The following is a 44,359-nucleotide window of genomic DNA, read 5'->3' on the forward strand; positions in this document are numbered from 1 at the left end:
TGAAGATACACCGACTATTACTGAGACATATACAGTAGGTGTTACCAATAATGATACGGGTGAAGATACCACAACTGAAGTGAGTGTAACAATTGATGGTACTAATGATCAACCAACTATTACAGATAGTATGATTTTAGTAACAGAAGATATTGTATATACCTTGTCTACGGCTGATTTTCCTAATTTTGATGATGTAGACGGTGATGATATGGTAGAGATTAGAATTGATGCTTTACCGATTAATGGTACTTTATATATAGATGGTATAGCTGCTGAAATAGGGGATATTATTACTGTAGCCAGTCTTGAAGCAGACTCGTTGACATTTAAATTTTTAAATAATGAACATTTAGCTGATAATACTTCTTTTGATTTTAGTGCGAGTGATGGTACAGATTGGAGTGATGCTCAAACAATGACTGTAGATATCACACCTGTTACTGACTCTGTTAAAATTGATGGTTTGAGTGTAGGTTTAACGATATTACCTCCAGTTATCGATACAAGTGCATTATCAATGGGTGATGATGTGAATGACGCACCAAATATTTTTGAAACAGCAGAAGGGTTAAAATTAACTTCTCTTAATGATGTTAATTCCATTATACAGGTTAATACAAGTGGTAATGGTCTTGGAATTGATAGTAATACAGGATCTAATGATGATAGAGATATTGAATTTGGTAATAATGAGGTACTTCAAATCGATTTACCGACAGATACTACACTAAATACTATCAATATAGATGTTAAACATATTTCAGATGATATTATATCTATCAAACTATTTAATTCAAGTGGTGAAATTGATATTGGAGATATTACATTTACAAACCAAGATGGTGATATACTTAATGTAGTTTCAGATGGAGGAATAGTACCTGTTTATACTATAAATGGAAATCAACTTGATCAAGGTGGTGATACTATTACTGTAACTAGTACTACGGCGTTTAGTACTTTAGTTATAGCAGATCAAAATGATGGTAGTGGTGGTACTGACGGATTTAGTATACTTAATATATATGGTACCGTAATATCGACACCAGATTATTATGATTCATTATTGTATATAAATGGTTTAGGATTGAGTGATACTGATGGAAGTGAAGCAATCTCAACTGTTACATTTAGTGAATTCCCTACAGGTTCATATATAACATTGGCTGATGGAACGACTGTTATTACAGCAAATATAGATGGAAATTGGATAATTAGTGCTAGTGATCTTGGATTAAATACTGATTTAAGCATTACAAATGATGTTGTAATGACTTTAACAAGTCCGGTAGTATTAGCGAATGATTTTGTACCGACAATGGATATAGTTACTACTGAAAGTGATCCGAGTGTAGCTGATTCCCATACAATTTTAGGCGGAAGTGCTGATGATACTATTGTAGGTGGAGATGGTAATGACTATATTGACGGTGGAGCTGGAAATGACACTATTGATGGTGGAGCAGGTATGGATACAATAGACGGGGGAGAAGGAGCCGATACACTCATTGTTAGTGGCGGCACTCTTGACTTGTCAAATATATCCAATATTGAGGTGGTTCAATTAGGAGATGATTCAAGCATAATCGGTAGTACACCACCAGAACATATTAGTGTTACAGATGTTATAAGCGCAACAGGTAATAGTAACGGTACACTTGTTATTGAATCTGATGGTTCGCCTACAGACACAGAGGTTAGTGTGGATACAGGTTCGTTTGTAAATCATACAACGGATACTGATTATAATATTTATACTGATGCATCTGGAGATGTGACATTGATGATTGATATTGATATACCAATTGATACTATATAGTAGCTAAGGCTATAATTCGTAACTATCTTAGTTATGGGTTTAATTATGAGTTCCCACATTAGGTGGGGATTCATTTTCTTTAAAAAATTATTTAAATTTTAATGCGAGAGAAAGTCTATCTGTTACTCCAGCCTTTTCAAAGATATGGTGAATATGCCCTTTAACAGTTGATAGGGCAATTTTTTCTGCTTGTGCAATCTCTTTGTTTGATAATCCAGCAGTTATCATAATGGCTATATCTTTTTCTTTTTCTGTTAATAGTGACATAAAACTAGGCTCATCTGAAGTTTTATTTTTAATATATTTATTTATTATATAGTGTGTTAAATCGGAGAAGAACCAGTTATGCCCATTTTCAACTTTTTCAATCATCTTAAGTAGATTTTCTTTACCTAAAAATGAGTTTTCATAACCTTTGATTCCTTCTCCTAAAAGGCTGGAAGCATGATGTACTTCAGGTAATACATTAAAGAGTAAGATTGTCACGAAGTTATATTCTTTTAATTTAATAAGTGCTTCATGTATACTAGAAATGCTCATCTCATCAAATAAAATAATAATAGGAGTTGTCTCTGTATCTAAGAAAGCTGTTAAAGTAGAAAAATTTTCTATAGACATAGTTATCCACGATGATTTAAGCGCATTACTCCAATGCTTTTGTATAGAAGACATATTAGTAAATAAAATTATTTTTTTCATTATTTTTACCTTTCGCTTAAAGTATTTTCCCTTGCTCGTAAGATTGGTTTTAAGATGTAGTTAAGTACAGTTTTCTTTCCTGTTATAATATCTACATCCGTAGTCATCCCAACAATTACTTGTAATGGGTTTGCTTCATTGCCTAAATAGTTTTTATCAGTTTTAATTCGAACTAAATAGTAGCTTTGTTTATCTATCTCATCTACTATAGTACCAGCACTAATATGTGTTAGTGTACCTTTAAGTGAGCCGTAGATTGCAAAGTCATAAGCAGAAAATTTCACAATAGCTCTTTGACCTGGATATAAAAAAGCAATATCGGCTGGTCTTATTTTAGCTTCAACTAGTAAGTTGTCCTGAGAGGGAACAATTTCTATAATATCCATCCCCGGTCTTACTACCCCACCTACAGTATTTACCAGTAACTGTTTGATTGTTCCATTAACAGGAGATCGTACAAGTGTCCTTTTTACCTTGTCTTCTCTAGCAACATTTAAACTTTCAATCCTAGACATTTCCGCTCTCGCTTCATTAAATGCTTCTTTAGCAGCATTTTGAAATTTTAGTTTAACTTCTATGACATTGTTGTGTTGTTCTTCTATAATTGAATAGAGTCTAGGAATAGAAAGTTTGATAGATTTCATATCACCTTTAATTGTACCTTGTTGTCTTCGAAGTTGTAGAAATTCAACTTCAGATACGAGACCTTTTTTTACGAGAGGTCTATTGAGTTCTACTTCTTGTGAGATTAGATTAAAATTATTTTTTAGCTGTGCTAGTTTTGCTTTAGCCTCTTGATGTTCAGCTCTCTTTTGTTGAAGACGGCGTTTATATATGAGTATATTGTTTTCTAATTGTTCTTTATTGCTTCTATAGAGTGATTCTTCGTGCTTAATGAGTAGAGGTGATCTTTTTCTGACTTCTTTGCTTGCTTTAAAATTTTTACCTGTGGATTCAGACATGAGTCTTATAGTCTTTGCTTGCAGTTCATCATATCGAAGTTGACTTTCTGCATAATTACTAGCAAAACTGGTGTCATCTATTTTAATAAGTATGTCGCCTTTTTTTACGCTATCTCCTTCTTGAACAAGAATTTCACCAACTATACCACCTTCTAAATTTTGAATAACTTGTATTTGATGTGAAGGAATTATCTTTCCTTGGCCTCTTGTTAAGGCATCTATTTTGGCATAGTAAGCCCAGATAATAAGCCAGATAATTACAATTGCACTAAGCCATAGCATGAGTCTAGTACTTAATGTAGTATGCATAAGCATTGCTGAACTAACTGAGTTCATATATGCTAAATCATCATCATCTTTTATGTGAAAGTTTTCAATATCATCTTTGTTGTAAGAGTATTCTAGAAATTTATCTTCAAGATTCATGACGCACTTTCCTATTTGTTTTATGTAATTTGTTTATTACATCATCGTGTGTTCCGTCTAAAACGATTTTACCTTGATCTAATAAAATGAGACGTTGAGTGAGAGATAGTAGATTGTCTTTATGTGATATTAGTAAAAGTGTATGATTTGTTTTATAAGAACTCATTGCTTTAATAAAATTAGATTCATGGATACTATCCATTGAGGTTGTTGGCTCATCTAGTAAAATCATAGGTGCTGTATGTATGAAAGCTCTAGCAATAGATATAGACTGTTGTTGTCCACTAGAAAGTCCATCTCCTCTTTCACCAATTGGCATATCGTAACCCATTGGATGAGTATCAGCAAAATCATTCACACCACTCATCTTCGATACATATAAAATCGCTTTATCACTTGCATTTGGAGAACGCAAAATAATATTATCCTTTAATGTACCTTGAAAAAGGAGGACATCTTGTGGTACATAAGAGATACTACGTCTCAAGTCTGCAGGATCTATTTGTTTGATATCAATACCATCTATTAAAATAGAGCCTTCAGTTGGTTCATACAGGCCTAATATAAGTTTTTCTATGGTTGTTTTTCCTGAACCATTGGTACCAATGATTCCAACAGATTCTCCAGCTTGAATGATGAAACTTATATCATCTAAAACTTTTTTTTCTGTATCAGGATAAATGAAACTTACATGCTGAAATTCAATATTTCCTTTAAATAATGGACGCTCAACAAATTTTTTGGCTTCTTCACGTTCAACACCAAGGTGCATAATACGATTGATAGCATCATATGCTGTTTTAGTTTGTTGAAAATTTGCTATGAGTGACGCTACTTGACCCAAAGGTGCTAGGGTTCTCGAACCAAGCATCATAACAGCTATAAGTCCACCCATACTCAAAGCTTTATCTCCTATGGCATATACACCACCTATAATTATAGCTACTGTATTGATCTGAATTATAAAGTTTACAACTGTCGTTATAGAGTTTGAATAAATTTTTGATGTTAAACCTTTTTGGGCTACATCACCTGTAGCTTCTTCCCATTTCCATTGAGAATGTCCACTAATACCTAACGCTTTGATAGTCTCCAAGGCTGTGAGTGATTCAATTAAAACAGCATTTTTCCTAGCTGAGGCTTCATAAGTACTTTCTACACTATGTCTCATCGGTTTTTCAACAATATTGCTGTATAAAATGATTAATAAACCACTTATTACTGGTATCGCAACTAGCCAACCACCAATTATATAGATAATGAATAAAAATATAAGAGTAAAGGGCAGGTCTATCATTGTTGCTATTGATGATGCCGTAAAAAAACCTCTGATTGAATCAAAATCTTTTAAATTACTAGCGAAAGAACCTACTGAACGAGGTTTAGATGCTATTTTTAGATTTAAAACATGTTCATATATTAATGATGACATAATAACATCACTTTTTTTAGCTGCATTTTCAAGGAAATAAGAGCGTAAAAACTTTAGAATCATGTCAAATAGATATATAACAATAATACCTGTGGCAAACACCCACATAGTATCTATTGCATTATTTGGTACGACCCTATCATATACGTTTAGTGTAAAAATAGGGCTTGCCATAACAAAAAGATTTATGAGTAATGATGCAATAATAACATCCATATATATACTTTTTGAATAAGCTAATGTTCCCCAAAACCAGTGCTGTTGTTCATGTTTTAAGATACGCTTATGTACATCCTTAAAGTGGTGCTCAGGTTTTAGTAAAAATGTAAAATTAGTATACTCACTCTCTAATGTTTTTGCTTCTATCCAATTTTCACCTTCTTCAATGTCAGGAAGTATTATTTTTGCGTATTTTTTATCAGGACTTATCTCTGTTAATATACAGGCTTTTTCATTCTCTTTATCGCCTTTTAAAACTAAGATAACAGGTAAAAGAAGAGGGGATATATCACTAAATGAGTAGTTTACTAACTTAGAAATAAATCCTGCTCGTTTTGCAGCTCTAGAAAAGGCTGATTTTGAACCTTTTGAACCTAATGAAAAGAGTTTTGGAGTGACTCTTCCAGGTTCCAAAGGTAAGTCGGCCACCAGTGCATCAGCACTATATGGACGATTGTAGAGCTTGGTAAAAATTACTAAGCATTCTAAAATTGGATCTTTAAAATCACTATTTAGCGTTGCCATCTATTACTTCTAATATTTTACCTGTATGAGATAAAATTTGATAGTAAGAAAACAGGTTGTCGTATTCAGCTGTGACCTTACGATTTTTAGCGCCATTGTACTCTAGCTCAATATTTAAAAGATCTATAATACTTCTTCTTCCTAAATCATTTTCTTCTTTATAATCAGCAACTGTCTCCGCACTTGCTTGAATATTTTTCTCTATATGAACTAGTTGCTGTTTTGTTGATTTGAATGTATACCAGGCTAAACTAGTATTTGCTGTCACAAAACGTTTTGCATCAGCAAGTGTAGAGCTTTGCTTAAGCACTCTGTGTTGATTTACTTTTTTGTTAGCTTGGTCATACATACCATTGAAAAGATTGTAATTTAATACAAGTAACACATTCCAACCGCTATTCTCGTCATGATTACTTCCTGATTTTACACCAACACCATTAATATTTTGATCCCAAAAAGCTTGTGCTCTAAGATCAGCTGTAGGATAGTATGCAGAATTTGATCTAGATACTGCAGCTTGAGCAGCTTTAATATCAGCTTGAGATACATGTACTGTTGGATTGTTTTTTATTGCCATATCAACTAAAGTCTCTAAATCTTCAGCTGGCAAATTACCAACAGTTGGTTTTTCTAAGTATCCTTTCACTATTTCATCAGGTAAAACACGTTGAAAATTGTATATAGAATTTTCATAGTTTTGTTCTGATAGGTAGTAAACACTTTGAGCATTTTCATAACGAGAAAGTGTTTGCTTATAATCAGAACTTCTTCCAACTCCAGCATCAACTTTTTCTTTTATTTGCCCAAGGTATTTTTCATGAACGTCAACATTTTCTTTGGCTATTTGAAGTAACTCTTTGTTTTTAAGCATCTCTAAGTATGCTGTAGCAGCTTCAAGTGCTAGATTGTTTACACCTTCTTTTACTTTTTGATCTGCAGATACGATAAGTGCCTTTTGCTGTTTAACACCATTTACAGTAGACATACCTGAGAATAAAGGTTGTGTAAATGTGGCAGAAGCATCTTCACGAGTATAATCAAAGCTAGTTCTATTGTTTGAAATAGTATTAGTCCTTTCTGGACCAACACTATATGATAAATCAATTGATGGGAGATATCCTGCTCTTACTTTTGTCAGTGTTTTTTGTTCAGCATTTAAATCCTCCTTTTTCATTTGTACTTGGGGGTGAGTTTCCAGTGCTTTTTGCACAACTTCTGTTATAGACATCGCTCCAACGATTACTGGGAGCATAATGAGTAAAAGAGAAAATTTCTTCATCACATATCCTTTTATTTTATGTTATATTTTAAGTATACTATAGTTTATTTATTATTATCTTAAATTTAGAATCATCATTTTTTTTTATAACTTACTGAGTAATAATCGACAATATTAATGTAGAAAAAATTGTAAAAAAGAAATATGGGATGTAGATAAAAATCAATTAATATTGACATGGATAAATTTGAAGCTTATAATGATGTAGCCCAATTAAAGAATAGTTGGGGTTATAGTAAAAAAGCATATTGAGTAAATTCTGTTGACTAAAGTAACGATGAAAAAGGGTAGCATCCTATTTTCCTGTGTTTTGTCTAGTTAATTTATAAATCCCACTAAAATAAAGTGTTATAATCCATGTGAGTTTAGTACGTAATTTAAGTTTTGGAATAATAATGATGTTTAGACAAATAATTTTCTTTGCTATGTTTATTGGAATGTTGAACACAGCTTGTATGGCTGGTCCGGTTAATTGTGGCAGCAAACCAATCAGTCTTGCGTTTTTTGACTATGGTCTATTCCATTTCAATGAAAATACTCAAAGCAAGGGTATAAGTCCTGATGTAGTTAAGGAACTTCGAAAGCGCACCAACTGTGAGATTACAAGTTTTGTACTGCCGCGCGCACGTACTTGGAGCGATCTCTCTACAGGCCATTTAGACATGACTGTTGACGGTATTGTAAATGAAAAACGCAAGAGCTTTGGCTGGTTTATTCCATACAATAAAATCAAAAATTATGCGCTAGTAAAATCTAAACTTGGAATAAAAGTACGTTCAGCAAACGATTTTAGAGATCATCCTAAGTTGGTGTTCGGTGTGGTTCGTAGTTTCAATCACGGTGAAGAACATGAACGTTGGCTTAAGCAGATGCGTCTTGAAAATCGTGTTGAAGAAAGTGTTAATATTGGAATCTTATTTAATAAGTTTATGTTGGGGCGTGTTGATGCAATATTTGCTCCGCCTGTTGTATACCGTAAGTTTTTAAAGGAACTTAATATGGAAAATGATGTGATGATACAAGATTGGGCTCCTTCTGATAAAGGTATTTTGGCTGCTCTTGTTTTGGCCAAAAGTCGTTTTTCCCAAGCCGATGCCAAGGATTGGGAGCGTTTAATTATGGAAATGCGCGATGATGGCACGTTCAAACAAATCTTCTCCCGCTTCTTATCACAAAGTGATGCTAGTTGGATGGCTGAAGTTAGATGAAAGAAACTCATATTGGCTTCACACAATCTTTAAGTGCTCGATTATTCAGATTGGTCTTTGGCGGCTACGTTATTTTAGCCATTTTTGTAACAGTAATTCAATTGTTACTGGAATATTCTTCGATCCAAAAAACCATTTCTGAAGACTTAACTTCAATTGGAAAATCTTTCAATGGTGGTGTATCCGAAGCTATGTGGGAGATGGATGAAGCACTTTTAAAAACCATTGCACAGGGAATAGCTCAATCTTCGATTATTACTGGGGTAAAAATTACCTCGAATTCCGGAGAGATATTTGCAGAGATAGGCTCCGTTCCATTAACAGCTCTTATAGAGCCAACTAACTTTTTATCACACACTCAATTTTATACGTCTAATTTACAGAAGGAATCTGTTTTTGGTATTCGTGATATAGGTGTAATGACGGTATACAGCAATCGTTCTGTGGCGATTGATAGAGTGACCTACAGCTTTTTTGTCATATTTATTAATTCATTGATAAAAACTACAGGCCTTTGGATAATATTTTACTTGGTTATGACTAAAGTTTTGTCGCGCCCCTTGTCCCAATTAACCAATGTTGTTTCTCAAATGGAGTTTGTCGCAGAGTCGAAGGAACCCATTCCGTTAGACTATCCTGATAAGTCTAAGCAAGATGAGTTAAGTCGCTTAATAGCGGCAATGGATAAAATGCAACAACGCTTATTTACGGCGAGCAGTGCATTGACTGAGGCCAACCATAATTTAGAAAAAAAAGTAGAAGAGCGCACAAGTAATCTTGCCGATTCACTGGCATTTAATGAAACTGTTTTGTATAGCTCTCCGATTCCTGTTGGGGTGTATTCAGTTACTGGACAATGTGTGTTCGCCAATGATGCGTATGCCAGTTATGTGGGTAAGACGAAAGAAAGCCTTCTGGCGCAAAACTTTAATGATATAGAGGCTTGGAAACAGTCTGATGTGTTAAAGGACTGCATATCTGCATTGGAAACGCAGAAACCGCAGAAAAACGAAGCTTCAGTCACCAGTTCTGGCGGTAATGCGGTGTGGTTTGAGTACCAAGTTATTCCAACAGTACTCAAAGGTTTACCTCACTTACTGATCCAATTTTTCGACTTGAGTGTGCACAAACAAATGCAAGAAGAGCTGCTTAATTTTGCGATGCACGATTCGTTAACTCAATTGCCGAATAGACGTCTTTTACTTGAACGCATGTCACACGCAATAAGTAATAGTAAGCGCCATCGTACTTACAGTGCTATTTTGTTTCTAGATTTAGACGAATTCAAATGGCTTAATGATACCCATGGGCATGAAATCGGTGACATCCTGTTATGTGAAGTTGCCCAACGATTACTGTATGTAGTACGTGAAAGCGACACCGTGGCCCGTATAGGAGGTGACGAGTTTATAGTATTACTTGAAGATTGCCACAGTGATCAAAAGCTAGCGAAAGAACATGCTGATGTAGTACTGTCTAAAATTCAAAAAACCTTGGGTGATGAATATAATTTAAAAGATATTCATCACACCTGTTCAGTAAGTATAGGAATGACCCTATTTATGGGTGATGAACAAGATTCTAAAGAAATCCTTAACCAAGCCGATATGGCTATGTATGAGGCTAAAAGGAAAATTAAATTAGCATAAGCACGAAGAGAAGGATCTCGTCACTAATGAAATCAATTTCACTAAATTTTACCTCTTCGAGAAATAGCTAAATCATTTTCCAAAAGCCATGAAGAATAGCTATTTTATTTTCACCTATTCTTTGAAGATTAAAGCTGGCTTAATAAAAAAATCGGGGTCTAAAAAATAATACAAAAAAGACGAGGTGTTCAAAGATATAAACGCAATGATTGTTGCAAGAAGTTTCAATCAAAGAGAAGTAGTCATCGTTTGTGATGCTACTCTTTACGGAAAGAGAAAGGATAAGCTTGGCACATTAGTTTTCAAAGATATTTTAGAGAGTGTAAAATACTTTAATGGCCCCGCTGTTAAATTAGCAATTAATACTTGCACTATTTTCTGATTACTTAGAATTTACTAATAGATTTGTAAATATTATCAGTCTGTTCTTGTTTTTGATGTAGCTTTTCATCTTTTGTTATAGTAAATCCTTAATTCTATCCTAATTGCATCTAAAGAAAAAATAAATTTGTAAGGGGAATTTATATCGTGTATAAGAGGTTTTTTATTTACTGATGGTATCAGTAAAAAGCTATGAATATCACTGATAGTTTGATTGTTATTCTCTATTTAATCCCTGCTTATAGGGATTTGTAAGTGTATGGTACCAGAGAGGGGATTCGAACCCCTAAGCCGTGAGGCGGCGGATTTTGAATCCGCTATGTATACCATTCCATCACTCTGGCATTTGTTAAAATATTTGAAATGATAGTAGTAACTTACTTAAAAGTAACTAACGTTTAGCCGATATTGCTCTAATGGAACCAAAATTGCTCATAATTAATAAAAGAGGAGGTGTATTATGCGGGTAACGCAAAGTATGTACTATAAAAATCTTTACGGACAAAATAACTCCCAATTACAATCAAAACTTTTTGATGTAAATAAACAAATCGCATCTGGATTGAAAATTCAATATGCACATGATGATGTACTTACATTTTCTGACACGATGAGATTGGACAATGAGATAACAACTTTAGGTCAAATTCAAAAAAGTACTGACAGTGGATACAAAGTGTCTAATCAGACAGATAGCATTTTAAATGATTTTACACAATCGCTTTCTCGTACAAAAACATTAATGATACAAGCAAAAAATGATACGCAAAGTATAGCATCTAGAAATGCTATTGCGGCAGAGCTTAGAGGTCTTGAAGGACATTTTAAAAACTTAGCAAATACATCTATAAATGGACAATTTATTTTTGCAGGAACAGCAGTAGGTACAAAGCCTATAGCAGATGATGGAACCTATAGAGGAAATAATCAATCTATGAACGCATTTTTAGGTTCAGGAATACAGCAGAATTATAACTTAAGTGGTGCAGACTTATTTTTGGGTGAAGAATCTCTTGTGCAAAGGCAAGTGACTACAAATATAGAGCAATATAACCTAAGCGCAAGGTATCCTGATTTTACTAACTCAAGTAGCGATGAAAATGGACTTAAAGAGGTTATAACTACAGAAGATACAATCAGAGATTTGATGGGTGCAATAAGTGATAGTCCAAATATGCAAAGTCATTTTTATATTAGAGGTACTAAAAGCAGTGGTGAAGCATTTTCAAAGCAGGTTTCTATGAATGACTCTGAAACTGTAGGTGAATTATTAACTCAAATTGGTAATGCATTTGGTAATACTTCGGATGTGGACTTAGTTAATGTTTCACTGGATCCTCTAGGTAATATATTGATAGAAGACAAAATAAAGGGTTCCAGTAAGTTAGACTTCCATATGGTTGCTGCTATTGATTTTGATCTTAGTGATGGTGATGATGCAGATATAAACTCTTCTGTATACGGAGTAACAGCTGGGAATATAGATCATCTTGCTGCAGGTGAAACAGATTTTAATAGAATCATTAAAGGGACAAGCAGTGCTGAGAATGATATGTTGCATGTTAAAAAGTTTATTCAATCCTCACATGAAGCAACATCGGGAACATCTCATTTAATTAGTGCAAAATTTGTTATGGATAGAGCTGTTGAGCCTTTAGATACTTTGAGTATTACTGTTGATAATGGAGATGGTACAGTGACTCCGTATACTCAAGTTTTTAGTGGAGATACTGCTACAACTTATAGTTTATTGAAGACTCAAATAGAACTTACTGGAGATTTTACTGTATCAATAAATGGTGATACAGTAAAATTAAATATAACTCATCAAGGAATTGAAAATGGAGTTTCAATCGATACAGCATTAGCAAATGATGATTTTAGTACTGTTGGAGCTGTCTCAGTTGGTACAACTATTTTTGATAGTTCCGTACCAACAGATAATAATGCGTTACTTTATAGTCGAACAATGTTTTCAAAAGATGGTTCCACTCTTAACTCGACAACACCCCAAATACTTAAATCAACAAATGCTTTTGCAACAAATGCAACGAAGATATCAGAAGTAGCAGATTTATCTCAAGGTACTGCAGGTACTTTAAGTGGAACACAATTTAAACTTGAAGGAAATAGTACTTCTGGGAATGCCTATTCTGCTGTTATTGATTTTAAAAATACTGCTAGTGGTGGATCAACTTTTTCATTTGATGGAGGTGTGACAGATTATAAAATCTTTAATGTGTCAACACCCAGAACAGCTGTTGATGCTGATGAAATGACATATAGACAGCTTATGGATGTAGTTAATATGCTTGCAACAGGAAATATTCCAACATCAACAACAGATGCAGCTGATTATGATGAAGCTATAGAAAAGTCTACATTATCTGCTCAAACATCTTTAAGTTACGATGGTAAAATTACATTTACAGATCTACAAAGTAGTACTACTAAAGCAAACATATCAATGTATGATGCAGGTAGTGGTAGCTTCTCAGCTACTACTAATGCTTCTGTTCTTACATTTAATTCTAATAATGCATTGACAATTAGTGATCCTAAAACAGACTTCTTTAAAAGATTAGATGAAATTATTACAGCTGTTGAAGAGAATAAGATGCATCCAGATGGTACAAGTGGAAATTATACTAGAAGTGTAGGAATGTCAAATGCGTTAACGATGATTGATGACTTAGCTAATCATGTAGGAAGCTCTCAATCACAAGTTGGGGCTAATTCAAATGCTTTATTATCATCATTAGAAAGAACAACTTTACTAGAAACGAGTACTAAGATTCTTCGTTCCTCTGTAGTAGAAATAGACTTAGCAGAAGCATCTCTACATCTAACACAGTTGTCATTAAATTATGAAGCCATGCTTTCAACTGTTGGTAAAGTTTCTAAATTAAGTTTAGTTAATTATCTATAAAATTCCACCAATGGAGTATTTTTAGCTATACTTCATTTATCAATCACATACATAATTATTAAAGGCAACATGGCTTGAAAGACACTTTATTTATCATAGGTTTTGGCGTATTAATTTACTTAGGATTTGCAACACTTCTTGGACATGACGGGCTCATAGGTAGTTATGGGGCTTCTTTTGCATTATTCAATCACAAATACTTTGGATATATATCTTTCGTATATCTCTTTTCATTTTTAATTCCGATGTACTTTTTATATAGAAACCCAATGTATAGTTTTAGAAAAACAGAACTTGGAGTAGCTTTATCTTTACTTTTTTTCTCATCATTATTGGCCCAATCTATGTTGGTTGAGAATGATTTTCGAGGTAAACTAGCTGGAGACTTCGTTGACTTTTTAGCTCCATATATTGGAGTTTTTGGTTTGTGGGTTTTCCTTTTTATAATAACTTCTATTGCTACAATAATAGTTTTAGACAAAAGCACACAAGAAATTGCAGAACATGTTAAAGCATTCATAATAGCACAATTTCCAAAGCCAAAGGCTCAAGAAAAAATAGCTAAAAACATTGAAGAAGTGCCAAAAGAGATAGATGATTGTGAGCTAGAAGAGGTTCAGAGTTTTCAAAAAATAGATGAAATAGACACTCCTAGTTACCTTAGAGAAGATTTGGAAATTCCTTCTGAGGAAAAAACTCCTTTTGAAATAAAAGTAAAAAAAATAGATGTTATTAAAAAAGAAGAAAAATTTGATAAACCAAAGAATCTTTTAGATATAGCCTCAGAAGTCAAAGAACAAAAGGGTGCATTAGTTGTTCAAGAACTAGAGGAAAATACAAAATTATTAGAATCTATGGAAAAAGGAAAGGTTGAAAAGCCAAAGAATTTTAAGCTTCCTTCTGTGGATTTTTTACAAAAAGCAGATGTGAAAAAGCATATCGTCGATGAAAGTGAACTTGATGATAAGATTCGTTACCTCATAGAAAAATTAGCACACTTCAAAATAGATGGAGATGTTGTTCGTACGTATGCTGGACCAGTAGTCTCAACTTTTGAGTTTAAACCAGCAGCAAATGTAAAAGTGTCAAAAATTTTAAATCTTCAAGATGATTTAGCGATGGCACTTTCAGCCGAGACGATTCGTATTCAAGCTCCGATTCCTGGAAAGGATGTTGTAGGAATTGAAATACCAAACGAGACGGTTGACACAATTTATCTGAGAGATCTACTTGACTCAAAAATTTTTAAAGATTCATCTTCACCTCTGACAATTGCACTCGGAAAAGATATAGTTGGTAAACCATTTGTTACAGACTTGAAAAAACTTCCACACCTTTTAATTGCTGGAACAACAGGAAGTGGTAAAAGTGTTGGAATAAATGCGATGATACTTTCTTTACTGTATAAAAATTCACCAGATCAACTTAGACTTCTCATGATAGATCCTAAAATGCTTGAGTTTTCAATATATAATGATATACCACATCTTCTTACTCCTGTTATTACAAAACCTAAGCAAGCTATTGTAGCTTTAAACAACATGGTCTCAGAAATGGAACGTCGTTATGAACTTATGGCAGAATCTCGAACAAAAAATATAGAAAACTATAATGTAAAAGTTAAAAAAGATGGTGGAGAACATTTTCCTTATATAGTTGTCATTATTGACGAGTTAGCAGATCTAATGATGACAAGTGGTAAGGATGTTGAAGTCTCCATTGCAAGACTTGCGCAAAAGTCTCGTGCATGTGGAATTCACCTGATTGTAGCTACGCAAAGACCTTCTGTTGATGTTGTAACAGGACTTATCAAGGCGAACTTACCGTCACGTATATCGTATAGAGTAGGGCAAAAAGTTGATTCTAAAATTATTTTAGATCAAATGGGTGCAGAATCTCTTCTTGGTCGTGGAGACATGCTTTTCACTCCTCCTGGTTCACCTGCACTCGTAAGGCTTCATGCTCCTTGGGCGACAGAGGACGAGATAGAGAACATTGTTGAGTTTATAAAATCACAACGTGAAGCAAACTATGACAAAAGTTTTTTAGTTGAAGAAACTGAAGCAATTAACTCAGGGGCAAGAGAAACATTTGAAGAACTAGATGTTCTCTATGAAGAAGCAAAAAATGTTATTTTCACTGATAAAAAAACGTCTATCTCTTACTTACAAAGAAAACTGCAAATTGGATATAACCGTTCGGCAAGAATTATTGAGCAACTTGAAGCAGAAGGAATTCTTTCGTCTGTAAACACAAAAGGTATTAGAGAGATTCTTTAATGCCTAAAGCTCACTTAGTATTTACTCACTTTCATAATTCATACAGTGTTAAAATTCCAAACCTAGAAAAACTTTCAGTAGAACAAATTCAAGAACTTGAAAACTTTACACATCAAAGAAAAGGTATCTTTGATTTTGAAACATATAGTTTCAGTATACAAAAGAGAATAGAGTTCTATCAGTTTAGCGCCCTCATTGAATCTTTGAATATTGATGCAAGAATAGAAGAGCACATAATTGTTAAAGAAACAGCACCTAGGATAGGATTTGGTCAATATAAAGGTATGCAGTATAATGAATTACCTAATTCATATATGTTGTGGCTTAAAGGCAACTATAGAGGTTTTGACAGAGTAAAGGTAGATAAAGAGTTAAAAAAAAGAAATTTATAATGCTTTCATCGCTCATTTACATAAGGTGTTACTTTTTTATACATATGTAGTAAAAAATGAAATAATTGTGTTTAGAAAAGTAACACCTTGGATTTTGGTTATGTATATTTAGTTATAATCATTCAAAATTAATTTAACAGGAATAATTATGGCATTTTTAGAAGAATATAAAGCACACGTTGCTGAACGTGAGGCTCTTGGAGTACCAGCTTTGGCACTTTCAACTACGCAAACAGCTGACTTAATAGAATTAGTTAAATCTAACTGTACTGATGAATTACTTGATTTACTTACAAACCGTGTAGCACCTGGTGTTGATGATTCCGCACAAGTTAAAGCGGCATTTTTAAATGAAATCGCAGCTGAAAACATTACAGTTGCAGCAATCTCTGCTAAACGTGCAGTTGAAATGCTTGGTATGATGCTTGGTGGATTTAATGTTCTTCCAATGGTTAACTGTTTATCTTCATCTAATGGAGATGTTGTAGAAGCTGCAGTTACTGCACTTAGCAAAACTCTTTTAGTTTATGATGCATTTAACGATGTTGAAAAACTTCATAAAGAAGGTAATGCACACGCTACTACAGTAATGACTTCATGGGCAAATGCTGAGTGGTTTACACACAAAGCACCAATTGCTGAGGAAATTACTGTTACTGTTTATAAAGTTCCAGGTGAAACAAACACAGATGATTTATCTCCAGCATCTGAAGCGTTTACTCGTTCTGACATCCCTTTACATGCAAACTCTCTTCTTATTAACAGAATGGATAATCCATTAGACACACTTAAAGAACTTAAAACAAAAGGCCACCCAATTGCTTATGTTGGTGATGTTGTTGGTACTGGTTCTTCACGTAAATCAGGTGTTAACTCTGTACAATGGCACATGGGTGTAGATATTCCCGGTGTTCCAAACAAGCGTACTGGTGGTGTTGTTCTTGGTAATACTATTGCTCCTATTTTCTTTGCTACTTGTGAAGACTCAGGTGCACTACCAATAGAACTTGATGTTTCTGGTATGGAAACTGGTGATATTTTAACACTTTTACCATATAAAGGTGAAGCAATAATCAATGGAAAAACTGTTGCTACATTTAAACTAAACCCTAACACGATTACTGACGAAGTACAAGCTGGCGGTCGTGTTCCACTTATTGTTGGTCGTGGTCTTACTTCTAAGGCTCGTGCAGTTTTAGGTCTTGGAACTAGCGAAGCATTTTTAACTGCTGAACAACCTGCTGATACAGGTAAGGGTTATACTCTTGCTCAAAAAATGGTTGGTAAAGCTTCAGGTCTTGCTGGTGTTCGTCCAGGTATGTACGTAGAACCAGAGATGAATACTGTTGGTTCTCAAGATACTACTGGTCCAATGACAAGAGATGAGATTAAAGAACTTGCAGCACTTGGTTTTAATGCTGACCTTGTACTTCAAACTTTTTGTCACACTGCAGCGTATCCAAAACCATCTGATGCTGAGATGCATGCAAACTTACCAGCGTTTATCTCGAACCGTTCTGGTGTTGCTCTTCGTCCAGGTGATGGAATTATCCACTCATGGTTAAACAGAATGGTTCTTCCAGATACTGTTGGTACTGGTGCTGATTCACATACTCGTTTCCCAATTGGTATCTCTTTCCCTGCAGGAAGTGGTGCTGTTGCATTTGCTGGTGTTACTGGTTCTATGCCTTTAAGCATGCCAGAATCTGTACTTGTACGTTTTAAAGGTGAAATGCAACCAGGTATCACTTTACGTGACCTTGTAAATGCTATCCCTTATGTTGCGATTCAACAAGGGCACTTAACTGTACCTAAAGAAGGAAAAATTAACGTATTCGCTGGTAGAATTTTAGAGATTGAAGGTTTACCTGATCTTAAAGCTGAGCAAGCGTTTGAGCTTTCTGATGCATCTGCTGAGCGTTCTGCTGCTGCATGTACGGTTCTTTTAAACACAGCTCCAGTTGAAGAGTACTTAAAATCAAATGTCGCTTTACTTGAAGCAATGGTAAAAGATGGTTACTCTGATGCTACAACTATTTCACGTCGTATCGGTAAAATGAAAGAGTGGTTAGCTAACCCTACATTAATGCAACCAGATGCTACTGCTGAATATGCAGCAGTAATTGAAATTGATTTAAATGAAATTACTGAACCAATCTTAGCTTGTCCTAATGATCCAGATAATGTTAAATTATTATCAGAAGTTGCTGGTACTAAACTTGATGAAGTATTCTTAGGTTCTTGTATGACTAATGTTGGTCACTACCGTGCTGCTGGTGAAATCATGCGTGGTGAAGGTAAGCATAAAGTTGAAAAATTCTGGATTGTTCCACCAACAAAAATGGATGAGCAACAACTTATTAACGAAGGTTACTACGATGTTTATAACGCAATCGAAGCAACTACAGAAGTTCCAGGTTGTTCTTTATGTATGGGTAACCAAGCGTCTGCTCGTAAAGACTCAACAGTTTTCTCAACATCAACTCGTAACTTTAACAACCGTTTAGGGAAAGGTACTCAAGTTTATCTTGGTTCTGCAGAACTTTCAGCAATGTGTGCTAAACTAGGTCAAATTCCTACAGTTAAAGAATACATGGATTTTGTACCTGCAAAAATTGCTGGTAAAGAAGATAAAATATATAAATATTTAAACTTTAACGAAATCAATAACTATGCACTTGAGCCACGTACAATTGCAGAAGAGAAGTATGGAATAACTGTTAAACCAGTTTAATCTAACACTCAAATAGCGACGCACTAGCTGCGTTGCTTCTTTCATCTGATTCAAAATGTAGAAAACGACCAACTATACAATATTCCAGTAAATTTAAATCACGTTTTATACACCTTATAGGTTTAAATACAAAAAACTCATAATAAAAATATCTAAGAAATCATCCCAGTTTCTTTTTTCCATAAGTCCTTACTAACTCTAGAAATCTCACTTGAACTCTTGAAGTCCGTACTAGGAATAACACTATTGAAATTTTCATTTAAAATATCTTTTTCTTTTTTAGAACATGTATCTTCTAAAATTTCTATATTTTTTTGAAGAAAGATCTCATTTTTACTACTTAGTTTAGCTAAAAACCATAGGCATAAAAAGTCTGCGCTATAGGTATTTAAAACCTCTTTACTAAAGACTTCAAAGTCTTTATACTCGCTATGCTCAAACTCCATAATTATTACTTCCAAAAAGCTGCTAAGCTCCTCTTTTGGGACTATAAGGTTTAAATATCTAGCTACATTAAGACCAAAAGTGTGTTCACCTCCAAGATAAATTCTTGCAGCCTCTACATGGGGTCCATAAGTACTTGTTTGCATACCGATTAACCCGATATCACAATGTTGATGTTTGCCACATCCTTTTATACATCCAGAGAAGCCCACTACTATATTATGTTCTTTTATTAGATCTAGTGGTAAGTATCGTGTATCATCCTTTATGTGCCAAAAAGAAAAATTACAATGTTCATTTCCTGCGCAAGCTGAGATTGTTGACACTGTATTAGAATTTTCAAAAGGAGTTACTGGACTTTTAAGTCCTAAAAAGTAAATATGTTGGTCTATACCTAAACGTACTTCAGCCTTATGTTCTTGAGCAAACTCAGCAAGCTTTATAAATGTATCTGCATCTACACGCGCAAAATCTGTATGATATACATAAACAAAAGAGTTGTCTTTTAGACGTGTAGAAGTAGTTTTATCGTATTTTTCTAGTAGCAAGGTTCCTGCTGTTTCATATGCTAAGACATGCTCTTTATCTATAAGTTCTTTAACACCTTGCATTCCTTCTTTTTCAATCCAGTGAAATAATCTTGTCTTACCTCGTGTACCTCTAAATCCATGAGTATGAAAGGCCTCGATGACGGCGATGAAGTACTCTACAATCTGCTCTTGTTTTAAAAATACATTCGCGTCTCGAGCTAGTTCTGAATTCTTACCTCCAAGGTAAACATTAAAGCCTTTCACTCCATCTTTTTCAGCCAAGGCAAAAAACAAATCATTTGCAAAAAAAGAATTAAGGTTGGCTCTGTTTCCACTTACTCCAACAGATACTCTTCTAGGAAGTAAGCCAATAAATCTTGGTTTATTTAAGACATAGTCTTGCATCTGCTCTATATATGGGTACGTTTGGATCTCTGCATGTTTGCCTAGTCCATCGTACACATCAGTCACAATATTTCTTACATTATCCCCTAGGGTCTGCATTGTTGAGATGCCATTTTCATTTAGTTCTTTCCAGGCTGTTAAAATATTGTAAGAGTCAAGACCATGAAGTTGCATTTGAGCACGTGCAGTTAATATAATATGTAAGTCATAACATTTCACAAGCTTTGCAATAAGTAAAAGTTGCTCAGGGGAGATACGACCGGCATTAAATCTAAGCCTAAGTGCAAACATATCGTGCTCTGCCTCATGGTTATAAATACCTGCGTCTTGAAGGTAAGGCCTATCATTATCTGCAATCATGCTAAATTCTATATTTTCTATATTTTGTAAATATACATGAGGACTTAAGTTGACTTTATTACGTTCTCTCCAGTTCAACTTATCTGTATTTTCTTTTATTTTAACTATCATATTCAAAGTATACTGCAATACTTAAATTCAAATCATGACCTCAGTCAATGAAGCTTTTACATTTTTCACTTACAGATATATTTTGAATTAGTCATAAAGCACTTGATTAAATGACTAATAACATATAAAGAGTATTACAGTATAGTCACGCTTATGAAAAAATAATTCTTTCAAATTCTAAAAAAAGGGCACAAGTTGGTATACGATAACATAGTATTAATAGGTTTTATGGGATGTGGCAAAACGAGTGTAGGTAAAATTCTTGCAAGGCAAATAAATAAAAAATTTATGGATGTTGACAAGATTATTGAAGTAGAACAAAAAAGTAGTGTTTTAGATATTTTCCAAAACAAGGGTGAAGAATATTTTCGCTCCCTTGAACAAAAGTGCATGGATGAGTTAATGCAAAATACTGGTCAAGTTATTTCTACAGGTGGTGGACTCCCTATATATAGTTCTATATCAGAAAAGTCGCTTATTGTTTATGTAGAAACTGAGTTTGATGTTATTTTGAATCGATTGAGTGTAAAAGAACGTGATAAGCGTCCTTTGTTTTATGATGAGGCTAGAGCTAAGGCTTTGTTTAATGAGCGTATACATACATACAAGGAAGTCTCAAACTTCAGTATTGATGCAACGCAAAGTATACAGACATATATACATGTTTTAGTAGATTATATATTAGACCAGAGAGTTTTGTAACTAAGCCATTTTTTTCGCAAGATAATTTGCAGTTGGAACATCTACTGTGTTAACATGAAGAACAATCCACTCTGGTGCTCTACGTATGAAGTTTGTGATTTTTTCGACTTTCTCATATCTTTTCCATTGCTTTATAGCATGATCAAGTTCCTCTAAAAACATGTCATGAGCCGTTTTATGCATATCGTACGATGGAAAGTTATGTTCTTGCATTAATCCTTCCTCATACGCAAAGTGCTTATGGACATGTGCAACGTATTCATCTATTTTTTTCTCGAGTTCATCTAGTGTTGCTTCACCTCTATCATATGATATAGCAAGGTTGTCAACTGCATTAAGAATTTTCACTTCATTTTCATGTGTTTCTTGCATTTTATCAACACTCATCTCTTCTAACTGCTCAATATAAACTAATCCCAATGGAAGTCCTTTTTTTCTTTATTATAGTAGGAAATCGCAAAAAAAGTATTGATTTATATCATTAAAATACTTCTTAACATAAATACAGCCTAAATTATAAAGAATATTTCAGTATAGTCACGCTTATGAAAAAAACAAACGAACTTCTTACAAAAGATATAAAAAAATTAATATTTGACATCGCAATACCTTCAAGTATGGGGATGTTTTTTAACACTATGTACAATGTAGTAGATACATTTTATATTGGTCAAATATCCACAGAAGCCATCTCTGCACTTACTTATAGTTTTATGATTTTTTTCATGCTTTTATCTGTGAGTTTTGGATTGTCATCTGCAATTACAGCCTATGTTGGTGGAGCGTTAGGTAAGCATAAGAGAACAATGGCAGGAATTTATGCATCAAATGGCATAAGTTTATTTATTATTATTTCTTTTGTTTTATCTGTTATCAGTTTTTTACTTTTAGAATATATATTTGTTACTATGGGTGCATCTGGTAAGGTCTTAGAATATGCACTTGAATATACTTACATAATACTTTTAGGTATTATTCCAATGCTAATCGGACTAGGTGCAAACGCAGTTCTAATAGCCCTAGGGGATACAAAAAGTTATAGAAATATTTTGATAATTGGATTTCTTTTAAATATAATTCTTGATCCATTATTTATATATGGTTTTTATTTTATTCCTGCACTTGGAATAAGTGGTGTTGCCCTTGCAACAGTTTTGATTCAGTACATAACACTTATGTACATGTTGTATAAGCTTTACAAAACAAACCTTTTTGATATATCTCTCTTTTTCAAATCACTTCCAAATATAAAAGCTTTTAAGCAGCTAGTTAAACAGGCAATTCCTACGAGTATAAATATGTTTTTAGGGTCTTTGGGAAGTATGATTACAATGTATTTTGTATCTACTTATGGATTTAAAGCTGTTGCTGCATTTGGGATAGGTTATAGAGTTGAACAAATAATTTTACTTCCAATGCTAGGCTTAAATACAGCCGTTATATCTATAGTATCAAATAACTTTGGTGCTAAAAACTTCGATAGAATCGATGAAGTGATAGACAAGGCATTAAAGTACGGATATATTATGAGTGCAGTTGGGGTAGTCTTAATCGCATTGTTTGGTAAGTATATGATTATGGTATTTGATACAGATACTCAAGTTGTAGATACAGCATATATCTATATAATATTCGAGAGTTTTATATTCTTTTCATTTATAACATTATTTATATCAACCTCTACACTTCAAGGTATTAAAAATCCATTTATGATTCCTTATGTTAGTTTCTATAGACAAATATTTATGCCGCTTATTTTCTTTTTTTTAGTAGTGTATGTTTTTGAACTATCAATTATATATTTATGGATTAGCATGTTAATTATTATTACTAGTGCGGCAATTTTTATCAAAATATATACTAAGAAACAATTAGAAATCGCTCGAACTAAAACGTATATCAAAAAACAAGGATAAAAGAATGACACATTTACAAGAAGCGTTTCTCAGTGAACTTAAAAGCAAAGAAAAATTAACAGTAGTAGAGTATGCGAATCTTTACAAAAAATATAGTAAGTTAGCTATCGAAGAAGAAGAAAAGAATGGTGCAAGTAGACACCAAGCGAAGGCTATGGGTAATTATTATACCGTTACTGTATTATCTGATTTTGTAGCCAGCGAAAATAAACTGGCTCGAATTATAGCTCTTCACGAGTCAAAAAAGTAAGAAGTGTTACTCGTCATCCTCTTCTTCCATTTCTTTACGAATCTTATCCATATCAAGCCCCTTGATATGTGCTATAAGATCATTCATACCTTTCTCAGGTAACATGCCACCTTGATTAAGCAGGATAATTCCATCTCTTACTACCATAAGGGTTGGAATCGAACGGACACCATACTTTCCTGACAAGGCTTGTTGTTCTTCTGTATTCACTTTAGCAAAAGTTATATCAGGATTATTTTCTGCTACTTTTTCAAAAATTGGAGCAAATTGCTTACATGGGCCACACCACTCTGCCCAAAAATCTATAATTACTATTTCGTTATTGTCTAGTGTTTCATCAAAACTTTTTGTAGTTAAATCTATATATGCCATGTAGTTTTCCTTTATATTTGAATGGAGTGTAGCATAGCGATTATTTTTGCTTGCTTAATCTTATAATTTAGATAAATAATATTTATGTTACTTTAACTTGAACATAATGTATAGAGTTTTAGACTTTTCTATTGTATTGATTGGTATGCTTAAAACTAATCCCATTAAATGACATTTTAGACAACTTGTTTTTTAAGTCTTCATTAATGATAATCAGGCCTGGAATATTATGAAATCTAAAGAGGTTCAATCCAGCTGTTTTAGCATGATCTATCGAAAATTGTGTAATGACTGTTTGCCCGTCAGCTGTTTGTTTAAACTGACTTTTTTCAAGGTCTATACAAGCTATAATTCCTGTAACTATTGCTAACCAATACTCAGCTAAAGTTTGCTTTGTTTCATAGTCAATGATAAGTACGGGATAATAATCAATATTTGTAACACCGCATTGATCCAGTGCCTCCTTCATTTTGTTAGATAATAGAGGAACTCCTGGATTAATGATATCTGTGTAAACTACTCCTTCATCTTCATCTATGTCAGCTGGTATTTTAATAGGTAATTCATCAAAAATTGGTTTCTTTCCCATAATTGACTCTATAAGGTCTATTTCATCAGGAAGGTCTAAAAAGGGTGCATCACGGTTAGGCGATATTTCATCAAAAATATAATATTCCATAATTAAAAACTAGCCTTATAAAAATGATTTACTGGTCCATGACCGTGTCCAAGTAGCATGTCTTTACCTTCTGATATAGCCATATTAAGATACTCACAGCCTTTGATACATGCATCTTCTAAGCTAAATCCTAGTCCTACATAAGTAGCAATACTAGATGATAAGCTACATCCTGTTCCATGGGTGTTAATAGTTTGTATAGTCTGATTATTTATGACCGTGATTTTTTTACTTTCGTAGTTATATAGTATATCAGTCATAGTGTCAGTTAGTTCTAAGTGACCACCTTTGAGTAAGACAGAAGTATGATATAACTCTGCTAATTCTTGAGCTGTACTTTGAAGATTATTTAGGTCTATAGTATGTCCAATAAGTAATTCTGCTTCAGGAATGTTAGGTGTTATGAGCATAACATTGGGTAGAAAATCTTTGAGACTTTGCACAGCATCGTCATTAAGGAGCTTATCTCCTGAGGTGGCAATCATCACGGGATCAAATATAATATTTTTTATTTTATACAAATCTAAAGTATCTTGTACAGCTTTAATAACTTCAGGTGAATGAAGCATACCTATTTTAACACACGAGAAATTGATGTCATCAAGGACTGCTTTCATTTGCATAATAATGTGCGGCACAGGGATAGGGTGTATATCAGTAACACTTTGTGTATTTTGTGCAGTGCTAGCTGTAATAACTGAGGCAGCGTAGCCACCATTTGCCGAGATACTTTTGATATCTGCTTGAATTCCTGCACCCCCTCCAGAGTCAGAACCAGCTATTGTAAGAATAGCGCAGTATGATTTACTCATATTTTCCAGTCCTCTTGCTTATGGGCAGAATCCCAAAACATCCATTCAAGCTGCGATGTCTTAATAAAGACTTCTTCCATTTTGGCTAGGTTTTGTGGTGAAGTACTAAGAGCATATGTATTTACAATGTTTATGGCTTGTTGCACTGCAAGTGCGAACTCATCACTAGCATATGTATCTATCCATGCTTGGTAAGGATTTGAATCCTTGTTTTCTTGGGTATGAAGTATAAAGTCACCCACTTCTTTGTAAATAGTGAAACATGGAAGTACGGCCGCAGCGCCAACTTCTACTGACTCATTGTTAACAATACGTGCAAGGTATGAGTTATAAAGTTCACAGGTGGGTGAAGGCTCAGGGTTTATGTATTTTTTTTCTAAGAAATCTTTGTGTAAGGCATCTTCAACTTGTATGATACCTGTAGCAGATTCGTAAAAAAACTGTGTATCCTCAGGTTTATGACATTTACTTCCAACTGCAACTAATGCTTTTTTATATTCACTAAGATAGAGTGAATCTTGATTTACATAAAAACCAAAAGTATCTTTATTTAGCGTGGCTTGAGTCAGTTCAGTTACAAAGTCATGAGAGATGATAGCTTGAAAAATTTCTTCTGTTTTATTTCTTGTTTGTTCGTACCAGTTTTGCATGATGTTATCCATTAAATTATATGTGAGTTATAATAGCAAATATTTCTGAAAAAAAACTATACAAAATATATAAAAGGTAGGATATAATCCTAAAAAAAGCAAATGAAAAAAAATACACTTAAAAACTTAATGAAAGAACATTCTTCTAGTCTTAGTGAATCTAAAATGACTCAAGAAATAATAGAAAACCTTATCAATACTTCTAAAGATATTCAAGTACTAGAGAAAGAGAAGGGCCATATCCTTTTTAAATACTTAGGTACAAAAATGGCACTTCTTAGTGATGAAAATTATAATCGAATGAGAATTATCTCCCCCATAACTAAATACTCAAGTTTAGCTACAAAAATCAAAGACTCTCTTATGGATTCTAATTTTCACTTAGCTCTAGATGCACGTTACGCTGTTTCAGAGGATATTTTATATGCTGCTTTTTTACATCCTCTGTCTTCTTTAGTTACAGAAGACTTTGAAAGTGCCCTAAAGCAGGTTTATAACCTAGCAATAAGTTTTGGAAAGACGTACAGTAGTGCTCAAATTGAATTTACAAAGAAGAAATAGCTTTACGTCTCCATGCGCTATATGTTGAGTATGACGGATTTCCCTCCACTGTCTTTTCATAAGCGTGTTTATAACTACAGTTATTTTTTTCTTTATACTCATTAAGCACTTTTACTACCATATCTTTATCTGCTTTTTTATATGTGCCGTTGAGTGATTTAACTAAATTTATCATTTCCATGTGCATGTTCATATCCATAGATATCCTTTTTTCTAGAAGTTTACATACATATTCATTAAAAAGAAAGGTGTATACTTCCTGTATATTTTATCCAAAGGTTAATTATGGAAACTTTCAAAATTGTATGCCCAGAGTGTACTAGTGTCAACACCATTAAAACGCAAGTGCAAACAATTGCCTGCACTCATTGTCAAGCAGAACTAGATGATCCCTTTCCAGTAGAAGTATCTGATGAAAGTTGTTCAACCCATATCAATGAGAATGACATACCTGTACTGGTTGATTTTTATTCACCAACTTGTGGTCCTTGTATGGCAATGTATGATGATTATGAAGATGCAGCTTTGGGTTTTCCTTTAAAAGTCAGATTTCTCAAAGTTAATTCAGATGAATACCAAAAGGTTGCAAGAGAGTATGGAGTAAGTGCTCTTCCTACCATTATTGCATTTAAAAAAGGACAGGAAGTGAACCGTATAAGCAAGCAACTTTCTCGAGTTGAGCTCAGTTTATGGGCCCAGAGCCTCATCTAGGCCTATATCTTAGTCCCTTACTATATCAAAACCCTCTGGGAATTCTGGAATAAATGTGACCTCGTCAATTTGTATATTTTGTTGTTGGTTTTCAAATGAAATAAGAACATTATTTTCAAATTCATCTTTATAAGAGATGGATTCTATAATTTCTTCTTTTGTTCTTATGAGAAATTTTGCATCTTTGTATTTTGCTTCGTAAAGATTTTCCTCAAGTTTAGTTGCGTTTTTTACCATCATAAAAAAATCAAAATTCGACTCTGTCCTTCTAATAATAACTTGCTCTATTTCTGGTTCTATAACTGTTACTTTAAAGATATTAATAAATACATCTTTTTGGATAGGTTTTAGGTAGTTCCACAGAGCATTCTGTGGTTTTTGTGCTTGAATATGACCGCTATAGCGTAATGTAGTATTTTTATCATCAGTTACACTTTGTGTGAAATCAGCCTTGAATGAATGAAGATCACTGAGTGATGCAAAGGCAAGGGTAGAGCAAAAAATAGGTATCAGTAATTGTTTCATTTGTGTCCTTATATGGAAATTATAGCAAAGAGACTGTTAACATATTAATTAATATTTATTATTGATATAGCTTGTAATCCATTTGTAATCTATACTGTGCTAGAATAAGAGCAATTTAATAACTATGAGAATAGTTTAACATGAGGTAGAGAATTTGGTACAAGCATTGTTTGGTAAAGTATTTGGAACTGCTAATGATAGAGAAATTAAAAAATATACAAAAAGAATTAAAAAGATAAATGACCTAGAGTCACAATATGAATCACTCAGTGATGATGAACTAAAATCAGAATTTAATACTTTAAGACAAAGCGTATCAAATGAAGAAAGAAGTTTAGATGATGCTCTTGCGGAATCTTTTGCAATAACAAGAGAAGTGAGTAAACGAGTTCTACATATGAGACACTTTGATGTACAGCTTATTGGTGGAATGGTTCTTCATGAAGGGCGTATCGCAGAAATGAAAACAGGTGAAGGAAAAACACTTGTAGCTACTTTAGCAATTGTATTAAACGCTATGGCAGGTAAGGGGGTTCATCTTGTTACCGTCAATGACTACCTTGCTTCACGTGATGCTAGTGAGATGGGTGTACTTTATAACTTTTTAGGTTATTCCGTTGGAACTATTCTTGAAGACATAGACGAAGATGAAGTAAAAAAAGCAGCGTATGAATGTGACATTACCTATGGTACAAACAATCAATTTGGATTTGATTACCTAAGAGACAACATGAGTTACTCAGCAGAATCGATGGCGCAAAAGTCTCATTCTTTTGTTATTGTTGATGAAGTAGATTCAATTTTGATTGATGAAGCGAGAACACCTCTGATTATTTCAGGTCCAACAAACAGAGGTATGCAAGACTATTTAAAAGCAAATGAAATTGCATTAAAGTTAAAAAGAGGAAAAGCAGCATCTGCGGAGGATGAAAAAAATAAAGACTTTAAAGCTGAAGGAGATTTTACAGTTGATGAGAAAGATAAGGTAGTTTTAATTACAGAAGCAGGGATCACTAAAGCAGAGGAACTTTTTAAAGTTGAGAATCTTTATAGTGCTGAAAATGCATCATTACCACATTCACTTGATCAAGCACTAAAAGCAAATTATCTTTTTGAAAAAGATGTTGATTATGTTGTAAATAATGGTGAAGTAGTAATTGTTGATGAGTTTACTGGACGTTTAAGTGAGGGTCGAAGATTTAGTGAAGGACTTCACCAAGCGCTTGAAGCAAAAGAAAATGTAGAAGTTAAAGAAGAAACACAAACTCTTGCTGACATTACATTTCAGAACTACTTTAGAATGTATGATAAATTAGCTGGAATGACTGGTACGGCTGAAACAGAAGCAGCTGAATTTGCTCAAATATATAAACTTGATGTTGTATCTATTCCTACAAATATACCAATTACTAGAGCAGATTTAAATGATCTTATTTATAAAACAGAAGCTGAAAAATTTGATGCTGTTATAGATACTATTAGAACGCTTTCTAAAACTGGTCAACCAGTACTTATTGGTACTGCTTCCATTGAAAAATCAGAAGATTTGCATGAGGTACTAAAAAAAGAAAAGATTGCACATACTGTTTTAAATGCTAAGAATCATGAACAAGAGGGTGAAATCATTAAAAATGCTGGTGCTAAAGGCGCTGTTACTATTGCTACAAATATGGCTGGACGTGGTGTTGATATTAAAGTAAATGATGAAGTGACAGCTCTTGGTGGTCTTTATATAGTTGGGACAGAGAGACATGAGAATCGCCGTATAGATAATCAACTTCGTGGACGTTCTGGACGTCAAGGTGATGCTGGAACAACCCAGTTCTATTTATCTTTAGAAGATAACTTACTTCGTATTTTTGGCTCGGACAAGATTAAGTCTATTATGGAAAGACTTGGTGTTGAAGATGGTGAATTTATTGAATCAAAAATGGTTACTCGTGCAGTTGAAAAAGCACAAATGAAAATAGAAAATATGCATTATGAAGGTCGTAAGCAGATTGTTGAATATGATGATGTAGCGAATGAACAAAGAAAAATTGTATATAAATTTAGAAATCAGCTTTTAAGTAAAGAGTATGATATTGGTGCTAAAATAGATGAAATCAGGGAAGAATATATAGTCCACATTCTTCTTCGCGCTGATATTTTTGAAGGTGGAGCGAGGGAAGATTTTAATCTTAAAAAAATATCTGAAATTATTAAAGAAGAGATTAACTTTGAGTTAAATATAGATGAGTTAAATGAATTGGATTATGAGGAACTACTTCCTAGTGTTGTATCTACTCTTAAAACATCTTATGATGATAAAATGAGTGCCTTAGACTCTGAAATTAGACTGGAAGTTGAAAAAGAGTTTTACCTTAAAGAATTAGACACAGCATGGAGAGAACACCTTTACGCTATGGATAGTATGAAAACAGGTATTAGACTTCGTGCGTACAATCAAAAAGATCCTTTAGTAGAGTACAAAAAAGAGAGTTATAACCTTTTTGGTGAATTAATAAATGATATTAAATTTAACACGATTAAAACACTTCAAATTATCCAGTTTAAAACAGAAACTGCTGAAGAAGAAGCTAAAAGAATAGCTGAACAAATGGCAGAGCAACAACGTTTTGCAGAATCTCAAAGAAAATTAAACTTCTCTTCAAATACAGATGAAGTTGTATCTGAGAAAAAGATAGCTAGAAATGATCCTTGTCCATGTGGAAGTGGAAAAAAATATAAGCAATGTTGTGGAAAAAGTGGACCTAAAAAAGGTCCTTTCGCTTCTTGAGTACAAATATAGTTCCGTATCTTGTAAAAAGATTTTTACGTTTTGACAATGACCAGCCTTTTATATTTTTATCTGCACTCTTAGCATTCTTAGGGATTTCCCTTGGTGTTACTGTTCTTTTAATAGCTATGGCACTTATGAATGGTTTTGATAATGAGTTTAGAAAAAAACTCACTATTATGAATTATCCTCTCACTGTAATGCCAAAGTTTTATGGTGCTGTAAACGAAGAACTTCTTATAGATTTAGAATCTAAATTTCCATCGCTTTCTTTTAGTCCCTTTGTCCAATCGTCCATAATGGCACGTAGTGGTTCAAAACTAGAAGGTGGTTATCTGTTTGGTGTTAATTTTAAAGACGAGATAGAAGTAAACTCAGTTTTAAAAGAAGCTGTTGAGGGTTTAGAAATACCAAAATTTCATGTAGTAATTGGAAAAAATTTAAAAGATGATTTTGAAATTATTATAGATGATAGATTGATGTACATTTTCACCCAAGTAGAACCAGGTGGTCTTTCTGTAACTCCTAAGATAAAAAGATTTAAGGTTAAAGGTGTATTTGATTCTGGCTTATCAGCCTATGACAAAGCATATAGTTATACTACTCTACCTTCACTTCAAGCGATGATGCATTACCCATCAACACAATATGACGGAATCCATATATTTTCTCAAGATCCGCATGCGGACATTCTGAAAATTCAAGAAGCTCTACCTATTGGAGTAAGCATAAAAGGCTGGTGGCAAGATAATGTTAATTTTTTTGCAGCGCTGGAGCTTGAAAAAGCATCTTTGTTTATTGTATTAATGCTTATCATACTCATTGCCGCGATAAATATCATATCTTCACTTTTAATGACGGTAATGAATAGAAGAGGTGAAATAGCTTTACTACTTTCTCTTGGTGCTACAACTAGTGAAATTAAAAAAACTTTTCTTTATCTTGGTATTGTGATTGGTGTAGGTGGTATATTAGCAGGTGTTGTTTTAGGTATGAGTGCTATTTGGGTACTCGGAACATTTGAAATTATTTCGCTTCCAAAAGATGTATACCCTACATCAACACTTCCTCTTGACTTGAGTGTAAAAGATTTTACGTTGATAGTTCTTGGAGCTTTTGGTATTGTTATTGCCTCTTCTTATTATCCGGCAAAAAAAGCAAGTGAAGTAGACGTACTAACTGTATTAAGAAACGAGTAATTACTTATACTCTTTTACTTATTTTTTATTCGTGGTGTTTTTATCTGGTGAAGCTACCAGATAATAAGGAAGTGTAATTGCTCGAAGTAATATGTTTAAAGGTGCGACAGCTATATCTTTAGCAATAAGCGAACTTACATCTGGATTATCTAACTCTCCAGTAATACTTAGAGTTGTTGAGATGGAATCTTTATTCATTAATAGATGGCCAACTAGAGGCACTTTAGACACGCTACTTCCTAGGTCTGTTTTTAAATTTAGCTCCATATTGATGAAGTTATCTTTAAAACTTGCAGTTCCTAAACCAAGAATATCTAGTTCTTTTGAATCAAAGTATATATCACTGATAGTAAATAAATCTTCTTTAGATTTAAATTTCATATATGCTATTTGAAATTTTAAACCCTTTGAATTGTAATTAGGTCTTGAAAATGTAATAAGAGCAGGGATAGTATTCACAAAAGCTAAGATATTGTTTAAAACCTTGTAATCAAGTAGTGTTGTATTTTCTACAGTAAAGAGACCATCATATTCTCTTGGTGTTCCGCTCATCATAAATTTAAATTTTCCATCTTGAAATTTTGAAAGAGCAAATAAATTTTCCATAAACTCATCATTAAAGTTTTCTCCCTCAATATGGAAATAACCATTTTTAAATTTTAAGCTTGCTTCTCCACCTCGGTGTTTTAAGCTTGCGAGAAGAGCTTTATCTGCATACTCTAGGTGTATTGCTTGGGATAAAATATGTCTATTCTTACTAATATAAAGATAAGTATTTTTTGCATTGATATGTGCTTTGCCAGAGCTATAATTATCAAGATTACCATTTTTTTGGTTTATTATATCGGCTAAAGCATTCATGTTGATACCTATGTCTCTTATGTTTACCATTACATCTTTGTTAATGACAACATCTATATTTTCATTAACATTAAGAGTAATGATATCTGTCTTATCTTCTATTTTACCATTTATAAAGTATTCAGCTATGGGTATATTATTTTTAACCATTACTTTATTTGAAGTATTTAAAGTTGACTTTATGTGTACATATGTATCATTTGCTTTCTTGTAAACAGTTGCATTACCTTTAGTAACATTATATTTTTGTAATAGCTTTGAGTTTCTCGCTAATCTTTGCACTGAATCAATATCTAATTTCCATATATCTTTATTAATGAAGAAGGTAGTACCTAAATCCTTAGATAAAATAATAAAATCTTTTCCTTTTTGAAATATTTTAAAATTAGTATCATGTGCTTCTAAGTATAAGTTACCTAAAGTTTTTGTTTTGATTCGCAACCTAGAAGTGTTTACCTGACCTTTATTTTCTTTGAATGAATACTCAGCAGAAAATTTTGTTTTTACTATATCATCTAAATAAATGTAGGATTCATCCATAGTGAGTATGTCATCTTTAATTTCAAGTTTCACTTTATTTATATACGACTTTAAAGAGCCTACTTTAAAGTCTATACGTCCTGTTGTATTAATAGTGAGGTTTTCATCATAGTGTATTTTTAGCGGTGCTGCACTAGATTCAAAGAGTGAAATGTTACCGAGATAAATATCTATAATATTCATATCAAATGTATATATATTAGTGTTTAAATCAATTGATCCGTATATATTGGCTTTTGCTATTTTTGATGAAGTGACTACGGTTGGTGGGATATTAAGTATGAGAGTTTTAATGTCAAAAGGTATGCTAAGAGGGTTGACTTTCACTGAGTAGCTTTTAAAGGTCCATAGAGATGAGGGTACGACAATTTTATCATTGTTTGGTTCAATAATATACTTTACTTTTAGCCTTGATTTAGCTGTGTCTAAAGATAATTCTAAATCGGAAAAATTAATTTTGTTAATATCAAGGCTTATCTCTCCCCTTGCTTTTTTTGCATTGTATTGTACATCAACACTTGTTGTTACAAAATCATTATACTTTACAAGCATGTTGTCAATACTCACGTCATAGTCATTTAGCTTTATATGTGCATCGAAGACGTCAATATTGTGACCAAGATAGTTAAAATTTGCTTTTTTTGTAAAAAATTTACCTTGAGCACTTACATCAATTGTCCGTAAGTTAACATTGATAGTTAAATCAACTTTAGTTACACCAGTATTTTGTAAAAATGGAACTTTGATTTTATATGTTTTTAATATACCTAAAGTGTCTTTATCTAGTTTACCATCAAAAAGAAGCTTAATACTGAGTTGCTCCTCTTTTTGTGTAAAATCTACACTAATCCAACTTTTACCTAGTTTTGATTTATATGTATGGGCCTGTCTTGGGTAAATTAAAAGCTTTCCATTTTTGAAAATTACATCAGTCTTTTTTGTATGTATGTCATCAAGTTTTTCATTGTACTTATATTTAAGATTTTTCCCAACAGCATGAGCATAAATATTTTTATATGCATTATCAAGATTATGAAAATCTATCCATCCATGTAGACCTACCAAAGAGATGGAAGAAAACCTAATAGCTTCATCTGCCCAGTAAAGAACTTCTGGATGTAAGTTTGCAAGAGCAATAGTAGATGATATGTTTTTTATATCTTTATTTGAATGGGCTTTATAGAATATTTTATCTTCATTGGCAAAGAAAAAGACACGCAGGTCTATATGATCATGAATATTAACTTGCAGATCAGCTAGTGCAGAATTAGATGATATATTAAGTATAATATTTCCACTTACATTAATATTTCTTTGTTTATCTTGTAACTCAGTAAGGTGAACATTTAATAAATGTGATTCAAAAAGTAATGCACTCTCAAGATGAAAATCTGTTGAATGAGCATTAAAATAACCATTTTCTCCACGAATATATTTAAAAGATGCTTCAATGTCATTATAGTAAATTTTATCGATAGAAATTTTTTCAAAAATATTATAGTAGTTTGTAAGTTTTGAAAGTTCATGAGAAATTTTATTTAATTCTATTTTTGATTCTGCTTGAGAATCGTATTTATCTATTTTTATTTCTTTTATTGATATATCTAAACTTTCATTCCATTTTATGTATAATTGCTTTACATTAAGGTTTTGAGTAGAGATATTCTCTATAAATAATCCATTTTGTAAAACAATAAAAATTACCGAAAGTGTGAGAGATATGAATAGTAAAAAGCTTATGATAATAAAGTATATCGTAGAGATAGCGCTAATAATTTTTTTATCGTTCATGTATTACCTAAATCAGCCTATGAAAACCGCAAATGTAGTTTATATACCTCAGGGTTCTATTAATAAAATTATATCACAATTGGGACATAAAAAATATAATGTTTCTAAACTTGACTCATTGATCTTACGACTTGTTGGTTCACCTCAGAGTGGCTGGATTAATGTTGGTACATCCTACCTCACAAAAGGTGATTTTCTTTACAAGCTTACACATGGAAAAGCAGCCCTACAAAGCATTACTCTTATTCCAGGGGAAACTACATATATCTTTTTTAACCAACTCTCAGAAAAATTAAATTTAGATAGAGGTAAACTTCAAAAATATTATGAGAAATATGCAAAATATACTGAGGGTAATTTTGTTCCTGAAACATATAAAATTCCAATAGGTATTACAGAAAAAGAATTAATGCGCTTACTTTTACGTACATCACATAATCAAATGCAAGAACTTTCACAAAAAATATTTGGCCTTTATAATGAAAAAAAATGGTTTCAATATGTAGCAATTGCATCAGTTATACAAAAAGAATCTGCCAATATAAAAGAGATGCCAATAGTGAGTTCAGTTATTTATAATCGAATTAAAAAAGGTATGCGTCTTCAAATGGATGGTACACTCAATTATGGAAAATACTCTCATTTAAGGGTGACACCCAAGCGTATTAGGGAGGATAAGTCAGTTTATAATACTTATGTTCATAAAGGTATTCCAAAAATTCCAGTTTGTAATGTCAGTTTTGATGCTTTACGAGCAGCTGTCTTTCCAGCAAAAACTGACTATCTTTACTTTATGAAATCAAAAAATGGAACTCATGATTTTACGCGTTACTATTCTACACACTTAAAGAACATACATCGTGCTACGAAATGAAACAAAATATCAATCTAAATAAATCTCACTTACTCTAGCTTACATATTTTCTATCTTATTGTATTATTAGAGAGTAAATTACACATGTCTTAGGACACCTGTGTAAAAATATTAATATTCGAGGATATACAATGTCAAAAATCATTTGGTCAAAAATCGACGAAGCTCCGGCTTTAGCAACTTATTCATTATTACCTATCGTTAACGCTTTCACGAAAGCAGCGGGCGTAGAGGTTGTTACTAGTGATATTTCACTTGCAGGTAGAGTTTTAGCTGCGATGGGTCTTGGAGAAGATGAATTATCAAAGCTTGGTGAAGTTGTTCTTCAAGAAGATGGAAACATTATTAAACTTCCAAATATTTCTGCTTCAGTTGGTCAACTTAAAGATTGTATTGCGGAACTTCAGAGTCAAGGTCATAAAATTCCTGACTTTCCTGAAAATCCAGCAAACGATGCTGAAAAAGCTACACAAGCTAAATACTCTACTTGTTTAGGTTCAGCTGTTAATCCTGTTCTTCGTGAAGGTAATTCTGATCGTCGTGCTGCTGCTGCAGTTAAGAAATTTGCTCAAAAGAATCCACATAAATTACGTGCATTCCCAGAAAATCCTAAATCATATGTAGCTCACATGGAAGGTAATGGAGACTTTTACGGTAATGAGAAATCAGTTACAGTTGAAAAAGCTCAAAAAGTAACAATCGCACTCAATGGTAAAGAACTTGCTAGTATTGATACGGTTGATAGCGAGATTCTTGACGGTACATATATGTCAATTGCAGCACTTAATACTTTTTACAAAAAAACTATTGCAGATGCTAAATCAAATGATGTTTTATGGTCACTTCATCTTAAAGCAACAATGATGAAAATTTCTGATCCAATTATGTTTGGTCATGGTTTCACAATATTCTTTAAAAATGTATTTGCTAAGTATGCTGATACTTTTGCATCGTTAAATGTTAAGCCCAACCAAGGTATGTCTGATTTAGAGCAAAAAATTGCTGGTCATGCTCAAGAAGCTGAAATCAAAGCTGCTTTCTTAGCTGTAGTTGAAGGTGATTCTCCAAAAATTGCTATGGTTGATTCTGATAAAGGTACAACTAACTTCAATGCATCAAATGATGTAATTATTGATGCTTCTATGCCAGTTGTTGTTCGTGAAGGTGGTAAGCAATGGGATAGAACTGGAGCTGCAATAGAATGTGTTGCTGTTATTCCTGATTCTACTTATGGAATGTTTCACGCTGAAATGGTAGCAGACTGTGTTAAAAATGGTCAGTATGATGTTACAACAATGGGAACTATGCAAAATGTTGGTCTTATGGCTCAAAAGGCTGAAGAGTACGGTTCTCACCCAACAACTTTTGAATTAGCTGAAGCTGGTACTGTAACAGTAACAGGTAAAGATGGCGTTCTTATGAGTTTTGAATGTGAAGCTGGTGATATTTGGAGAATGTCTCGTGTTAAAGATATTCCAATTAAAGACTGGGTACGTTTAGCTGTAGAACGTGGTCAAATAGAAAAAGTACCTGTAATCTTCTGGTTAGATGAAAATAGAGCACATGATGCTGAAATGACTAAAAAAGTAAATACTTACTTAGCAGACTTAGATACAACTGGTTTAGATATTCAATTTATGAATGTAACTAATGCAACTCGTTTTACAAATGCACGTGTACGTGAAGGTAAAATGACTATCGCTGTAACTGGTAACGTTCTTCGTGATCATCTTACTGATATGTATCCAATTTTAGAGCTTGGAACATCTGCAAAAATGCTTTCAATCGTTCCTTTATTAGCTGGTGGTGGTCTTTATGAGACTGGTGCTGGTGGTTCTGCTCCTAAACACGTTGATCAATTCTTAGCTGAAGGTCACCTTCGTTGGGATTCTTTAGGTGAAATTTTAGCTCTTGCTGAGTCTTTACGTTTCTTAGGGAATAAAAATTCTGATGCAAAATTAACAGCACTTACTGCTGGTCTTGATGTTGCTAATGATGCTTACCTTGATAACAACAAAGAGCCAGGAAGAAAAGTTAACACTCCAGATAACAAAGCTTCTCATTTCTTTGTAGCACAGTACTGGGCTAAAGCTCTTGCTGAAGGTGACAATGCTGAATTAGCTGCAAAATTTGCTCCAGTAGCAAAAGAGTTAACTGAAAAAGAAGATGCTATTATCGCTGAGTTACTTGCTGTTGAAGGTAAAGCTCAAGATATCGGTGGATATTTCAATCCAGATGAAGCGAAAGCTGAAGCTGCGATGAGACCATCTGCAACTTTAAACGCAATCATAAACGCTATATAGTTTATATAGTAGATGTTATTTTTCTCATGCATTTATTGCATGAGAAAATATAACTTTTTGTTTTTAGCTAAGATAGTCTTTTAGCTAAAAATAAAAAGCTAATGAAAAAGCTAAAAGGAAGTTAATGGCAAGTAAAGTAACAGTCATTGGAACGGGTAATTTTGGATCAACCGTAGCATATATTCTTGCTATGCGTGGAGTTTGTCACGAGGTTGTTCTTCGTGGTAGAAATATAGATGTGGCTAGAGGTAAAGCCTTAGATATGTCTCAAGCTGCAAATGCAGCGAGAGAGCATACTGTGGTTCGAGCAGCTACTGGCCCAGAAGATATGAACGGCAGTAAAATTGTTGTTATAACGGCGGGTGCTCCAAGAACACCAGGAATGAGTAGAGATGACTTACTTGTTAAAAATGCAGAAATTGTTAAAAGCTATGCACTAGAGATAAAAGAACATGCTCCAGAGGCTGTAGTTGTAGTTGTAAGTAATCCTCTTGATGTTATGACGTATGTTGTTCATAAATACACGGGTTTTCCAAGAGAGAGAATTCTTGGAATGGCTGGTATTTTAGACGCAGCAAGAATGGCACACTTTATCTATGAAAAACTCGGTTACGGAGCAGGGCAAATTCGTGCAACGGTAATGGGTGGACATGGTGATACAATGGTTCCTCTTCCAAAATTCACTACTGTTGCCGGTGTACCTATAGACGACTTACTTGATTCTGAAGAAATAGGTGAAATCGTTAAAAAGACAAGAAATGGTGGAGCTCAAATAGTTAATCTACTCGGCGATGGTTCAGCTTACTACGCGCCAGCAAAATCTACAGCGGTAATGGTTGAAGCAATCTTAAAGGATACTAAACAGATTCACTCTTGTGCGGTAATGCTTAAAGGCGAGTATGGTTATAGCGATATAGTAAGTGGTGTTCCAGTTATGATTGGTGCTGATGGTGCTGAGCAGATTATAGAGATGACACTCAAACAGTTACAAAAAACACGATTCAAACACTCGGTTGCTTCAGTGCAAGAGATGGTTGATGCTTTAGCTCAGAACAATTTTTTCAGTGATTGCGAGGATACTAAATAGTGAGAAAAGTAGGAATTGTTGGAGCTGGTTCAGTGGGTGCTAGTGCAGCGTATGCATTAACACTTATGGGAACTTGTAAGGAAATAGTTCTTTTTGATGTAGCTCCAGGTGTAGCTCAAGGTAAAGCAATAGATATTGCACAAGCTGGGTACTATGCTCCACAAGACACAATTGTTACTCATGTAGACAAACCAAGTGATATGAAAAATTGTGACATTGTTGTTATCACGGCAGGCGTTCCTAGAAAACCTGGGATGACAAGAGCAGACCTTCTTATGATTAATGCAAAGATAATGAAAAGTGTTGTTGGTAATATTATAGAAAATTCTCCTCAAGCTATTATTATATGTGTGTCAAATCCTCTTGATGTTATGACATATGCAATTCATAAAATTACAGGTTGGAATAGAAATAGAATTATTGGTATGGCGGGTGCCCTCGATGGGTCACGTATGGCATACCAAATTTCAAAAGTTACAGGTTTAAGTTCAAGACAAACTGGTAGTTTAGTTATTGGAGATCATGGTGAAAATATGATTCCTCTTCCAAGTAAAGTTCAAGTAGGAGATATTCCTTTAAATGAATTAATATCAAAAGAGGATATGGAAGGAATAATCGAAAGAACACGATTTGGTGGAGCTGAAATAGTGAAGCATTTAGGTACTTCTGGTTATTATGGACCTGGACGAGCAATAGCACATATGATTGAGGCTATTTTGAATGACGCGCAAACTGTTGTATCTTCATCGGTTCTTCTTGCAGGTGAGTATGGCTACAAAGATGTTAGCGTTGGTGTTCCAGTAGTGCTTGGAAAAAATGGTGTTGAGAAAATCATTGAGCTAGATTTAGATGATGAGATAAAGTCAAAATTTAAAGTTTCTGTAGATTCTATTCAAAGTGGAATCGATATTTTAAATGAAAATAATTTTTTTAAGGGAGAATAATAATGAGTACACGTATTGAAAAAGACACAATGGGTAATATGGAAGTTCCGGTAGATGCTTATTGGGCAGCACAAACACAAAGAAGTATACAAAACTTCGCTATTGGTGAAGAGACTATGCCATATGAGATTACGAGAGGGTTTTCTTATTTAAAGAAGGCAGTTGCTTTAGTGAACTGTGATTTAGGTAAATTAGATGCAGATAAGGCAAATGCTATTGCAGCTGCAGCTGATGATATGCTCTCTGGAAAACTTGATGGTAATTATCCATTAGTTGTATGGCAAACAGGTTCTGGTACGCAATCAAATATGAACAACAATGAAGTTCTTGCTAATCGTGCAACAGAAATTCTTGGTGGAGATTTTAGAAAAGAGAAACTTGTACATCCAAATGATGATGTAAATAAGTCTCAATCTTCAAATGATACATATCCAACTGCATTACATGTTGCTGCTGTAATTGCAATTGAAACAAATGTAATTCCTGCAATACAAAAACTAAAAGCAACATTAATAGAAAAGTCAGCTAAATTTGAATCGGTTGTTAAAATTGGTCGTACGCACCTTCAAGATGCTACTCCACTTACTCTTGGTCAAGAGATTAGCGGTTGGGTTGAAATGTTAAACAAGTGTGAGAAAATGGCTCATGATTCTTTAGAAGCTGTTCGTGAACTTGCACTTGGTGGAACTGCTGTTGGAACAGGACTTAACGCTCATCCAGAACTAGGTGAACGTGTTGCTGCAAAATTAAGTGAATTAACAGGGCATGATTTTATTACAGCACCAAATAAATTTCACGCTTTAACTTCACATGATGCACTTGTGTATTCTCATGGAGCACTAAAAGCACTAGCTGCAGATATGATGAAAATTGCTAATGATGTAAGATGGTTAGCATCTGGTCCTCGTTGTGGAATAGGGGAAATTGAAATTCCAGCAAATGAACCTGGTTCTTCAATTATGCCAGGAAAAGTAAATCCTACACAAGCTGAAGCAGTAACTATGGTTACATGTCAAGTTTTTGGAAATGATGTAGCTATCTCAATGGGTGCATCTCAAGGTAACTTTGAGCTTAATGTATTTAAGCCAGTTATCGCATATAACTATTTACAATCATGTCGTTTACTAGCTGACTCTATCGTTTCTTTTAATGATCATTGTGCTGTTGGACTTGAGCCAGTAGCAGATAAAGTTGACTTTTATTTAAAAAATTCACTTATGTTAGTAACAGCATTAAATCCATACATTGGTTATGATAATGCAGCTAAAATCGCAAAAACAGCACATAAAAATAACTCTACACTTAAAGAGACAGCAATTGACTTAGGTCTATTAACAGCTGAAGAATTTGATAAATACGTGATCCCAGAAAATATGACTGCGCCTAAAGCCTAGCCATTCAATTTATACAACAAGGAGAATAAATGAATATACATGAATATCAAGCAAAGCAGATTTTCAAAAAGTACGGAGTACCTACACCAAAAGGTATTATGGTACTAAATTGTAAAGAAGCAGTTCAAGCTGCAGAGCAGTTAGGTGGTCCTGTTTGGGTTGTTAAAGCTCAAATCCACGCTGGTGGGCGTGGTTTAGGTGGTGGAGTGAAACTTGCTAAATCTATAGAAGAAGTTCAGTCTATGGCTGAGGAAATTATGGGAATGACTTTGGTCACTCATCAAACAGGTCCGGAAGGTAAGCTAGTTCGAAAGTTATATATAGAAGATGGTGCTGATATTAAAGATGAGCTTTATCTTTCTGTTGTTTTAGATCGTGCTTCTGAAATGCCTTTAATCATGGCTTCTACTGAAGGTGGAATGAACATTGAAGATGTTGCTGAAAATACACCTGAAAAAATTGTAACTATACCTGTTGATCCAGCTATTGGTTTTCAAAGTTTTCATGGTCGCGAATTAGCATTTGGATTAGGTATTACAGATAAAGATGAGCAAAAAAATATCATTAGATTTGCAGCTAAACTATTTAAACTTTATATGGAAAATGATGCAGAGATGATTGAAATCAATCCATTAGTAAGAACTGGTAAGGGTGAATTTATTGCTCTTGATGGAAAGATGGGCTTTGACAATTCAGCTCTTAGTCGCCAACCAGAAGTATTTGCTATGAGAGATTATACAGAAGAAGATCCTGATGAAGTTGAAGCAGCTCAATATGGTCTTTCTTATGTTGCTCTTGATGGCGAAATTGGTTGTATGGTAAATGGTGCTGGTCTTGCGATGGGTACTATGGATACAATCAACTATATGGGTGGAACTCCTGCAAACTTCCTTGACGTTGGTGGTTCAGCTAGTCCTGAGACTGTTGCAAAAGGTTTTGAGATCATTCTTAAAAACCCTAAGGTAAAAGCTATTTTTGTAAATATTTTTGGTGGAATAGTACGTTGTGATCGTATCGCAAATGGTATTATTGAGGCAACTAAGATTACAGATATTAATGTACCACTAATAGTACGTCTTGATGGTACTAATGCGCCAGAAGCATCTGAGATTCTTAGGAATGCAAATATTTCAAACTTAATTGTTGGTGATGATTTAGGTGACGGTGCTGCTAAAGCAGTTGCTGCAGCGAAAGGAGAGTAGTTAAATATGTCAATTTTAATAAATAAAGATACAAAAGTAATCGTTCAAGGTTTTACAGGAAAAGAAGGTTCTTTCCATGCTGAGCAATGTTTAGCATACGGTACAAAAATAGTTGGTGGTGTTACACCAAACAAGGGTGGTCAAGAGCATTTAGGTAAACCAGTATTTAATACTGTTAAAGATGCTGTTGCTACTACTGGTGCTACTGTTTCTATGATTTTTGTTCCACCTGCTTTTGTTGGTGATGCTGTTATGGAAGCTGCTGAAGCTGGGATTGATCTTGCTGTTATTATTACAGAAGGTGCTCCGGTTAAAGACATGCAAATGGCTAAAGCTCATGCAACAAAGCACGGTATGAAAACACTTGGGCCAAACTGTCCTGGTATTATCACTGCAGAAGAGTGTAAAATCGGAATTATGCCTGGTGCTATTTTCAAAAAAGGTAATGTTGGTCTTATTTCTAAGTCTGGTACATTAACTTATGAAGGTGCAAACCAAGTTGTTAAAGAAGGTTTTGGTATTACTACTGCGGTTGGTATTGGTGGGGATCCAATTATTGGTCTTTCATACAACCAACTTCTTCCAATGTTTGAAGCTGATCCAGATACAGAATGTATCGTTATGATTGGTGAAATTGGTGGAGATCTTGAAATTCAAGCGGCTAAACTAATTAAAGAACAAATAACTAAGCCTGTTGTTGCATTTATTGCAGGTCAAACTGCACCTAAAGGTAAAACTATGGGTCATGCAGGTGCAATTGTTTCTGGTTCTGCTGGGACTGCTGCTGAAAAAATGGCTGCATTAGAAGCGGCAGGTGTAACAGTTGTTGTATCTCCAGCCGAGATCGGTCAAGCAGTTACTAAGGCTATGGCTAAAAAGTAATGATAGAAACTTTAAAGCTCAAAGATCTTAGTAGTGCAGGTTGTGCTGTTACTATTAGAACAGCACTCGACATAAATGGATTTACATCTGTAAAAGTACATCTTTTAAGTACTCCTCATACTGTGTCAGCTGAGATTAAAGATAACGATCATTTAGAACTTTTTAAATCAGTTTTAAGAGATCATGGTTATCCTTTACTTGATGATGAAGTAGAGCAACCTGATCATGAAATGGAATATGAATTTTCTTAAATTTCATGAGTATTTCTCTAAGGACAACTTATAAAAGTTGTCCTTTTTTTTGATTCAAATAATATATTAATTAATATGATAGATAAGATTTAAAATTAGTTAATATGCCAATTTAAGAATAACTTCATTATAAGTCATTGATATATAAAAATATCAATGACTTATAATCGAAAAGATTTCCCCGTACCCTTGGGTCGGTCGGCAACAGTTCAAGAAACCATACAGTACAATATGGAATGAGTGAGCATGTATTTAAAAGTCATAACAAAACATTGTTGTTGTACCATT

The 44,359-nt window shown here is 33.7% G+C and carries 35 protein-coding genes, 1 tRNA gene and 1 pseudogene; 23 read left to right on the plus strand and 14 right to left on the minus strand.

Going from position 1 to position 44,359, the window contains the following annotated elements; translation table 11 throughout:
• A pseudogene (locus ACI9TV_RS07065) lies at positions 1 to 1,822 on the plus strand (hypothetical protein); the annotation flags it as partial.
• An 87-nt stretch (positions 1,823 to 1,909) separates the two neighbouring features.
• Here ACI9TV_RS07065 and ACI9TV_RS07070 read toward each other — a convergent pair.
• From ACI9TV_RS07070 to ACI9TV_RS07085, 4 genes are read right to left on the minus strand one after another with little or no spacing between them, the layout of a single operon-like run.
• Positions 1,910 to 2,521, minus strand: a complete 612-nt coding sequence (locus ACI9TV_RS07070; protein ID WP_415250070.1) for a response regulator transcription factor — start codon at positions 2,519 to 2,521, stop codon at positions 1,910 to 1,912.
• Positions 2,522 to 2,526: 5 nt separating this feature from the next.
• Positions 2,527 to 3,909, minus strand: a complete 1,383-nt coding sequence (locus ACI9TV_RS07075; RefSeq protein WP_415250071.1) for an HlyD family type I secretion periplasmic adaptor subunit — start codon at positions 3,907 to 3,909, stop codon at positions 2,527 to 2,529.
• Positions 3,899 to 6,085, minus strand: a complete 2,187-nt coding sequence (locus ACI9TV_RS07080; RefSeq protein ID WP_415250072.1) for a type I secretion system permease/ATPase — start codon at positions 6,083 to 6,085, stop codon at positions 3,899 to 3,901. Before ACI9TV_RS07080 ends, ACI9TV_RS07075 begins: the two co-directional genes overlap by 11 nt.
• Positions 6,069 to 7,364 carry a TolC family outer membrane protein gene (locus ACI9TV_RS07085; RefSeq protein WP_415250073.1) on the minus strand — a complete coding sequence of 432 codons (1,296 nt, stop codon included), beginning with the start codon at positions 7,362 to 7,364 and terminating at the stop codon, positions 6,069 to 6,071. The genes ACI9TV_RS07080 and ACI9TV_RS07085 overlap by 17 nt, the downstream gene beginning before the upstream one ends.
• A gap of 359 nt (positions 7,365 to 7,723) precedes the next feature.
• Here ACI9TV_RS07085 and ACI9TV_RS07090 point away from each other — a divergent pair, with 359 nt between their 5' ends.
• The 3 genes from ACI9TV_RS07090 (at position 7,724) to ACI9TV_RS07100 (ending at position 10,603) form a co-directional block, all read left to right on the plus strand.
• Positions 7,724 to 8,572 (plus strand): substrate-binding periplasmic protein, encoded by an 849-nt coding sequence (locus ACI9TV_RS07090; RefSeq protein ID WP_415250074.1) that lies wholly within the window; start codon positions 7,724 to 7,726, stop codon positions 8,570 to 8,572.
• Positions 8,569 to 10,221 carry a diguanylate cyclase domain-containing protein gene (locus ACI9TV_RS07095; RefSeq protein ID WP_415250075.1) on the plus strand — a complete coding sequence of 551 codons (1,653 nt, stop codon included), beginning with the start codon at positions 8,569 to 8,571 and terminating at the stop codon, positions 10,219 to 10,221. Before ACI9TV_RS07090 ends, ACI9TV_RS07095 begins: the two co-directional genes overlap by 4 nt.
• 184 nt (positions 10,222 to 10,405) lie before the next feature.
• Entirely contained in the window at positions 10,406 to 10,603 is a 198-nt protein-coding gene (locus ACI9TV_RS07100; protein ID WP_415250076.1) for a hypothetical protein, read from the plus strand.
• Between the two features lie 259 nt (positions 10,604 to 10,862).
• On the opposite strand, the gene ACI9TV_RS07105 is transcribed toward ACI9TV_RS07100, so the two are convergent.
• Positions 10,863 to 10,946, minus strand: a tRNA-Leu gene (locus tag ACI9TV_RS07105).
• Between the two features lie 116 nt (positions 10,947 to 11,062).
• Between ACI9TV_RS07105 and ACI9TV_RS07110 the strand changes: the two genes are divergently transcribed.
• The 4 genes from ACI9TV_RS07110 to acnB all read left to right on the plus strand — a co-directional run bounded on the left by ACI9TV_RS07110 (position 11,063) and on the right by acnB (position 18,936).
• On the plus strand, positions 11,063 to 13,531 hold the full coding sequence (locus tag ACI9TV_RS07110) for a flagellar biosynthesis protein FlgL (RefSeq protein WP_415250077.1): 2,469 nt from the start codon (positions 11,063 to 11,065) through the stop codon (positions 13,529 to 13,531).
• Positions 13,532 to 13,605: 74 nt separating this feature from the next.
• Positions 13,606 to 15,810 (plus strand): DNA translocase FtsK, encoded by a 2,205-nt coding sequence (locus ACI9TV_RS07115; protein ID WP_415250078.1) that lies wholly within the window; start codon positions 13,606 to 13,608, stop codon positions 15,808 to 15,810.
• Positions 15,810 to 16,202 carry a putative quorum-sensing-regulated virulence factor gene (locus tag ACI9TV_RS07120; protein WP_415250079.1) on the plus strand — a complete coding sequence of 131 codons (393 nt, stop codon included), beginning with the start codon at positions 15,810 to 15,812 and terminating at the stop codon, positions 16,200 to 16,202. The genes ACI9TV_RS07115 and ACI9TV_RS07120 overlap by 1 nt, the downstream gene beginning before the upstream one ends.
• A 148-nt stretch (positions 16,203 to 16,350) precedes the next feature.
• On the plus strand, positions 16,351 to 18,936 hold the full coding sequence (acnB, locus tag ACI9TV_RS07125) for a bifunctional aconitate hydratase 2/2-methylisocitrate dehydratase (RefSeq protein ID WP_415250080.1): 2,586 nt from the start codon (positions 16,351 to 16,353) through the stop codon (positions 18,934 to 18,936).
• 152 nt (positions 18,937 to 19,088) lie between these two features.
• On the opposite strand, the gene ACI9TV_RS07130 is transcribed toward acnB, so the two are convergent.
• On the minus strand, positions 19,089 to 20,786 hold the full coding sequence (locus tag ACI9TV_RS07130; RefSeq protein ID WP_415250081.1) for a nitrite/sulfite reductase: 1,698 nt from the start codon (positions 20,784 to 20,786) through the stop codon (positions 19,089 to 19,091).
• Between the two features lie 195 nt (positions 20,787 to 20,981).
• Here ACI9TV_RS07130 and ACI9TV_RS07135 point away from each other — a divergent pair, with 195 nt between their 5' ends.
• A complete protein-coding gene (locus ACI9TV_RS07135; protein WP_415250083.1) occupies positions 20,982 to 21,488 on the plus strand; it encodes a shikimate kinase in 507 nt (168 codons plus the stop codon).
• On the opposite strand, the gene ACI9TV_RS07140 is transcribed toward ACI9TV_RS07135, so the two are convergent.
• Entirely contained in the window at positions 21,489 to 21,908 is a 420-nt protein-coding gene (locus ACI9TV_RS07140; protein ID WP_415250084.1) for a bacteriohemerythrin, read from the minus strand.
• 125 nt (positions 21,909 to 22,033) lie between these two features.
• Between ACI9TV_RS07140 and ACI9TV_RS07145 the strand changes: the two genes are divergently transcribed.
• Positions 22,034 to 23,404 (plus strand): MATE family efflux transporter, encoded by a 1,371-nt coding sequence (locus ACI9TV_RS07145; RefSeq protein WP_415250085.1) that lies wholly within the window; start codon positions 22,034 to 22,036, stop codon positions 23,402 to 23,404.
• A gap of 4 nt (positions 23,405 to 23,408) precedes the next feature.
• Positions 23,409 to 23,654 (plus strand): hypothetical protein, encoded by a 246-nt coding sequence (locus tag ACI9TV_RS07150; RefSeq protein WP_415250086.1) that lies wholly within the window; start codon positions 23,409 to 23,411, stop codon positions 23,652 to 23,654.
• Between the two features lie 6 nt (positions 23,655 to 23,660).
• Here the strand turns inward: ACI9TV_RS07150 and trxA are convergent, their stop codons facing one another.
• The 4 genes from trxA to tenA all read right to left on the minus strand — a co-directional run bounded on the left by trxA (position 23,661) and on the right by tenA (position 26,167).
• Positions 23,661 to 24,026 carry a thioredoxin gene (trxA, locus tag ACI9TV_RS07155; protein WP_415250087.1) on the minus strand — a complete coding sequence of 122 codons (366 nt, stop codon included), beginning with the start codon at positions 24,024 to 24,026 and terminating at the stop codon, positions 23,661 to 23,663.
• A 118-nt stretch (positions 24,027 to 24,144) separates the two neighbouring features.
• On the minus strand, positions 24,145 to 24,705 hold the full coding sequence (locus ACI9TV_RS07160) for an imm11 family protein (RefSeq protein WP_415250088.1): 561 nt from the start codon (positions 24,703 to 24,705) through the stop codon (positions 24,145 to 24,147).
• Positions 24,706 to 24,707: 2 nt separating this feature from the next.
• Entirely contained in the window at positions 24,708 to 25,517 is an 810-nt protein-coding gene (thiD, locus tag ACI9TV_RS07165; protein WP_415250089.1) for a bifunctional hydroxymethylpyrimidine kinase/phosphomethylpyrimidine kinase, read from the minus strand.
• Positions 25,514 to 26,167: a thiaminase II gene (tenA, locus tag ACI9TV_RS07170; RefSeq protein WP_415250090.1), complete on the minus strand. Its 654-nt coding sequence runs from the start codon at positions 26,165 to 26,167 to the stop codon at positions 25,514 to 25,516. Before tenA ends, thiD begins: the two co-directional genes overlap by 4 nt.
• Before the next feature lie 102 nt (positions 26,168 to 26,269).
• Here tenA and ACI9TV_RS07175 point away from each other — a divergent pair, with 102 nt between their 5' ends.
• Positions 26,270 to 26,728 carry a hypothetical protein gene (locus tag ACI9TV_RS07175; protein WP_415250091.1) on the plus strand — a complete coding sequence of 153 codons (459 nt, stop codon included), beginning with the start codon at positions 26,270 to 26,272 and terminating at the stop codon, positions 26,726 to 26,728.
• Here the strand turns inward: ACI9TV_RS07175 and ACI9TV_RS07180 are convergent.
• Positions 26,712 to 26,927, minus strand: coding sequence for a hypothetical protein (locus ACI9TV_RS07180; protein ID WP_415250092.1), 216 nt, complete (start codon positions 26,925 to 26,927; stop codon positions 26,712 to 26,714). The two genes, ACI9TV_RS07175 and ACI9TV_RS07180, sit on opposite strands and share 17 nt — an antisense overlap.
• Positions 26,928 to 27,013: 86 nt before the next feature.
• Here ACI9TV_RS07180 and ACI9TV_RS07185 point away from each other — a divergent pair, with 86 nt between their 5' ends.
• A complete protein-coding gene (locus ACI9TV_RS07185) occupies positions 27,014 to 27,439 on the plus strand; it encodes a thioredoxin family protein (RefSeq protein WP_415250093.1) in 426 nt (141 codons plus the stop codon).
• A gap of 9 nt (positions 27,440 to 27,448) precedes the next feature.
• Here ACI9TV_RS07185 and lolA read toward each other — a convergent pair whose 3' ends face one another.
• Positions 27,449 to 27,964, minus strand: a complete 516-nt coding sequence (lolA, locus tag ACI9TV_RS07190) for a LolA-like outer membrane lipoprotein chaperone (RefSeq protein ID WP_415250094.1) — start codon at positions 27,962 to 27,964, stop codon at positions 27,449 to 27,451.
• A gap of 154 nt (positions 27,965 to 28,118) precedes the next feature.
• Between lolA and secA the strand changes: the two genes are divergently transcribed.
• Together secA and ACI9TV_RS07200 are read left to right on the plus strand one after the other, a co-directional pair.
• Complete coding sequence (gene secA, locus ACI9TV_RS07195; protein ID WP_415250095.1) at positions 28,119 to 30,743, plus strand: preprotein translocase subunit SecA; 2,625 nt, start codon at positions 28,119 to 28,121, stop codon at positions 30,741 to 30,743.
• A complete protein-coding gene (locus tag ACI9TV_RS07200; protein ID WP_415250096.1) occupies positions 30,740 to 31,942 on the plus strand; it encodes an FtsX-like permease family protein in 1,203 nt (400 codons plus the stop codon). Before secA ends, ACI9TV_RS07200 begins: the two co-directional genes overlap by 4 nt.
• 18 nt (positions 31,943 to 31,960) lie before the next feature.
• Here ACI9TV_RS07200 and ACI9TV_RS07205 read toward each other — a convergent pair whose 3' ends face one another.
• Complete coding sequence (locus ACI9TV_RS07205) at positions 31,961 to 35,119, minus strand: AsmA-like C-terminal domain-containing protein (RefSeq protein ID WP_415250104.1); 3,159 nt, start codon at positions 35,117 to 35,119, stop codon at positions 31,961 to 31,963.
• Here ACI9TV_RS07205 and mltG point away from each other — a divergent pair.
• From mltG to ACI9TV_RS07245, 8 genes are all read left to right on the plus strand, one after another.
• Positions 35,013 to 36,008 (plus strand): endolytic transglycosylase MltG, encoded by a 996-nt coding sequence (gene mltG / locus ACI9TV_RS07210; RefSeq protein WP_415250105.1) that lies wholly within the window; start codon positions 35,013 to 35,015, stop codon positions 36,006 to 36,008. The two genes, ACI9TV_RS07205 and mltG, sit on opposite strands and share 107 nt — an antisense overlap.
• 131 nt (positions 36,009 to 36,139) lie before the next feature.
• A complete protein-coding gene (locus tag ACI9TV_RS07215; RefSeq protein WP_415250097.1) occupies positions 36,140 to 38,311 on the plus strand; it encodes an NADP-dependent isocitrate dehydrogenase in 2,172 nt (723 codons plus the stop codon).
• 124 nt (positions 38,312 to 38,435) lie between these two features.
• Entirely contained in the window at positions 38,436 to 39,398 is a 963-nt protein-coding gene (locus ACI9TV_RS07220) for a malate dehydrogenase (RefSeq protein ID WP_415250098.1), read from the plus strand.
• Positions 39,398 to 40,342 carry a malate dehydrogenase gene (locus ACI9TV_RS07225; protein ID WP_415250099.1) on the plus strand — a complete coding sequence of 315 codons (945 nt, stop codon included), beginning with the start codon at positions 39,398 to 39,400 and terminating at the stop codon, positions 40,340 to 40,342. Before ACI9TV_RS07220 ends, ACI9TV_RS07225 begins: the two co-directional genes overlap by 1 nt.
• Before the next feature lie 2 nt (positions 40,343 to 40,344).
• Complete coding sequence (gene fumC, locus ACI9TV_RS07230; protein ID WP_415250100.1) at positions 40,345 to 41,736, plus strand: class II fumarate hydratase; 1,392 nt, start codon at positions 40,345 to 40,347, stop codon at positions 41,734 to 41,736.
• Between the two features lie 29 nt (positions 41,737 to 41,765).
• Entirely contained in the window at positions 41,766 to 42,938 is a 1,173-nt protein-coding gene (gene sucC, locus ACI9TV_RS07235; protein ID WP_415250101.1) for an ADP-forming succinate--CoA ligase subunit beta, read from the plus strand.
• Positions 42,939 to 42,944: 6 nt separating this feature from the next.
• Entirely contained in the window at positions 42,945 to 43,820 is an 876-nt protein-coding gene (gene sucD, locus ACI9TV_RS07240) for a succinate--CoA ligase subunit alpha (RefSeq protein WP_415250102.1), read from the plus strand.
• Positions 43,820 to 44,071, plus strand: a complete 252-nt coding sequence (locus ACI9TV_RS07245; RefSeq protein WP_415250103.1) for a hypothetical protein — start codon at positions 43,820 to 43,822, stop codon at positions 44,069 to 44,071. The genes sucD and ACI9TV_RS07245 overlap by 1 nt, the downstream gene beginning before the upstream one ends.
• Positions 44,072 to 44,359: the final 288 nt, after the last annotated feature.

It is taken from the genome of Sulfurimonas sp., from assembly GCF_047622445.1.
Taxonomy (GTDB): domain Bacteria; phylum Campylobacterota; class Campylobacteria; order Campylobacterales; family Sulfurimonadaceae; genus Sulfurimonas.

Excerpts from the sequence above, each read along its gene's own strand:
- ACI9TV_RS07070 (WP_415250070.1), bottom strand. The coding sequence starts at position 2,521 with ATGAAAAAAATAATTTTATTTACTAATATGTCTTCTATACAAAAGCAT.
- ACI9TV_RS07075 (WP_415250071.1), bottom strand. The coding sequence starts at position 3,909 with ATGAATCTTGAAGATAAATTTCTAGAATACTCTTACAACAAAGATGAT.
- ACI9TV_RS07080 (WP_415250072.1), bottom strand. The coding sequence starts at position 6,085 with ATGGCAACGCTAAATAGTGATTTTAAAGATCCAATTTTAGAATGCTTA.
- ACI9TV_RS07085 (WP_415250073.1), bottom strand. The coding sequence starts at position 7,364 with ATGAAGAAATTTTCTCTTTTACTCATTATGCTCCCAGTAATCGTTGGA.
- ACI9TV_RS07095 (WP_415250075.1), top strand. The coding sequence starts at position 8,569 with ATGAAAGAAACTCATATTGGCTTCACACAATCTTTAAGTGCTCGATTA.
- ACI9TV_RS07110 (WP_415250077.1), top strand. The coding sequence starts at position 11,063 with ATGCGGGTAACGCAAAGTATGTACTATAAAAATCTTTACGGACAAAAT.
- ACI9TV_RS07120 (WP_415250079.1), top strand. The coding sequence starts at position 15,810 with ATGCCTAAAGCTCACTTAGTATTTACTCACTTTCATAATTCATACAGT.
- acnB (WP_415250080.1), top strand. The coding sequence starts at position 16,351 with ATGGCATTTTTAGAAGAATATAAAGCACACGTTGCTGAACGTGAGGCT.
- ACI9TV_RS07130 (WP_415250081.1), bottom strand. The coding sequence starts at position 20,786 with ATGATAGTTAAAATAAAAGAAAATACAGATAAGTTGAACTGGAGAGAA.
- ACI9TV_RS07145 (WP_415250085.1), top strand. The coding sequence starts at position 22,034 with ATGAAAAAAACAAACGAACTTCTTACAAAAGATATAAAAAAATTAATA.
- ACI9TV_RS07150 (WP_415250086.1), top strand. The coding sequence starts at position 23,409 with ATGACACATTTACAAGAAGCGTTTCTCAGTGAACTTAAAAGCAAAGAA.
- trxA (WP_415250087.1), bottom strand. The coding sequence starts at position 24,026 with ATGGCATATATAGATTTAACTACAAAAAGTTTTGATGAAACACTAGAC.
- ACI9TV_RS07160 (WP_415250088.1), bottom strand. The coding sequence starts at position 24,705 with ATGGAATATTATATTTTTGATGAAATATCGCCTAACCGTGATGCACCC.
- thiD (WP_415250089.1), bottom strand. The coding sequence starts at position 25,517 with ATGAGTAAATCATACTGCGCTATTCTTACAATAGCTGGTTCTGACTCT.
- tenA (WP_415250090.1), bottom strand. The coding sequence starts at position 26,167 with ATGCAAAACTGGTACGAACAAACAAGAAATAAAACAGAAGAAATTTTT.
- ACI9TV_RS07175 (WP_415250091.1), top strand. The coding sequence starts at position 26,270 with ATGAAAAAAAATACACTTAAAAACTTAATGAAAGAACATTCTTCTAGT.
- ACI9TV_RS07180 (WP_415250092.1), bottom strand. The coding sequence starts at position 26,927 with ATGGATATGAACATGCACATGGAAATGATAAATTTAGTTAAATCACTC.
- ACI9TV_RS07185 (WP_415250093.1), top strand. The coding sequence starts at position 27,014 with ATGGAAACTTTCAAAATTGTATGCCCAGAGTGTACTAGTGTCAACACC.
- lolA (WP_415250094.1), bottom strand. The coding sequence starts at position 27,964 with ATGAAACAATTACTGATACCTATTTTTTGCTCTACCCTTGCCTTTGCA.
- ACI9TV_RS07215 (WP_415250097.1), top strand. The coding sequence starts at position 36,140 with ATGTCAAAAATCATTTGGTCAAAAATCGACGAAGCTCCGGCTTTAGCA.
- ACI9TV_RS07220 (WP_415250098.1), top strand. The coding sequence starts at position 38,436 with ATGGCAAGTAAAGTAACAGTCATTGGAACGGGTAATTTTGGATCAACC.
- fumC (WP_415250100.1), top strand. The coding sequence starts at position 40,345 with ATGAGTACACGTATTGAAAAAGACACAATGGGTAATATGGAAGTTCCG.
- sucC (WP_415250101.1), top strand. The coding sequence starts at position 41,766 with ATGAATATACATGAATATCAAGCAAAGCAGATTTTCAAAAAGTACGGA.
- sucD (WP_415250102.1), top strand. The coding sequence starts at position 42,945 with ATGTCAATTTTAATAAATAAAGATACAAAAGTAATCGTTCAAGGTTTT.
- ACI9TV_RS07245 (WP_415250103.1), top strand. The coding sequence starts at position 43,820 with ATGATAGAAACTTTAAAGCTCAAAGATCTTAGTAGTGCAGGTTGTGCT.